The organism is Aeromicrobium marinum DSM 15272, from assembly GCF_000160775.2.
Classification (GTDB): domain Bacteria; phylum Actinomycetota; class Actinomycetes; order Propionibacteriales; family Nocardioidaceae; genus Aeromicrobium; species Aeromicrobium marinum.
Genome location: NZ_CM001024.1, coordinates 2,045,290 through 2,091,062, shown reverse-complemented (window position 1 = coordinate 2,091,062; position 45,773 = coordinate 2,045,290). Strand labels below are relative to the sequence as shown.

At 69.5% G+C, this 45,773-nt stretch carries 46 protein-coding genes and 1 tRNA gene (1 of these 47 running past the window's edge); 44 read left to right on the top strand and 3 right to left on the bottom strand.

Translation table 11 applies throughout. The features are described 5' to 3' along the window. Window positions 1-27 precede the first annotated feature (27 nt). Window positions 28-1,062, bottom strand: a complete 1,035-nt coding sequence (locus HMPREF0063_RS10625; protein WP_007078670.1) for an adenosine deaminase — start codon at window positions 1,060-1,062, stop codon at window positions 28-30. A gap of 133 nt (window positions 1,063-1,195) precedes the next feature. Between HMPREF0063_RS10625 and HMPREF0063_RS16245 the strand changes: the two genes are divergently transcribed. From HMPREF0063_RS16245 to HMPREF0063_RS10520, 21 genes are all read left to right on the top strand, one after another. Further along, entirely contained in the window at window positions 1,196-1,879 is a 684-nt protein-coding gene (locus HMPREF0063_RS16245) for an NINE protein (RefSeq protein WP_007078669.1), read from the top strand. Between the two features lie 151 nt (window positions 1,880-2,030). After that, window positions 2,031-2,103 (top strand) — tRNA-Trp (locus tag HMPREF0063_RS10615). A gap of 60 nt (window positions 2,104-2,163) precedes the next feature. Then, the gene (secE, locus tag HMPREF0063_RS10610) at window positions 2,164-2,379 is read left to right on the top strand and encodes a preprotein translocase subunit SecE (protein ID WP_007078668.1); all 216 of its coding nucleotides are present in this window, start codon (window positions 2,164-2,166) and stop codon (window positions 2,377-2,379) included. Window positions 2,380-2,391: 12 nt separating this feature from the next. Further along, window positions 2,392-3,147, top strand: coding sequence for a transcription termination/antitermination protein NusG (nusG, locus tag HMPREF0063_RS10605; protein ID WP_007078667.1), 756 nt, complete (start codon window positions 2,392-2,394; stop codon window positions 3,145-3,147). A 67-nt stretch (window positions 3,148-3,214) separates the two neighbouring features. Continuing rightward, window positions 3,215-3,643: a 50S ribosomal protein L11 gene (rplK, locus tag HMPREF0063_RS10600; protein ID WP_007078666.1), complete on the top strand. Its 429-nt coding sequence runs from the start codon at window positions 3,215-3,217 to the stop codon at window positions 3,641-3,643. Window positions 3,644-3,755: 112 nt separating this feature from the next. After that, the gene (gene rplA, locus HMPREF0063_RS10595) at window positions 3,756-4,472 is read left to right on the top strand and encodes a 50S ribosomal protein L1 (RefSeq protein ID WP_007078665.1); all 717 of its coding nucleotides are present in this window, start codon (window positions 3,756-3,758) and stop codon (window positions 4,470-4,472) included. Between the two features lie 297 nt (window positions 4,473-4,769). Continuing rightward, window positions 4,770-5,429 carry a 50S ribosomal protein L10 gene (gene rplJ / locus HMPREF0063_RS10590; RefSeq protein WP_007078664.1) on the top strand — a complete coding sequence of 220 codons (660 nt, stop codon included), beginning with the start codon at window positions 4,770-4,772 and terminating at the stop codon, window positions 5,427-5,429. 56 nt (window positions 5,430-5,485) lie between these two features. Next, window positions 5,486-5,878 carry a 50S ribosomal protein L7/L12 gene (rplL, locus tag HMPREF0063_RS10585; protein WP_007078663.1) on the top strand — a complete coding sequence of 131 codons (393 nt, stop codon included), beginning with the start codon at window positions 5,486-5,488 and terminating at the stop codon, window positions 5,876-5,878. A gap of 285 nt (window positions 5,879-6,163) precedes the next feature. Continuing rightward, window positions 6,164-7,123: an ABC transporter ATP-binding protein gene (locus tag HMPREF0063_RS10580; RefSeq protein ID WP_040320241.1), complete on the top strand. Its 960-nt coding sequence runs from the start codon at window positions 6,164-6,166 to the stop codon at window positions 7,121-7,123. A gap of 53 nt (window positions 7,124-7,176) precedes the next feature. Then, window positions 7,177-7,896, top strand: a complete 720-nt coding sequence (locus HMPREF0063_RS10575; RefSeq protein ID WP_083788994.1) for an MlaE family ABC transporter permease — start codon at window positions 7,177-7,179, stop codon at window positions 7,894-7,896. A 1-nt stretch (window position 7,897) separates the two neighbouring features. Continuing rightward, window positions 7,898-8,776, top strand: coding sequence for an MlaE family ABC transporter permease (locus tag HMPREF0063_RS10570; protein WP_007078660.1), 879 nt, complete (start codon window positions 7,898-7,900; stop codon window positions 8,774-8,776). Window positions 8,777-8,779: 3 nt separating this feature from the next. Further along, window positions 8,780-10,216, top strand: coding sequence for an MCE family protein (locus HMPREF0063_RS10565; protein ID WP_083788905.1), 1,437 nt, complete (start codon window positions 8,780-8,782; stop codon window positions 10,214-10,216). Continuing rightward, window positions 10,203-11,276, top strand: a complete 1,074-nt coding sequence (locus tag HMPREF0063_RS10560; RefSeq protein WP_007078658.1) for an MCE family protein — start codon at window positions 10,203-10,205, stop codon at window positions 11,274-11,276. Before HMPREF0063_RS10565 ends, HMPREF0063_RS10560 begins: the two co-directional genes overlap by 14 nt. Beyond that, window positions 11,273-12,253: an MCE family protein gene (locus HMPREF0063_RS10555; protein WP_007078657.1), complete on the top strand. Its 981-nt coding sequence runs from the start codon at window positions 11,273-11,275 to the stop codon at window positions 12,251-12,253. The genes HMPREF0063_RS10560 and HMPREF0063_RS10555 overlap by 4 nt, the downstream gene beginning before the upstream one ends. Continuing rightward, the gene (locus HMPREF0063_RS10550; RefSeq protein WP_007078656.1) at window positions 12,250-13,431 is read left to right on the top strand and encodes an MCE family protein; all 1,182 of its coding nucleotides are present in this window, start codon (window positions 12,250-12,252) and stop codon (window positions 13,429-13,431) included. The genes HMPREF0063_RS10555 and HMPREF0063_RS10550 overlap by 4 nt, the downstream gene beginning before the upstream one ends. After that, the gene (locus tag HMPREF0063_RS10545; RefSeq protein WP_007078655.1) at window positions 13,428-14,819 is read left to right on the top strand and encodes an MCE family protein; all 1,392 of its coding nucleotides are present in this window, start codon (window positions 13,428-13,430) and stop codon (window positions 14,817-14,819) included. Before HMPREF0063_RS10550 ends, HMPREF0063_RS10545 begins: the two co-directional genes overlap by 4 nt. Window positions 14,820-14,836: 17 nt before the next feature. Then, window positions 14,837-15,997, top strand: coding sequence for an MCE family protein (locus tag HMPREF0063_RS10540; RefSeq protein WP_169309979.1), 1,161 nt, complete (start codon window positions 14,837-14,839; stop codon window positions 15,995-15,997). Further along, window positions 15,970-16,566 carry a hypothetical protein gene (locus HMPREF0063_RS15830; protein ID WP_007078653.1) on the top strand — a complete coding sequence of 199 codons (597 nt, stop codon included), beginning with the start codon at window positions 15,970-15,972 and terminating at the stop codon, window positions 16,564-16,566. Before HMPREF0063_RS10540 ends, HMPREF0063_RS15830 begins: the two co-directional genes overlap by 28 nt. After that, window positions 16,563-17,297, top strand: coding sequence for a hypothetical protein (locus tag HMPREF0063_RS10530; RefSeq protein ID WP_040320240.1), 735 nt, complete (start codon window positions 16,563-16,565; stop codon window positions 17,295-17,297). The genes HMPREF0063_RS15830 and HMPREF0063_RS10530 overlap by 4 nt, the downstream gene beginning before the upstream one ends. Before the next feature lie 215 nt (window positions 17,298-17,512). Then, window positions 17,513-20,983 carry a DNA-directed RNA polymerase subunit beta gene (gene rpoB, locus HMPREF0063_RS10525; protein ID WP_007078651.1) on the top strand — a complete coding sequence of 1,157 codons (3,471 nt, stop codon included), beginning with the start codon at window positions 17,513-17,515 and terminating at the stop codon, window positions 20,981-20,983. Between the two features lie 52 nt (window positions 20,984-21,035). Then, window positions 21,036-24,860 (top strand): DNA-directed RNA polymerase subunit beta', encoded by a 3,825-nt coding sequence (locus HMPREF0063_RS10520; RefSeq protein WP_007078650.1) that lies wholly within the window; start codon window positions 21,036-21,038, stop codon window positions 24,858-24,860. 54 nt (window positions 24,861-24,914) lie between these two features. Here the strand turns inward: HMPREF0063_RS10520 and HMPREF0063_RS10515 are convergent, their stop codons facing one another. Next, window positions 24,915-25,976 (bottom strand): acyltransferase family protein, encoded by a 1,062-nt coding sequence (locus HMPREF0063_RS10515; protein ID WP_007078649.1) that lies wholly within the window; start codon window positions 25,974-25,976, stop codon window positions 24,915-24,917. Between the two features lie 44 nt (window positions 25,977-26,020). On the opposite strand from HMPREF0063_RS10515, the gene HMPREF0063_RS10510 reads away from it, so the two are divergent. After that, window positions 26,021-26,488 carry an NUDIX hydrolase gene (locus HMPREF0063_RS10510; RefSeq protein WP_007078648.1) on the top strand — a complete coding sequence of 156 codons (468 nt, stop codon included), beginning with the start codon at window positions 26,021-26,023 and terminating at the stop codon, window positions 26,486-26,488. 16 nt (window positions 26,489-26,504) lie between these two features. Here the strand turns inward: HMPREF0063_RS10510 and HMPREF0063_RS10505 are convergent, their stop codons facing one another. Beyond that, on the bottom strand, window positions 26,505-27,635 hold the full coding sequence (locus tag HMPREF0063_RS10505; RefSeq protein ID WP_007078647.1) for a hypothetical protein: 1,131 nt from the start codon (window positions 27,633-27,635) through the stop codon (window positions 26,505-26,507). A 140-nt stretch (window positions 27,636-27,775) separates the two neighbouring features. Here HMPREF0063_RS10505 and HMPREF0063_RS10500 point away from each other — a divergent pair, with 140 nt between their 5' ends. From HMPREF0063_RS10500 to rplX, 22 genes are all read left to right on the top strand, one after another. Beyond that, complete coding sequence (locus tag HMPREF0063_RS10500) at window positions 27,776-29,086, top strand: hydroxyacid-oxoacid transhydrogenase (RefSeq protein WP_007078646.1); 1,311 nt, start codon at window positions 27,776-27,778, stop codon at window positions 29,084-29,086. A gap of 42 nt (window positions 29,087-29,128) precedes the next feature. After that, window positions 29,129-29,854 (top strand): GntR family transcriptional regulator, encoded by a 726-nt coding sequence (locus HMPREF0063_RS10495; protein WP_007078645.1) that lies wholly within the window; start codon window positions 29,129-29,131, stop codon window positions 29,852-29,854. Between the two features lie 27 nt (window positions 29,855-29,881). Beyond that, on the top strand, window positions 29,882-32,752 hold the full coding sequence (locus HMPREF0063_RS10490; RefSeq protein ID WP_007078644.1) for an FAD-binding and (Fe-S)-binding domain-containing protein: 2,871 nt from the start codon (window positions 29,882-29,884) through the stop codon (window positions 32,750-32,752). 31 nt (window positions 32,753-32,783) lie between these two features. Next, window positions 32,784-33,488, top strand: a complete 705-nt coding sequence (locus HMPREF0063_RS15825; RefSeq protein ID WP_169309978.1) for a maleylpyruvate isomerase family mycothiol-dependent enzyme — start codon at window positions 32,784-32,786, stop codon at window positions 33,486-33,488. A 236-nt stretch (window positions 33,489-33,724) separates the two neighbouring features. After that, complete coding sequence (gene rpsL, locus HMPREF0063_RS10480; protein WP_007078642.1) at window positions 33,725-34,099, top strand: 30S ribosomal protein S12; 375 nt, start codon at window positions 33,725-33,727, stop codon at window positions 34,097-34,099. Further along, on the top strand, window positions 34,099-34,569 hold the full coding sequence (rpsG, locus tag HMPREF0063_RS10475; RefSeq protein WP_007078641.1) for a 30S ribosomal protein S7: 471 nt from the start codon (window positions 34,099-34,101) through the stop codon (window positions 34,567-34,569). The genes rpsL and rpsG overlap by 1 nt, the downstream gene beginning before the upstream one ends. A 57-nt stretch (window positions 34,570-34,626) precedes the next feature. Continuing rightward, the gene (gene fusA, locus HMPREF0063_RS10470; protein ID WP_007078640.1) at window positions 34,627-36,738 is read left to right on the top strand and encodes an elongation factor G; all 2,112 of its coding nucleotides are present in this window, start codon (window positions 34,627-34,629) and stop codon (window positions 36,736-36,738) included. Window positions 36,739-36,838: 100 nt separating this feature from the next. Next, window positions 36,839-38,032 carry an elongation factor Tu gene (tuf, locus tag HMPREF0063_RS10465; RefSeq protein WP_007078639.1) on the top strand — a complete coding sequence of 398 codons (1,194 nt, stop codon included), beginning with the start codon at window positions 36,839-36,841 and terminating at the stop codon, window positions 38,030-38,032. Window positions 38,033-38,183: 151 nt separating this feature from the next. Next, the gene (locus tag HMPREF0063_RS10460; protein WP_007078638.1) at window positions 38,184-39,098 is read left to right on the top strand and encodes a cation diffusion facilitator family transporter; all 915 of its coding nucleotides are present in this window, start codon (window positions 38,184-38,186) and stop codon (window positions 39,096-39,098) included. Between the two features lie 456 nt (window positions 39,099-39,554). Then, the gene (rpsJ, locus tag HMPREF0063_RS10455) at window positions 39,555-39,863 is read left to right on the top strand and encodes a 30S ribosomal protein S10 (protein ID WP_007078637.1); all 309 of its coding nucleotides are present in this window, start codon (window positions 39,555-39,557) and stop codon (window positions 39,861-39,863) included. Between the two features lie 16 nt (window positions 39,864-39,879). Continuing rightward, window positions 39,880-40,548: a 50S ribosomal protein L3 gene (rplC, locus tag HMPREF0063_RS10450; RefSeq protein ID WP_007078636.1), complete on the top strand. Its 669-nt coding sequence runs from the start codon at window positions 39,880-39,882 to the stop codon at window positions 40,546-40,548. 1 nt (window position 40,549) lies between these two features. Beyond that, a complete protein-coding gene (rplD, locus tag HMPREF0063_RS10445) occupies window positions 40,550-41,521 on the top strand; it encodes a 50S ribosomal protein L4, sunset domain variant (RefSeq protein WP_007078635.1) in 972 nt (323 codons plus the stop codon). A 2-nt stretch (window positions 41,522-41,523) separates the two neighbouring features. Continuing rightward, window positions 41,524-41,826 carry a 50S ribosomal protein L23 gene (gene rplW / locus HMPREF0063_RS10440; RefSeq protein ID WP_040320239.1) on the top strand — a complete coding sequence of 101 codons (303 nt, stop codon included), beginning with the start codon at window positions 41,524-41,526 and terminating at the stop codon, window positions 41,824-41,826. Between the two features lie 13 nt (window positions 41,827-41,839). Then, window positions 41,840-42,667: a 50S ribosomal protein L2 gene (rplB, locus tag HMPREF0063_RS10435; RefSeq protein WP_007078633.1), complete on the top strand. Its 828-nt coding sequence runs from the start codon at window positions 41,840-41,842 to the stop codon at window positions 42,665-42,667. A gap of 17 nt (window positions 42,668-42,684) precedes the next feature. Continuing rightward, a complete protein-coding gene (rpsS, locus tag HMPREF0063_RS10430; protein ID WP_007078632.1) occupies window positions 42,685-42,966 on the top strand; it encodes a 30S ribosomal protein S19 in 282 nt (93 codons plus the stop codon). Next, on the top strand, window positions 42,963-43,379 hold the full coding sequence (rplV, locus tag HMPREF0063_RS10425; protein WP_007078631.1) for a 50S ribosomal protein L22: 417 nt from the start codon (window positions 42,963-42,965) through the stop codon (window positions 43,377-43,379). The genes rpsS and rplV overlap by 4 nt, the downstream gene beginning before the upstream one ends. Continuing rightward, a complete protein-coding gene (rpsC, locus tag HMPREF0063_RS10420; protein WP_007078630.1) occupies window positions 43,379-44,209 on the top strand; it encodes a 30S ribosomal protein S3 in 831 nt (276 codons plus the stop codon). The genes rplV and rpsC overlap by 1 nt, the downstream gene beginning before the upstream one ends. After that, window positions 44,209-44,631: a 50S ribosomal protein L16 gene (gene rplP / locus HMPREF0063_RS10415; protein WP_007078629.1), complete on the top strand. Its 423-nt coding sequence runs from the start codon at window positions 44,209-44,211 to the stop codon at window positions 44,629-44,631. The genes rpsC and rplP overlap by 1 nt, the downstream gene beginning before the upstream one ends. Continuing rightward, entirely contained in the window at window positions 44,631-44,870 is a 240-nt protein-coding gene (gene rpmC / locus HMPREF0063_RS10410; RefSeq protein ID WP_007078628.1) for a 50S ribosomal protein L29, read from the top strand. The genes rplP and rpmC overlap by 1 nt, the downstream gene beginning before the upstream one ends. Beyond that, on the top strand, window positions 44,867-45,175 hold the full coding sequence (gene rpsQ, locus HMPREF0063_RS10405; RefSeq protein ID WP_007078627.1) for a 30S ribosomal protein S17: 309 nt from the start codon (window positions 44,867-44,869) through the stop codon (window positions 45,173-45,175). Before rpmC ends, rpsQ begins: the two co-directional genes overlap by 4 nt. A 10-nt stretch (window positions 45,176-45,185) precedes the next feature. Continuing rightward, entirely contained in the window at window positions 45,186-45,554 is a 369-nt protein-coding gene (rplN, locus tag HMPREF0063_RS10400; protein ID WP_007078626.1) for a 50S ribosomal protein L14, read from the top strand. Further along, a protein-coding gene (gene rplX / locus HMPREF0063_RS10395) for a 50S ribosomal protein L24 (RefSeq protein ID WP_007078625.1) crosses the window boundary here: on the top strand, window positions 45,554-45,773 show its 5' portion. Its footprint extends 152 nt past the window's final position; the window shows 220 of its 372 coding nt (coding positions 1-220); it begins with the start codon at window positions 45,554-45,556; the stop codon falls past the right edge of the window. Before rplN ends, rplX begins: the two co-directional genes overlap by 1 nt.

The following is a 45,773-nucleotide window of genomic DNA, read 5'->3' as shown; positions in this document are numbered from 1 at the left end:
AGGAGGGGGCGGCGCGGACATCGCTCGTCAGCCTGCCACAGGGGAGGAGTCGTCGGCCGCCGACCAGGCGGCGATGCCGGCCTCGGCGGACCGCACCACGTCCGCCGGGGCCCGTGACGCCCGCAGCGACATCCGGGCCAGCTCGGCCAGCTCGGCGTCGTCGAACCCCTGGGCCGCGCGCAGCAACGCGTACTGCCCGGCCAGCCGGCTGCCGAACAGCAGCGGGTCGTCGGCGCCCAGGGCGACGGTGGCCCCGGCCTGCACGAGGGGGCGCACCGGCACCTCGTCGATGGTCGCGTAGACCCCGAGCGCGACGTTGGAGGCCGGGCAGACCTCCAGCGCGATGTCGCAGGCGACGATCTCGTCGAGCAGGCGGGGGTCCTCCTGCACGCGCACGCCGTGTCCCAGTCGGTGCGGGTGGAGGTGGTCCAGGCAGGTGCGTACGTGGTCGGGACCGCGCAGCTCGCCACCGTGGGGGACCAGGGCGAGCCCCGCTCGGCGAGCGATCGCGAAGGCCGGCCCGAACGCGGAGGTGTCGCCGCGACGCTCGTCGTTGGACAGGCCGAAGCCCACCACCCCCCGGCCGGCGTACTGCGCGGCGAGCCGGGCGAGGGTCCGAGCGTCGAGCGGGTGCCGGGTGCGGTTGGCGGCGATCACGACGGCCATGCCGGTCCCGGTGCGCTCGGAGGCGTCGCGGACGGCGTCGAGGACCAGGTCGGTGAAGGCCGTCACGCCGCCGAAGCGAGCGGCGTAGCCCGACGGGTCGACCTGGATCTCGGTCCACACCGACCCGTCCGCCGCGTCGTCCTCGGCCGCCTCCCGGACGAGCCGGCGCACGTCGTCCTCGGTGCGCAGGACCGACCGGGCGATGTCGTAGAGCCGCTGGAACCTGAACCAGCCCTTCTCGTCGGCCGCGGTGAGGTGCGGCGGCCACTCCTCGGCCAGGGCGGGTGGGAGGCGGATGCCGTCGCGGTCGGCCAGCTCGAGCAGGGTGGTGTGCCGCATCGACCCGGTGAAGTGCAGGTGCAGGTGCGCCTTCGGCAGCTGCGCGATCGACCTCATCGACTCATCCAATCAGGTCGGCGGCGCGCGCCTGCCGGCCCGTGGCGGCGCCTCGCCGAGCCGTCGGGGGCGGACGAGGGCGCCGTCGGTGGCTTACAGTCGGGTGTTCGTCCCGATCATCCGAGGAGTCACTGTGACCAGCGCATCAGACCAGCCTGCCGCGAGCTACTACGTGCACGTGCAGGGCACCGACCACGGCCCCTACACCCTCGAGCAGATGCAGGGGTTCGCCCGGTCCGGCAACGTCGTGGCGGCGAGCTACGTCCGGTCCGGCGACGGAGGGTGGTTGCTCGCCACCCAGGTCGAGGGTCTGCGCGAGCACCTTCCCGGCTACGCCCCGGCGGCCCCGTCGGCCCCGGTGACCTCGGCGGAGCCGGAGACCTCGGCGGCCGCGGAGGCGGCGGCCGGCGGCCCGTCGGCGGAGACCGACACCGTCGTCCCCGACGACGCCGAGGCCGCCTACAGCTCCGCGGCGTACGGGACCGACTCGTCCGGCACCGCGGCGTACCCGGCGTACGGAGCCGAGTCCGCCGGTGCCTACGCCCCCGCGCCGCAGTACCCGACCGACCAGGTCGCCGGGGTCAGCGACAAGTCCTTCGTCGCCGCCCTGATCCTGTCGTGGCTGCTGGGCTTCCTCGGCGTCGACCGCTTCTACCTCGGGTACACCGGGCTCGGCATCCTCAAGCTGCTGACCTGCGGCGGTCTGGGCATCTGGGCGCTCATCGACTTCATCCTCATCGCGATCGGCAAGCTGGTCGACGCCGACGGTCGGCCCCTGCAGCTCAACGCCGAGCTGTCGCGCGGCGCGGTCCGCTAGCCGGCACCGCTGCGGCCCGGGGTCGGGCGCTGCGTCGTCGACTCGGTTCGACGGCGCGGGTGCCGACCCCGTACACTGGCCGGACCGGTGAAATCTCAGGCTGTTTCGTCATGCCCTCGTGCAGGCGGCCGCAGCCCGGCGATCCACCCGGACGGCACTAGCTCAACTGGCAGAGCATCGGTCTCCAAAACCGAAGGTTGGGGGTTCAAGTCCCTCGTGCCGTGCGAAGCACGGCATCAGCAGGACGAGCTCGTGCGAAGACCTGACAACGACGAAGGAGCATCGTGAGCGATCGCGACACCACCACCCAGGGCAGCCGCACCGCGCCCGTCGTCTTCCTGCGTCAGGTCGTCGCGGAGCTGCGCAAGGTCGTGTGGCCCACCCGCCCGCAGGTGGTCACCTACTTCTTCGTCGTGCTGGTGTTCGTGATGTTCATGATGGCGTACGTGGCCGGACTCGACTTCGTGTTCGGCCAGGCCATGTTCAAGATCTTCGGTTAGGACCAGATCCCTGTGAGTGACAGCTTCGAGGAGACCACGGCCGACGCGCCCGAGGTCGACACCGCCGACGAGACCGCCCCGGAGGGGCAGGTCGACGTCGCCGACGGTGCCGACGACGCGGAGACCGACGAGGCGGCCGAGGAGGCCCCCGCGGACCCGATGGCGGAGTTCCGCGACCGGCTCTACAGCCAGTTCGGCGACTGGTACGTCATCCACACGTACTCCGGCATGGAGAAGCGGGTGAAGGCCAACCTCGAGAACCGCATCACCTCGCTCAACGCCGAGGACTTCATCTTCGAGGTCGTCGTGCCCACCGAGGAGGTCGCCGAGGTCAAGAACGGGCAGCGCAAGCTGGTCAAGCGCACCGTGCTGCCCGGCTACGTCCTGGTCCGCATGGACCTCACCGACGAGTCGTGGGGCGTCGTCCGCCACACGCCGTCGGTCACCGGGTTCGTGGGCAACGCCCACCAGCCGGTGCCCCTGAGTCTCGCCGAGGTCGAGCAGATGCTCGCCCCGGCGGTGGAGGCCGAGGTGGCTGCCACGGCGGCCGCCGAGTCCCCCGACAGCCAGCCCGCGAAGACCGCCAAGGTCGAGTTCGCCGACTTCTCGGCGGGCGACTCCGTCATGGTCGTCGACGGACCCTTCGCCACGCTGCACGCGACGATCACCGAGATCAACGTCGACTCCCAGCGGGTCAAGGCGTTGGTCGAGATCTTCGGCCGCGAGACCCCGGTCGAGCTCAGCTTCAGCCAGATCCAGAAGGTCTGACCCACCGATCCGGTTCAGCCCGAGCCCGTTCCGTACCCACCGAAACACCGAGTCAAGGACCCGAAACATGCCCCCCAAGAAGAAGGTTGCAGCCATCGTCAAGGTGCAGCTGCAGGCCGGTATGGCCAACCCGGCGCCGCCCGTCGGCACCGCGCTCGGCCCGCACGGCGTCAACATCATGGAGTTCTGCAAGGCGTACAACGCCGCGACGGAGTCCATGCGTGGCAACGTGGTGCCGGTCGAGATCACGATCTACGAGGATCGTTCGTTCACGTTCGTCACCAAGACCCCGCCGGCCGCCGAGCTGATCAAGAAGGCCGCCGGTCTGGCCAAGGGCTCGTCGACGCCGCACAAGGACAAGGTCGGCAAGATCACCAAGGACCAGGTCCGCGAGATCGCCACCACCAAGCTGCCCGACCTGAACGCGACCGACCTGGACGCTGCGTCCAAGATCGTCGAGGGCACCGCGCGCTCGATGGGCGTCACGGTCGAGTAGGACAGCACCACCAGCACCACCACCCCAGCAACATCAGCACCACCACCCCAGCAACATCACCCTGTGGGAGGGCCAGCTGGGCCCGCACCACACCTGGAGAAGGAAGCCAGTCATGACACAGCGCAGCAAGGCGTACCGCTCGGTCGCCGACAAGATCGACAAGGACGCGTTCTACAGCCCCCTGCAGGCCGTCACCCTCGCCAAGGAGTCCGGGAGCGCGGCGTACGACTCGACCGTCGACGTCTCCCTGCGGCTCGGCGTCGACCCCCGCAAGGCCGACCAGATGGTGCGCGGCACCGTCAACCTGCCGCACGGCACCGGCAAGACCTCCCGGGTCCTGGTCTTCGCCACCGGCGCCAACGCCGACGCCGCCCGTGAGGCCGGCGCCGACTTCGTCGGTTCCGACGACATGGTCGACAAGGTCAACGACGGGTGGCTGGACTTCGACGCCGTCGTCGCGACCCCCGACATGATGGGCAAGGTCGGCCGGCTCGGTCGCGTCCTCGGTCCGCGCAACCTGATGCCGAACCCCAAGACGGGCACGGTCACCACCGACGTCGCCAAGGCGGTCGGTGACATCAAGGGCGGCAAGATCGAGTTCCGGGTCGACCGGCACGCGAACCTGCACTTCATCATCGGCAAGGCGTCGTTCGGCGCCGAGCAGCTCGCCGAGAACTACGGCGCGGCGCTCGACGAGGTCCTGCGGCTGAAGCCGGCCAGCTCCAAGGGCCGGTACGTCCGCAAGATCACCGTGTCGACCTCGCAGGGCCCCGGCGTCCCGGTCGATCCGAGCCGCACGAAGAACTACACCGCCGACGACGAGTCCTGAGTCCGCTCCGGCCCGTACGGCACGTCCCGCACCGCCCCTCTCCCCGCACCGCGGGGGAGGGGCGGTCGCGATTTGGTGACTCGCCGCCGCTCGCGTAGTCTGGCTCCTGCCGAAGACCGTAGGTCGGTGATCCTCCCGGATCGCCGGAAGAGCCTCAGGGCGACCCACGCAGGTGCTACGTACGCCGTGGCTGGTTCTCACGAACGAGCCGCCGACGTCCTGGTGCCTGCACCGGGACGTTTTTTCGTGGGTCTCCTCGCCGGTCGTCGGTATCGACACTGTGCTGGAAGGAGACCCATGGCACGCCCGGACAAGGTTGCGGCCGTCGCAGAGCTCGCGGAGAACTTCCGCGCCGCTGGTGGCGCCGTGCTCACCGAGTACCGCGGTCTCACCGTGAAGCAGCTGCAGGAACTGCGGCGCACGCTCGGTGACACCGTGAGCTATGCCGTCGCCAAGAACACGCTGACCAAGATCGCGGCCAAGGAGGCAGGCGTCGACATCGACGACGCCCTGCTGACCGGTCCGACCGCCATCGCCTTCATCAACGGCGATCCGGTCGAGGCGGCCAAGGGACTGCGTGACTTCGCGAAGGCCAACACCCCCCTCGTCATCAAGGGCGGCTTCCTCGACGGGAAGACGCTCTCGGCCGACGAGATCAGCAAGCTGGCGGACCTGGAGTCGCGCGAGGTCCTCCTCGCGAAGCTCGCCGGCGCCATGAAGGGCAACCTTCAGAACGCCGCGTCGCTCTTCGGCGCCCCGCTCGCCCAGACGGCCCGACTCGTCGGTGCCCTCGAGGCGAAGCTGGCCGAGGAGGCCCCCGCCGCTGCTCCCGTCGAGGACGAGGCCCCCGCGGCCGACGCCCCGGCCGAGCAGGCAGCTGCTGACGACACCCCGACCGAGGCGACCGCCGAGGCCGACACCGCCGAGGCTCCCGCCGACGCGACCACCGAGGGCTGAACGCCCGATCACCCATCGGGACCCCCTCGGGGTCTCACAGAAGGAAGGACGCCACCATGGCGAAGCTCAGCACTGACGAGCTGTTGGATGCATTCAAGGAACTGACCCTCATCGAGCTCAGCGAGTTCGTGAAGGCCTTCGAGGAGACCTTCGAGGTCACGGCTGCCGCTCCGGTCGCCGTTGCCGCCGCTCCCGCGGCCGGCGGCGCCGCCGGTGGCGCTGACGAGGCTGCCGAGCAGGACGAGTTCGACGTCGTCCTGGAGTCGGCCGGCGACAAGAAGATCCAGGTCATCAAGGAGGTGCGTGCACTCACGAGCCTGGGCCTGAAGGAGGCCAAGGACCTCGTCGAGGGCGCGCCGAAGGCCGTCCTCGAGAAGGTCGCCAAGGATGCCGCGGAGAAGGCCAAGGAGGCCCTCGAGGCCGCCGGCGCCACCGTCACCCTCAAGTGACCATCGGCTGAATCCAGCCGTACGTCGAACGGCGCCCGTCCCCGCGAGGGGGCGGGCGCCGTCGTCGTCTCCGGGGTCTCTCGGGGGCCCGGCGCGAGTTTTGTCACACAGGGTGATGTGGGCTACAGTCGCCGTGCGCTGGCGGGTTACCGGCAGGTCACCACGGTGTCCTGCCGCCGTAACCCTGAGGGGCATCGGTCGTTGTCCCGTGTGGCTGGCGTCACAACGACCTACGATGGTGTGGATGTCGGCGCGAGCCGGCACAGGGAAACGAGGAGGGCCTTCGTGGGCGTAGAGATCAAGGTCGAGGGTCTGACCAAAGCGTTCGGCAAGGATCTGATCTGGAAGGACGTCTCGCTGACGCTCCCGGCCGGTGAGATCTCGGTGATGCTCGGCCCGTCGGGCACCGGCAAGTCGGTGTTCCTGAAGACGTTGATCGGTCTGTTGAAGCCCAACACGGGCAACATCTGGATCGAGGGCACCGACATCGCGAACTGCAAGGAGAAGGAGCTCTACGAGATCCGCAAGCTGTTCGGCGTGCTGTTCCAGGACGGCGCGATGTTCGGCTCGATGGACCTGTACGACAACGTCGCCTTCCCGCTGCGTGAGCACACCAAGAAGTCGGAGTCCGAGGTCCGTCAGATCGTGATGGACAAGATGGAGCTCGTGGGTCTCATCGGTGCGGAGAACAAGCTCCCCGGTGAGATCTCCGGCGGTATGCGCAAGCGCGCCGGCCTGGCGCGTGCGCTGGTGCTGGACCCCGAGATCATCCTGTTCGACGAGCCGGACTCCGGCCTCGACCCGGTGCGCACCGCGTACCTGAACCAGCTGATCATCGACCTGAACGCGCAGATCGACGCGACGTTCCTGATCGTGACCCACGACATCAACACCGCCCGTACGGTGCCGGACAACATCGGTCTGCTGTACCACAAGCACCTGGCGATGTTCGGCCCGCGCGAGATGCTGCTGAGCTCCGAGGAGCCGGTCGTCGCGCAGTTCCTCAACGCCCAGCGGGTCGGCCCGATCGGCATGTCCGAGGAGAAGGACGCCGACGAGCTGGCCAGCGAGCAGGGCATCGAGATGCCCGCGCTGCCGCCCATCCCGCGTCAGATCGAGCCGTCCGACGGTCGTCCGCGTCGTGCCCAGCGCGAGCCCGGCGACTGGTGCCGCGAGAACGGCGTCGTCCCGCCTCCCGGCTCCTTCGAGTCGGCGCTGGCTGCCACCGCTGACGGGGCGGCGTGAGCGTCAGCCAGATCGCAGCACCGGCACGGGCCGCCGGTGGCCTGTTCGCGTTCATGCTCGACGTCTTCATGGCGTTGTTCAAGCGACCGTTCCAGATGCGAGAGTTCCTGCTCCAGGCCTACTTCACCATCCGGGTCACCATCGTCCCGACCGCCCTGGTCGCCATCCCCTTCGGTGCGGTCATCGCGCTGCAGGTGGGCGGCCTCATCAAGCAGTTCGGCGCGCAGTCGTTCACCGGTTCGGCCGCCGTGCTGGCTGTGGTCCGCAACGCCGGCCCCATCGCCACGGCCCTGCTGATCGCCGGGGCGGCCGGATCGGCGATCGCGGCCGACTTCGGCGCTCGCAAGATCCGCGAGGAGCTCGACGCCATGATGGTGCTCGGCATCGACCCGATCCAGCGGCTGGTCGTGCCGCGGGTGCTCGCGGTGATGCTGATCGCCGTGTTCCTCAACGGCCTGGTGACCTTCGTCGGTGTCGCCGGCGGCTACGTCTTCAACGTCCTGTTACAAGACGGCACACCAGGCGCCTATCTGGCGTCCTTCACCGCCCTGGCCCAGCTGCCCGACATCCTGCAGGGCATGGTCAAGGCCGTCATCTTCGGTTTCCTCGCGGCGATCGTGGCCTCCTACAAGGGCATGAACGCCAAGGGCGGCCCGAAGGGCGTCGGTGACGCCGTCAACGAGGCGGTCGTCATCACCTTCGTGCTGCTGTTCGCGGTCAACTTCGTCGTGTCGGCGCTGTACATCCAGCTCGTCCCACCGAAGGGGCTCTGAGATGGCGACGGACACCCAGCAGGACCCGCAGAAGGACGCCCGACCGAGCCTGGTCCAGCGTGCCTCTGCCGCCCCGGTCAAGCTCGGCAACGGGCTCGACGACCTCGGCAAGCAGATGCTGTTCTACCTGCGGGTCATCAAGTCGGTCCCGCGGACGATCAAGAACTACAGCCGCGAGATCTTCCGCCTGCTCGCCGAGGTCACCTTCGGCTCGGGCTCGCTCGCGCTCGTGGGCGGCACGGTCGGCGTCATCGCCGCGATGTGCTTCTTCACCGGCACCGAGGTCGGGCTGCAGGGCTACGCGGCCCTCGACCAGCTCGGCACCTCGGCGCTGTCGGGCTTCGTCTCGGCCTACTTCAACACCCGCGAGATCGCGCCCATCGTGGCCGGCATCGCGCTGGCCGCCACCGTGGGCTGCGGGTTCACCGCGCAGCTCGGCGCCATGCGCATCAGCGAGGAGGTCGACGCCCTCGAGGTGATGGCCATCCCGTCGCTGCCGTTCCTCGTCACCACCCGCGTCATCGCCGGCCTCATCGCGGTCATCCCGCTGTACATCGTGGGCCTGCTCTCCTCGTACTTCGCCACCCGCCTCACCGTCACCCAGGTGTACGGGCAGAGCTCTGGCACCTACGACCACTACTTCACGACCTTCCTGCCGCCGGGCGACGTGCTCTGGTCCTTCGCCAAGGTGCTGATCTTCGCCGTCGTGGTGATCCTGATCCACTGCTACTACGGCTACTACGCCAGCGGAGGCCCGGCCGGCGTCGGCGTGGCCGTCGGTCTGGCCGTCCGAACCTCGATCGTCGCGATCAACGTGGTCGACCTGCTCGCCTCCATGGCGATCTGGGGCACCACGGTGACCGTCAGATTGGCCGGGTGACCCATGCCTCGTACCCCTGTGCTCGAACGCCCCTCCGGACTCAAGGTCCTGGGCATCGGCTTCATCGCGCTGCTGATCTTCTTCGTGTGGCTCACGGCCGCCTTCTTCAACAAGACCTTCGTCGACGTCGAGGAGGTCACGCTCAACGCACCGAACACCGGACAGCAGCTGCCCACGGCCGCCGACGTCAAGCTGCGCGGCATGATCGTCGGCGAGGTGCGTGAGATCGTCCCGAGCGACGACGGCGTCACCATGACGCTGGGCATCAAGCCCGAGATGCTCGACGACATCCCGGCGGGCGTCACGGCGCAGATCCTGCCCAAGACCCTCTTCGGCGAGAAGTACATCGCGCTCATCCCGCCCGCGGTCGACACCGGCAGCACCCTGAAGGCCGGCGACGTGATCGAGAAGGCCGTCGTGCCGGTCGAGCTCGAGGCCGTGCTGGAGGACCTGTTCGTGCTCTTCGAGGCCGTCGAGCCCGCCGAGCTGTCGTACACCCTGTCGGCGGTCTCGCAGGCGCTGGACGGCCGCGGCGAGCAGCTGGGCGAGACGCTGGTCAGCGCCAACGCCTACCTGCAGCAGGTCAACCCCGACATCCCGCTGCTGGTCGACGACCTGCAGGCCCTGGGCCAGGTCTCCGACGTCTACGCCGCGGCCCTGCCCGACCTCGGACGGTTCCTCGAGAACACGGTCGTCACGGGCAACACGGTCGTCGAGAAGCAGGGCGAGCTGACCGCGTTCCTCGACCGCACCAGCGGTCTGGCCGACACGCTCAACGCGTTCGTCGCGACCAGCGGCCAGGACATCATCGAGCTCAACGACCAGGGCCGCAGGCCGCTCGAGGTCGTCGACCGCTACTCGGCGACGTTCCCGTGCTTCCTGGGTGCGCTCGACGTGGCGGTGCCGCGGCTGGACAGCGTCTTCCGCGACAACGCGGTGCACATCAACCTCGAGATCATCTCCCCGGTGGTCCCGGCCGAGGAGCGCGGCAGCGTGCCCACCAAGTACGCCGACGACGAAGGACTGGCCGTGAGCTTCGAGGAGCTGAACTCGCCGGAGAACGCCGAGCTGGTGGCGCCCACGTGCCTCGAGCTCGACCGGCTCGCCGCGGGTGAGGACCTGTTCCCGCAGAGCAACCCGTACAACTTCCCCGACGCCGGGGTGTACGACCTGCTCGGCATCAAGAGCCCGCACGGCAAGTTCTTCGGCAACGACGGCACCGCGGCCGGCGCCGCCAGCGCGGCCCGCGCCGAGAGCAACCGCACCGCGGTCGCGTCCCAGTCGCTGGCGGGCATCGACTCGCCCGCCGAGCGGGCGACGCTCAACCGGATCATCGCGGCCAGCATGGACCGTGCCGGCGACGACCTGCCCGACATCGCCTCGCTGCTCGTCAGCCCGACCCTGCGTGGATCGGAGGTGAGGATCAGTGAGGCTCGATAGGGAAGCGTTCTCCGCGCTCGTCAAGATCGTCGCGTTCCTCGTGGTGACCGGTTTCACCACGTTCCTGCTCATGACGATCCTCGCGAACGGACTGTTCCGCAGCGACACCGAGTACAGCGCGGTCTTCCGCGACGTCACCGGTGTCGCCAAGGGCGACGACGTGCGGATCGCGGGTGTGGCCGTCGGCCGGGTCGAGAAGGTCGAGGTCATCGACGGCACCCGCGCCCTCGTGACGTTCGGCGTCGACTCCGACCGCCCTCTGACCGACAACACCTTCGCCACCATGAAGTTCCGCAACCTGGTGGGCCAGCGCTACCTGGCGCTGTCGCAGGGCGCCGAGGGTGACGCGAGCGTGCTGGAGCCGGGTTCGACCATCCCGGAGGACCGCACCAAGGACGCGCTCGACCTCAACGTGCTGCTCAACGGGTTCAAGCCGGTGTTCGAGGCGCTCTCGCCGGCCGACACCAACAAGCTGGCCTTCGAGCTGGTGCAGACCCTGCAGGGCGAGGGCTCGAACGTGGCGGCGCTGCTGGCGCGCACCGCCTCGCTGACCTCCACCCTGGCCGACCGCGACCAGCTGATCGGCGACGTGCTCGTGAACCTCAGCACGACGCTGGACATCGTGGGTCAGCGCGACGCCGAGCTCAGCCAGACCATCGTGACCCTGCAGCAGTTCGTGAGCGGACTGAACACCGACCGCGACGCCATCCTGGGCTCGCTCGACTCGATCTCGGACCTCGCGACCGAGACGGCCGGTCTGCTCGACGAAGGACGTCCGGCCCTGGTGGCGGACATCCAGCAGCTCGACGCCCTCACGACGACGTTGACCCGTGGCGACAACCTCGGTCAGCTGGAACGGGAGATCCAGATCCTGCCCATCAAGGTCACGAAGCTCGCCAACTCGGCGTCCTTCGGCAGCCAGTTCAACTTCTTCCTCTGCGACGCCAACCTGTCGGTCGTGGCCCCCAACGGTGACACCGTGATCGACCTGCAGAGCCTCGGCCTCCCGCAGATCGGCGGCGCCCGGTGCGGTCGCACCCCGCTGGGAGGTGACTCATGAAGCCCTTCCGTGAACGCAACCCCACGATCATCGGTGTCGTCGGGTTCGCCGTCATCGCCCTGATGCTGGTCGCGGCCTTCCGGGCCGACCGCCTGCCGATCATCGGCGGCGGCGACACGTACTACGCCGAGTTCGCCGAGATCGGCGGCCTCAAGGCCGGCAACGAGGTCCGGGTCGCCGGGGTGACCGTCGGCACGGTCGACGACATCGAGCTGGACGGCAACCGGGTGCGGGTCACGTTCCGCATCACGGACCCGGTCGAGTTCGGCGAGCAGACCGGCGCCGCGGTGCGCATCCGCACCCTGCTCGGTGCCAGCTTCCTGGCCCTGACCCCGAGCGGCGAGGGCCAGCTCGACCAGGGCGCGACCATCCCGCTGGCGCGGACGGTCGCCCCGTACGACGTGGTCGAGGCCTTCTCCGAGCTGTCCGACACCACGTCGGCGTTGGACGTCGACCAGGTCGCGACGGCGCTGGAGACCCTCTCGGAGGTGGCCGAGGAGACGCCCGAGGAGTTCCGGGCGGCGATCGCCGGTGTCTCGGACCTGTCGTCCAACCTGGCGGCCCGTGACCAGGAGATCAACACCCTGCTGGTCAACCTGCGTCAGGTGTCGGGCGTGCTCAACGAGCGCAACACCGAGCTCGAGACCCTGTTCCGTGACTCCGGGACCCTGTTCACGGCCGTGACCCAGCGACGCGAGGCGATCAGCGACCTGCTCGACGCGACCCAGCTGGTCTCGACCGAGCTGAGCCTGCTGGTCGACGAGACCCGTGCGGACCTGCGTCCGGCGCTGGAGAAGCTGCAGCAGGTCACCGACGTGCTGGAGAAGAACCAGTTCGAGCTCGACGAGCTGCTGAGGGTCTACCCGACCTTCCTGCGGCTGTTCTCCCAGGCGCTCGGCACCGGCCCCTGGTTCGACACCTTCCTCGGGATCTCACCGGATCTCGTCGACGGTCTGACGGCAGTGGGTGCACCATGAGTGACGTCTCCTTCGCCCAGCGACTGGCCGGCCTCAGCCGGGTCCTCGCGATCTTCGTCGTGCTGGCCCTGCTCGCCGCGGTCTTCCTGGTGTTCAACCGGTCCACGTCGGACAAGACCGTCACGGTCGACTTCCCGCAGGCCATCAGCCTCTACGAGGGGTCCGACGTGCGGATCCTGGGCGTGCCGGTGGGCACCGTGCAGGAGCTGGAGGCACGCGGTGACCGTGTGCGCGCCACCATCTCCTACGACGCCGACATCGACCTGCCGGCCGACGTCAAGGCGATGGTGGTCTCCCCGGCCATCGTCGGCGACCGCTTCGTCCAGATGGCCCCGGCCTACACGTCCGGCGCGGTGCTGGCCGACGGTGCCGAGATCGGCATCGAGAACACCGCCGTGCCGGTCGAGCTCGACGAGATCTACGCCTCGCTCAACGACCTGTCGGTGGCCCTCGGTCCCGACGGCGCCAACCGTGACGGGGCCCTGAGCTCGCTGGTCAGCGACACCGCGGCCCAGCTCGACGGGCAGGGCGCCCAGCTGAACGAGACGATCCGCAACTTCGGCCGGCTCAGCACGACGCTGGCCGACAACTCCGACGACCTGTTCGGCAGCATCCGTGAGGTCTCGGAGTTCGTCGCCCTGCTGGAGCGCAACGACCAGGTGGTGCGAGCGTTCAACGACTCCACCGCCGGCGTCGCCGACCTGCTGGCCGACGAACGCGACGACCTGGCCGCCACCCTGGCGACCCTGTCGGACGCCCTGATCGACGTGGAGTCGCTGGTGCGCGACAACCGCGGCACCCTGCGCGAGAACGTCGTGAACCTGAGGGTCGTCGCCGAGACGCTGGCGAACCGAGAGGCCGAGTTCGAGGAGATCACCGTGGCCGCCCCCACCGCCCTGGTCAACGTGGCCCTGGCCTACAACGGCGTGTACGGAACGCTGGACACCCACGTGAACCTGCCGCTGTCGATCACCGAGCTGCTCGGTGACCCCGCCCAGCTGTTGTGCGGTCTGCTCGGGGAGAACTCCGAGGGCGACGGCCCCTGTGCCACGATCCTCGGGCTGCTCGACCTGCTGCCCATCGACGCGCTGCTGCCGCGGGTCGCCACGGCCAACACCCCCTTGGACTCCGACCCTGCGGCCCGGTCGGTCGCGGAGATGCTGGCGGTGACCCCGTGAAGCGCTCCACCAGGCGGACCCTCCCGGCGCTGGCCCTGGGCTGCACGCTCGCGCTCAGCGGGTGCGGCTTCGACGCACTCGACCTGCCACTGCCCGGCGGCGCGGACGTGGGCGACGACCCGATCGAGCTGACCATCGAGTTCCGGGACGTCCTGGACCTCGTGCCCCAGAGCGCGGTGCGGGTCAACGACCTGGCCGTCGGCCGGGTCACCGACATCGAGCTGAAGGGCTGGACGGCGGAGGTCACGGTGCTGGTCAACGGCGACGTGGAGCTCCCCGACAACGCCGAGGCGACGATCCGTCAGAGCAGCCTGCTGGGCGAGAAGTTCGTGTCGCTGGCTGCGCCGGTCACCGGCGGGACGGGCGCCCTGGAGTCCGGCGACTCCATCCCGCTGGAGCGGGCCGGACGCAACCCCGAGATCGAGGAGGTGCTCGGCGCGGCCTCCCTGCTGCTCAACGGTGGCGGCCTCGAGAAGACCAACACGATCGTGCGCGAGCTGAGCGCGGCCCTCGACGGCAACGAGCCCGAGATCAAGCAGCTGCTGCAGACCACGACGGAGTTCATCGGTCAGCTCGACGCCAACAAGGACGTCATCCTGACCTCGCTGGAGAAGGTCAACAACCTGGCCCTCACCGCCAACGACCAGCGCGGTGCCATCGAGGGGGCGCTCGACGAGCTCCCCGAGGCGTTGCAGGTCCTCGACGAGCAGCGGGCCGGACTCGTCCGACTCACCACCTCGCTCGCGGCGCTCGGCGACACCGCCACCGACGTCATCCGGACCAGTCGTGACGACACCGTCGCGAACCTGCGGTCGCTGGAGCCGATCCTGCGCAACCTGGCCCTGGCCGGTGACGACCTGGTCAACACCCTCAGCACCGTCGCCACGTTCCCGTTCCCCAACGCTGCGGTCGGTGGCTCCCTGGCCTCGGCCCAGGCGCAGTGCAGCAACGACCAGCCTCTCGGCCAGACGCCGTCGGCCTGTGGCGGCGACTACACCAACCTGGTGGCCAACATCGACCTCAGCGTCGACCAGCTGTTCAACGTGCTGGGCCTGCAGGGTCTGGCCGCGCCGGGCCTCCCGGCCGACCTGCCGCTGCCCGGTCTGACCGGGGAGGACACGGCCGGGGCGGCCGTCGCGGGAGACGCGCCGGTCAACCCGCTGGTCGCCTTCATCGAGGGTCTGGCCGGACAGACCGACGAGCCGGAGACGGCCCCGGCCCCGACCGGTGGCGCAGCGACGCCGTCGCCCACCCCGACCGCGGAGGGTCCGTCGTTCCGACTGCCGGGGCTGTGCAACCTCTTCGGTCAGTGCCGGCCGGCCGCATCGTCGGCCGCCGGGGAGCCCGGACTGACCGACCTCCTGACCCGACCGGTGGTGGCCCGATGATCAGCAGACTCACGCGCATGCAGCTGATCGCCTTCCTGGTGATCACGCTCGTCGGTGCCAGCTACGTCGGCGGCCGCTACGCCCAGGTGGACCGGTTCTTCGTCGACCGTTCGTTCCCGGTGACGGTCGACCTGACCGACTCCGGCGGCATCTTCGCCGGGGCCGAGGTGACGTACCGCGGCATCGCCGTCGGCCGGGTCGGCGAGCTGGAGTTCACCGACGCCGGCGTCCGCGCCACGCTGGAGATCGAGGACAGCGCCCCCGACATCCCGTCGGACCTGGTCGCCGTCGTCGCCAACAAGTCGGCCATCGGCGAGCAGTACATCGACCTGCAGCCCCGTGACAACGAGGAGCCCTACCTCGCGGCCGGGGACAACATCGGGGTGGCCGACAGCCGCGTCCCGATCGACACCACGACGCTGCTCGTCGACCTGCAGGACCTGGTGTCCTCGGTCGACCCCGGCGACCTGAACACGGTCGTCGACGAGCTCGGCCAGGCCTTCGAGGGCACCGCCCCGGACCTGACGGCGATCCTCGACACCTCGTCGCGGTTCATCGCCGACGCCGAGGCCAACATCGACGTGACCCGCCAGCTGCTGCGGGACTCCTCCACCGTGCTGGCCACGCAGATCGACAAGGGCAGCCAGATCCAGGCGTTCTCGCGCGACCTGGCGCTGCTCTCCGACACCCTGGTCGGGTCCGACGCCGACCTGCGCGAGCTGCTCGACGAGGGCGGCGACGCCGCCGCGATCACCGACGTGGTCGTGGCCGAGAACTCCGCCGACCTCTCCGCGATCTTCGGCGACCTGGTGGGTCCGACCCGCATCGCCAACCAGAACCTCGCGGGTCTGCAGTCGATCTTCATCCTCTACCCGTACCTGGTGCAGGGCGCCTTCACGGCGACCGTGCCCACCGGCGACGGCGAGTTCAACGCCGCGTTCGGCAACGTGGTGCAGTTCGACGCGCCGGTCTGCGAGCTCGACGACGGCGTGTACCGTGACCTGCGGAACCCGCGCGACATCACCGACGTCGAGCTGCGGACCGACCTCGGCTGCCCCGCCGACTCGCCGCTCGTCCGGCGCAACTCCTTGAAGACCGAGCTGAGCCGTGCACCGGTGGCGGCCGACAGCGACAGGAAGGACCATCTCGAGTGGCTGCTGATCGGACCGACGAGGTAGACGACGACTCCGGCCCCCCCGGGTCAGGTCGCCTGCGCATCGCGGTCCCGATCGCCGTCGGCGTGGTGGCCGGTGTCGCCGGACTCGTCATGTTCGTGGTGTCCACCCTCGGGTCGGGCACCGAGGCGTCGAGCGACGCCAAGACGGTGGTGGCCCGTGCCACCGACTTCGCCGTCGCCTACAGCACGTACGACGCCGACGACCTGGAGGACTACCAGGACCGCGTCAGCAGCCTGCTGACCGAGGAGTCCCGCGAGGAGTTCCTGGCGTCCACCCAAGCCGACCCGACGCTCGGGGTGAGCCAGCTGCAGGCCTCCGAGGCCGAGGTGCGGGGAGCGGGTGTCGACTCGATCGACGGCGACTCCGCCTCGGTGCTCGTCGCCGTCGACGCGACCGTGACCATCGCCGACTCGCCGCCGGGGATCGTCTACACACGCTGGATCGCGAACCTCGTCAAGGTCGACGGTCGGTGGATGGTCGAGCAGTTCCTCCCGGTCCCGGCGCTGGACGCCACCGCCACGACGCCGGGGGAGACCCCCGCGCCCGCTCCCGACGAGGTGGCGCCGTGAGCGGCCCGCAGCCGCCGCGCCGGCGCCGCATCGCCGGTGAGGGCAAGCCGGCCGTCACCCCCACCCCCGGCACGCCGGCCCCGCGCACCCCCGCTCCGGGAGCTCGCCGGCCCACGACCCGCAAGCCCGCCCCGACCGCACCGAGCATCCCGACGGTCCGCAAGGACCCGGCTGCTCCGGCCGCCGCGCCCCGGTCCGCCCCGACGGTCCCGAAGCCCCGGCGCGAGCGTCCGGCCGTGCCGTGGCGGCGGCTCCTGCCCGTCGCCCTGGCCTCGGTCGTGCTGGCCGCAGGACTCACCGCCGGCTTCCTCGGCTTCACCGCGTTGACGGAGGGCAGCACCAGCAACGAGGCGGCCGACGAGGCCGCAGCCGCGGCGGGTCAGGCGGCCGAGGTGATCTTCACCTACCGGTTCGACGACCTCGACCAGTACGCGGACGACGCCGTGGCGCTGATGACCGACGACTACGCGGCCGAGTTCGAGCAGAGCGCGCCCGCCCTCGGCGAGGTGGCGGCCGACCGTCCGTTCATCGTCGAGGCGCTGGTCCGCAACTCCGCGCCCGTCCCCTGCTCGGAGGCCTGCACGGACGACCGCGTGCAGGTCCTGGTCTTCTACGACCAGTTCCGCCTGGCCGACGAGGTGTCGGAGCCGACGGCGTTCGGCAACCGCATCACGATGACGATGGTGCGCAGCCAGGGCACCTGGCTCGTCGACGACATCCGAGCCCTCTGACCGGGTGCCGGACCGGCGTCACCGCTGGAATCGTCGGCAAAGGGTGTGCATCGTGGGGCATCGGCGTCCGATTGTCAAGCACCCGCTTGCATCGGTTGTGGGCCGTGGGTTACCCTGATCTTTCGCGCTCACACTGCCATGCCTTCAGCCCTTGACCGGGATGGTTTGTCGTGCGCGCTGAGCCACCCGCCAGCGAGCCTCTGGAAGGACCCCTCTTGGCCGCCTCGCGTCCCGCCACTCGGACCAGCACTGTAGCCCCTCACCGCATCTCCTTCGCCAAGATCGCCGAACCTCTCGAGGTTCCCGAGCTCTTGGCCCTGCAGACCGACAGCTTCTCGTGGCTGATCGGTGACGACACCTGGCGGGCCGGCGTCGACGCCGCGCTCGAGGCCGGTCGCACCGACGTCTCCACCAAGTCCGGGCTGGAGGAGATCTTCGAGGAGATCTCCCCCATCGAGGACTTCTCCGAGACCATGAGCCTGTCGTTCCGCGACCACCGGTTCGAGCCGCCGAAGTACTCCGTCGACGACTGCAAGCTGCGCGACGTCACGTACGCCGCACCGCTGTTCGTCACCGCGGAGTTCATGAACAACGAGACCGGCGAGATCAAGAGCCAGACCGTCTTCATGGGCGACTTCCCGCTCATGACCGACGCCGGCACCTTCATCGTCAACGGCACCGAGCGCGTCGTCGTCAGCCAGCTGGTGCGGTCGCCGGGCGTGTACTTCGAGCGCACCGCCGACAAGACGTCCGACAAGGACATCTTCACCGCCCGCGTCATCCCGTCGCGCGGTGCGTGGCTGGAGTTCGAGATCGACAAGCGCGACATGGTCGGCGTGCGCCTCGACCGCAAGCGCAAGCAGAGCGTCACCGTGCTGCTCAAGGCCCTCGGCTGGTCCGAGGCGCAGATCCTCGAGGAGTTCGGCCAGTACGAGTCGATCCGGCTGACGCTCGAGAAGGACAACACCGTCGGCCAGGACGACGCCCTGCTCGACATCTACCGCAAGCTGCGTCCGGGCGAGCCGCCGTCGCGCGAGGCCGCCCAGACCCTGTTGGAGAACTACTACTTCAACCCCAAGCGGTACGACACCGCCAAGGTCGGCCGGTACAAGATCAACAAGAAGCTCGGCGTCGACGAGGCCTTCGACCAGCAGACGCTGACCGTCGACGACATCGTCGCCACGATCAAGTACATCGTGGCGCTGCACGCCGGCGAGGAGACCCTCGCGTCCCCGGCCGGTGACACGATCGTCGAGGCCGACGACATCGACCACTTCGGCAACCGCCGCATGCGGACCGTCGGCGAGCTGATCCAGAACCAGCTGCGCACCGGTCTGGCCCGCATGGAGCGCGTCGTCCGTGAGCGGATGACCACCCAGGACGTCGAGGCCATCACGCCGCAGACCCTGATCAACATCCGCCCGGTCGTGGCGGCGCTGAAGGAGTTCTTCGGCACCAGCCAGCTCAGCCAGTTCATGGACCAGAACAACCCGCTCGCGGGCCTGACGCACAAGCGGCGTCTGTCGGCCCTCGGCCCGGGTGGTCTGTCACGTGAGCGCGCGGGCTACGAGGTCCGCGACGTCCACCCGTCGCACTACGGCCGGATGTGCCCGATCGAGACCCCCGAGGGCCCGAACATCGGCCTGATCGGCTCGCTCGCGTCGTTCGGTCGGATCAACTCCTTCGGCTTCGTCGAGACCCCGTACCGCAAGGTCGTCGACGGCGTCGTCACCGACCAGATCGACTACCTCACCGCGACGGAGGAGGATCGCTACATCATCGCCCAGGCGAACTCGATCCTCACCGAGCAGAGCACCTTCGCCGAGGACGCCGTGCTGGTCCGCCAGCGTGGCGGCGAGGCCGACCTGCGTCCCGCGGGCGACGTCGACTACATGGACGTCTCCCCGCGCCAGATGGTGTCGGTGGCCACGGCCCTGATCCCGTTCCTCGAGCACGACGACGCCAACCGCGCGTTGATGGGCTCGAACATGCAGCGTCAGGCCGTCCCGCTGATCCGCAGCGACGCGCCCTTCGTCGGCACCGGCATGGAGTTCCGTGCCGCCGTCGACGCCGGTGACGTCACCGTGGCCAAGAAGCCCGGTGTCGTCAAGGAGGTCTCGGCCGACGCGGTCGAGATCGCCGAGGACGAGGGCACGTACACGACCTACCGGTTGTCCAAGTTCCACCGCTCCAACCAGGGCACCTGCACCAACCAGCGGCCCCTGGTCGCGGCGGGGCAGCGCGTCGAGGTCGGCACCCCGCTGGCCGACGGCCCGTGCACCGACGAGGGCGAGATGGCGCTGGGCACCAACCTCATGGTGGCCTTCATGCCGTGGCAGGGCCTCAACTACGAGGACGCGATCATCCTGTCGCAGCGCCTGGTGCAGGACGACACCCTCACCTCGATCCACATCGAGGAGCACGAGGTCGACGCCCGGGACACCAAGCTCGGCCCCGAGGAGATCACCCGCGACATCCCCAACGTCTCCGAGGAGATGCTGGCGAACCTCGACGAGCGCGGCATCATCCGCATCGGCGCCGAGGTCGGCAACGGTGACATCCTCGTCGGCAAGGTCACTCCCAAGGGCGAGACCGAGCTGACGCCTGAGGAGCGGCTCCTGCGCGCGATCTTCGGCGAGAAGGCGCGCGAGGTGCGCGACACGTCGCTGAAGGTGCCCCACGGCGAGTCCGGCACCGTCATCGGTGTCCGGGTCTTCGACTCGGAGAGCGGCGACGAGCTGAGCCCCGGCGTCAACCAGCTGGTCCGGGTCTACGTGGCCCAGAAGCGCAAGATCAGCGTCGGCGACAAGCTGGCCGGCCGCCACGGCAACAAGGGCGTCATCTCGCGCATCCTGCCCATCGAGGACATGCCGTTCCTCGAGGACGGCACGCCGGTCGACATCCTGCTCAACCCGCTGGGTGTTCCCGGCCGGATGAACGTCGGTCAGGTCCTCGAGCTGCACCTCGGCTGGATCGCCAAGACCGGCTGGAAGGTCGACGAGAAGACCGCGGAGTGGGCCAAGCGCCTGGCCTCGATCGGTGCCAGCGAGGCCCCGGTCGACAGCCTGGTGGCCACGCCGGTGTTCGACGGCGCGCGCGAGGACGAGATCTCGGGGCTGCTGGCCTCGACCCTGCCCAACCGCGACGGCAACCGCATGGTCAACCCGCAGGGCAAGGCCGTGCTGTTCGACGGTCGCTCGGGCGAGCCGTTCCCGGACCCCGTCAGCGTCGGGTACATGTACGTCCTGAAGCTGCACCACCTGGTCGACGACAAGATCCACGCGCGGTCGACCGGTCCGTACTCGATGATCACCCAGCAGCCGCTCGGCGGAAAGGCCCAGTTCGGTGGCCAGCGCTTCGGTGAGATGGAGGTCTGGGCCCTCGAGGCCTACGGTGCGGCCTACGCGCTGCAGGAGCTGCTGACGATCAAGTCCGACGACATCCTCGGACGCGTCAAGGTGTACGAGGCGATCGTCAAGGGCGAGAACGTGCCCGAGCCCGGCATCCCGGAGTCCTTCAAGGTCCTGGTCAAGGAGATGCAGTCGCTGTGCCTCAACGTCGAGGTGCTGTCCAGCGACGGCACCGCGGTCGAGATGCGCGACGCGGAGGAAGACCTCTTCCGTGCCGCCGAGGAGCTCGGCATCGACCTGTCCCGTCGCGAGCCGTCGTCCATCGACGACCTGTGACCCACCTCCCCCTCGACCTCTTTCACCCCTTCAGTCAAGGAAAGAAGACAACGTGCTCGACGTGAACTTCTTCGATCAGCTCAAGATCGGTCTCGCGACCGCCGACGACATCCGTCAGTGGTCGTTCGGCGAGGTCAAGAAGCCGGAGACGATCAACTACCGCACGCTCAAGCCCGAGCGTGACGGACTCTTCTGCGAGAAGATCTTCGGTCCCACCCGGGACTGGGAGTGCTACTGCGGCAAGTACAAGCGGGTCCGCTTCAAGGGCATCGTCTGTGAGCGCTGCGGCGTCGAGGTCACCCGGAGCAAGGTGCGCCGTGAGCGGATGGGCCACATCGAGCTCGCCGCCCCGGTCACCCACATCTGGTACTTCAAGGGCGTCCCCAGCCGGCTCGGCTACCTGCTCGACCTGGCCCCGAAGGACCTCGAGAAGGTCATCTACTTCGCGGCCTACATGATCACGCACGTCGACGAGGAGGCGCGTCACCGCGACCTGTCCTCGCTCGAGGCGAAGATCGACATGGAGCGGACGCAGCTGGAGACCCGCCGCGACACCGAGGTCAACGAGCGGATGGCCAAGCTCGAGGAGGACCTCAAGGTCCTGGAGGCCGACGGCGCGAAGGCCGACGCCAAGCGCAAGGTCAAGGACGCCGCCGAGCGTGAGGCCAAGCAGCGTCGCGACCGGGTGCAGCGCGAGCTGGACCGCCTCGAGGAGGTCTGGAGCCGCTTCAAGGGTCTCAAGGTCCAGGACCTCGAGGGCGACGAGCTGCTCTACCGCGACATGACGTACCGCTTCGGTGCGTACTTCGAGGGCTACATGGGCGCCGCGGCGATCCAGAAGCGCCTGCAGAGCTTCGACCTGACCGCCGAGGCGGAGTCGCTGCGCGAGATCATCGCCACCGGCAAGGGCCAGCGCAAGACCCGTGCCCTCAAGCGTCTCAAGGTCGTCTCGGCCTTCCTGGCCAGCAACAACCACCCGGCCGGCATGGTCCTGGACGCGGTCCCGGTCATCCCGCCGGAGCTGCGTCCGATGGTGCAGCTCGACGGTGGCCGCTTCGCCACCAGCGACCTGAACGACCTCTACCGCCGGGTCATCAACCGCAACAACCGGCTCAAGCGTCTGCTCGACCTCGGTGCCCCCGAGATCATCGTCAACAACGAGAAGCGGATGCTGCAGGAGGCCGTCGACTCGCTGTTCGACAACGGCCGCCGTGGTCGTCCCGTCACCGGTCCGGGCAACCGGCCGCTGAAGTCCATCTCGGACATGCTCAAGGGCAAGCAGGGTCGGTTCCGTCAGAACCTGCTCGGCAAGCGCGTCGACTACTCGGGCCGTTCGGTCATCGTGGTCGGCCCGCAGCTCAAGCTGCACCAGTGCGGTCTGCCCAAGCAGATGGCCCTGGAGCTGTTCAAGCCGTTCGTCATGAAGCGGCTCGTCGACCTCAACCACGCGCAGAACATCAAGAGCGCCAAGCGCATGGTCGAGCGGGCGCGTCCGGTCGTGTGGGACGTCCTCGAAGAGGTCATCACCGAGCACCCGGTGTTCCTCAACCGGGCACCCACGCTGCACCGCCTGGGCATCCAGGCCTTCGAGCCCCAGCTGATCGAGGGCAAGGCCATCCAGATCCACCCGCTGGTCTGCACGGCCTTCAACGCCGACTTCGACGGCGACCAGATGGCGGTGCACCTGCCGCTGTCGGCCGAGGCGCAGGCCGAGGCCCGCATCCTCATGCTCAGCACCAACAACATCCTCAAGCCGTCGGACGGCCGTCCGGTCACCATGCCCACCCAGGACATGATCATCGGCCTGTACTTCCTGACGCTGGAGCGTGACGGCAAGAAGGGCGAGGGTCGCTCGTTCAGCTCCGTCGGCGAGGCCACGATGGCCTTCGACCGCGGTGAGATCGACTTCCAGAGCAAGGTGACGATCCGCATCGACGGCACCTCGGTGTCCACGACGCTGGGTCGCGCCATCTTCAACGAGGCGCTGCCGGACGACTTCCCGTACGTCAACATCCAGGTGGGCAAGAAGGAGATCGGGGTCATCGTCAACGACCTCGCCGAGCGGTACTCCAAGGTCGACGTCGCCAACGCGCTGGACAACCTGAAGGACACCGGCTTCCACTGGGCCACCCGTTCGGGCGTCACCATCAGCATGGACGACGTCGTCAGCCCGGCCTCCAAGCCCGAGATCCTCACCAAGTACGAGGGTCACGCCGCCAAGGTGCAGTCGCAGTTCGACAAGGGCCTGATCACCGAGGACGAGCGACGTCAGGAGCTCATCGAGATCTGGACCCAGGCCACGGCCGAGGTGTCGGGCAAGATGGAGGAGGCCTTCACCGAGGACAACCCCATCTTCATGATGGTGCAGTCCGGTGCCCGCGGAAACATGATGCAGCTGCGTCAGATCGCCGCGATGCGTGGACTCGTCGCCAACCCCAAGGGCGAGATCATCCCGCGACCGATCAAGTCCAACTACCGCGAGGGCCTCAGCGTCGTCGAGTACTTCATCGCGACCCACGGTGCCCGCAAGGGACTGGCCGACACCGCGCTGCGGACGGCCGACTCCGGCTACCTGACGCGTCGACTCGTCGACGTCAGCCAGGACGTCATCATCCGCGAGGAGGACTGCGGCACCGAGCGTGGTCTGCCCAAGCGGATCGCCAGCCGGCTCGACGACGGCACGCCGATCCCGGCTGAGCACGTCGAGACCTCGGCGTACTCGCGGTGCTCGGCCTCGGCCATCACGCACCCCGAGACCGGCGAGACGCTGGTCGAGGCCGGCGGTGAGCTCGGCGACGTCGAGATCAACGACCTGATCGTGGCCGGTGTCGAGGAGATCCGCGTCCGCACCGTCCTCACCTGTGAGGCGGCGGCGGGCACCTGCGCCAAGTGCTACGGCCGTTCGTTGGCCACCGGCAAGCTGGTCGACATCGGTGAGGCGGTCGGTACGATCGCCGCGCAGTCCATCGGTGAGCCCGGCACGCAGCTGACCATGCGGACCTTCCACACCGGTGGTGTGGCCGGTGACGACATCACGCACGGTCTGCCGCGCGTGGTCGAGCTGTTCGAGGCCCGTCAGCCCAAGGGCAAGGCGCCGATCACCGAGTCGGCCGGTCGGGTCACGATCGACGACTCCGACAAGACCCGCAAGCTCGTGGTCACGCCGGACGACGGCTCGGAGATCCTGGAGTACCCGGTCACCAAGCGCGCGCGCCTGCTGATCCACGACGGCGACCACGTCGAGGTGGGCGACCAGCTGACGCACGGCACCCCCGATCCGCAGGAGGTCCTGCGCATCCTCGGTGTCCGCAAGGCGCAGGAGCACCTCGTCGACGAGGTCCAGGAGGTCTACCGCAGTCAGGGTGTGGCCATCCACGACAAGCACGTCGAGATCATCGTGCGTCAGATGCTCCGTCGGGTCACCGTCATCGAGCAGGCCGACTCCCACCTGATCCCGGGTGACCTGGCCGATCGCGCGATGTTCGAGGCCGAGAACCGTCGGGTCGTCGCCGAGGGCGGCACCCCCGCCTCGGGCCGGCCGGTGCTGATGGGCATCACGAAGGCCTCGCTGGCCGTCGAGTCGTGGCTGTCGGCGGCCTCCTTCCAGGAGACCACCCGGGTGCTCACCGACGCGGCGATCCACGGCAAGTCCGACTCGCTGCGCGGCCTGAAGGAGAACATCATCATCGGCAAGCTCATCCCGGCGGGCACCGGTCTGGACCGGTACCGCAACATCCGGGTCGAGCCCACCGAGGAGGCGCGTCAGGCTGCCTTCGCCGTCAGCGGCTACGGCAGCGACTACGACTACGGCTACGGCACGGGCGAGGCCGACCCGGTCAAGCTCGACGACTTCGACTTCACGTCGTTCGAGAGCTGAGCCCGATCTGAGCAGGGCCCCGGACCACTGGTCCGGGGCCCTTTCAGTTGCGCCTCAGGTGGGGATCTTGATCCTCGGCGACTCCGACGCGTCGCGGAACAGCCAGGTGAGGCGTGGCTCGAAGACCGGACGGAAGGTGCGGGCGACCGGCGCGGTCATCAGCAGGTTCGCCAGCACGGCTCCGGCGACCATGCAGCCGAGCACCGCCGGGGCACCGTAGGGCTCGATCCGGGCCCAGAGGTCGAACTGGCGGTCCAGCCCGATGATCACGAAGCCGTGGAGCAGGTAGCAGTAGAAGGTCCGCTCGCCCTGTGCCGTCGTCCATGACCGGCCCCACGGCACCAGGGACAGCGCCGCGGCGGTCAGGGCGAGCCCCACCAGGATGAGGGCGGCGCGCATCAGGACGCCCTCCACGGGACCGGCGTCGAGGTCGGCGTAGCGGATCCGCCACAGCAGCCACGGTGCGAGCTCGGGGGTGGCCCAGAGCTGGCTGGCCACGAACGTCGTGCCGAGCACCACGGCCGACACGACGCGGATCCTCCACTGCGCGAGCCGCTCGAACATCTCGCGGTCCAGGTGCAGGCCGATCACGTAGAACGGCAGGAAGGCGATCGTCTTGTGCAGGGCGAGGGCGTTCGGGATCTCGATGAGACCCGACGCCAGCGAGATCACGATCGAGACGGTGATCGGGTACTTCAGCGCGCGCCAGATCGGTGTCGTGAGCCGCCAGATGATCAGGGCGGCCATGAACCAGCCGACCCACTGGGGGGACAGGACCATGAGGCGTTCGGGTTCGCCGTCGTAGTGGCGGGTGATGAGCTGCAGGCTGAGCTCGACGATGAGGTACGGCACGACCAGGGTGCTCACCAGTCGGCGGATCTGCCGCAGGTCACCGACGTAGTGGCGAGCGGTGTAGCCCGAGATCAGGATGAACAACGGCATGTGGAAGGCGTAGATCCACGTGTAGACGCCCCGGGCGGAGTCCATCACCACCAGATCGGTGAGGCAGTGGCCGATGACGACCAGCAGCATGACCCAGTACCGGGCGTTGTCGAGGTACGCCACCCGCTCCCTGGCGGCCGGCGGGGTCACTGGCAGCGGGGCGAGCGAACTCATCGTGGTTGACTCTAGCGAAGCGGCACGAGAGGAAGGCGCGACCAGTGACGGAGGCCACCACGGGCCGGCGCGTGCAGCGGCTGGGCGCCTACGCGGTGCTCCTGCGCGCGGGTGAGGCCGGCGAGGAGATCCTGCTGACCCGGATCTCCGCCCGGGGATATCCGCCGGGGTGGTGGGCACTGCCCGGCGGCGGGGTCGACCACGGCGAGTCGCCGTACGACGCGGTCGTGCGCGAGGTCGCCGAGGAGACCGGGCTGGTGGCCCGGGACGCACGACTGGTCGACGTGCACTCGGTGCACACCGTGGCGCCGGGTCGAGGCGCCTTCGAGGACTACCACGGCGTGCATCTGCTGTTCGGCTGCGAGGTGGACCGCGCTGCCCGGCCGCGGGTCGTCGAGACCGACGGCACGACCGACCTGGCCGCCTGGGTGCCGGTCGTGTCGGCGGCCGACGGCCGGCAGCTGTTGCCGGTGGTGCACCACGCGCTGGGGACCGTGGACGCGTACCGCTGATCCGGGTCCGGCCGGCTCAGCCCTCCGGCGGCGGCGCGGGGGTGTACGAGAGCAGCACGTAGTGGCCGCGGGCCGTGAGCACGTGCGTGGCGACCGCCCGTTCGCCCGAGGGGGCCACGGCGGTGAAGGTGGTGTCGACCTCGTTCAGCTCCTCGACCACGTCGCGGGTGACGGGCACGTCCGGCCCCAGCGAGCCGGCGAAGTCACGGGCGATCTGCTGGGCCTCCCGACCGCGCTCGAGGAACAGGGTGGCGAATCCGGGGCGGAAGCCGCTCAGCAGCAGCGTGGCCTCCGGGGGTCGGGTCCACCCGTTCATGAGCGGTGTCGCCTGCGGTGCGTCGAGGTCCATGGCGGGCCAGACGACCCGCGAGGTCGGGTCGACGACCTCGTCGGACAGGTCGACGTCGTCGTCGCCACCCTCGCGGTCGAGCCTCGGGTCGCCCGTCTCCTCGATCCGTACCTGCATGACCGGACGCGTGAGGCTGGACGGCGGGCTGATGCGGGTCGACACGTCGCCGGGGTCGACCGCCATCTGCACGCGGAGCTCCTCGCCACCGGCCGTCACACCCGACACGTCGAGCGAGCAGTCCTGCACCCGCTCGGAGACGACCGAGCAGTACGTGGTCAGGTCGGCGGGATCGAGGCCGGCCTCGGGCAGCAGGTCGGCGATCTGGGCGACCATCGAGGTGACCGCGACGGTGGGGTCGCCGTCGATGCGCATGAAGGCGGCCGTCACGTCGGGCTCCGGCGGTTCCTCCAGCAGCTCGAAGCTGTCACGGCCGGGACGGCTGGACACGACCCCCTCGGGCGGCTCGGGGGCCGCGACGCCGTCGGGGTTGTCGCCGGCTGCGCTGAGCGCGTCGGCGACGCCGCGACGGCTGACGGCGGCGGCGAGGTCGGGCTGGTAGGCCTCGATGGTCCGCGGGCTGCGGTAGCGGGCGAGGGGTCCGAGCTGGGTGGCGCCGCGGGGCACGAGGAGTCCGTGGTCGAGCGGGGTCTCCGGACCCGACTCGTGCTCGGTGATGGCCGCCGACGGCGTGACGGCGGAGGACGAGGTGGCACCCGACCCCGCGCCGGCACCGGTCTGGCAGCCGCCGAGGGCCAGGACCAGCGCTCCGAGGGCTGCCAGGCCCTTGCGTGACGTCATCGGTTCCCCTTCGATCGAGACCCCACTTTAGAGCACCCGGCCAACGGGGCCGGGGGCCGGCGGACCGAGCGGTTCGCGGCCTCGCTGCCGCCGGGGGAGCGGTTCGCGTCGTATCCTCGAGGCGTCGCAAGGAGAGTGTCGTGTCATCACCGTCGTACCACCCGGCTCACCCCGAGACCGTGTTCACCTATGCCTCGCCGGCGTTGAAGTTCGGTGTGGGTGCCCGCCACGAGCTCGGCCACGACCTGGCGGCGTTGGGAGCGCGGCGGGTGCTGGTGGTGACCGATCCCGGCGTCGCGGCCACCGGCGTCGTCGACCGGATCGCCGAGCGGGTGCGCGGGGACGGCATCGAGGTCGTGGTGTTCGCCGACAGTCGGGTGGAGCCCACCGACACGAGCCTGGAGGAGGCGATCGCGTTCGCGCGGGCCGAGGGCCCGTTCGACGCCGTCGTGGCCGTCGGGGGCGGCAGCAGCATCGACACCGCCAAGGCGGTGAACCTGCTGACCACCAACGACGGCGAGCTGATGGACTACGTCAACGCCCCGGTCGGACGGGCGCGGGCGCCCCAGCACCCGTTGCTGCCCCTCATCGCCCTGCCCACCACCACCGGGACCGGCAGCGAGAGCACCACGATCTGCGTGCTCGACGTGGTGGCCCAGCACGTCAAGACCGGCATCTCGCACCCGCGGCTGCGGCCCACCATGGCGATCGTCGACCCCGAGCTGACCGTCACCCAGCCGTCGGCCGTCACCGCCGCATCGGGCATGGACATCCTCTGCCATGCCCTCGAGAGCTACACCGCCCGGCCGTACACGTCGTTCGACGCCAAGCAGCCGCAGGAGCGCGTGCCCTACTGCGGCTCCAACCCGATCGCCGACGTGTGGTCCGAGCGGGCCATGGCACTGCTGGCCACCGCGTTCCGCACGGCGGTGCGTGACGGCGACGACCTGCAGGCGCGCGAGCAGATGTCACTGGCCGCGACGTTCGCCGGACTGGGTTTCGGCAACGCCGGCGTGCACATCCCGCACGCGAACGCCTACCCGATCGCCGGTCAGGTGACGACCTTCCACCCGCCCGGGTACCCCGACCTGGACGGCCAGCCCGCGCACCCGATGGTGCCGCACGGCATGGCGGTCTCCCTGACCGCTCCCGCGGCGTTCCGGTTCACCTTCGAGGCCTCACCGGAACGGCACCTGCGGGCCGCGGAGCTGCTCGGCCCCGGGGCCGACCGCACCGACGACCCCCGTGAGCAGCTGCCGTCGGTGCTCACGACCCTGATGCGGGACATCGACATGCCGGCGGGCATCGGCGCGGTCGGGTTCGGCGCCGGCGATATCGACGACCTCGTCGAGGGCACCCTCAAGCAGCAGCGGCTGCTCGCCACGGCACCGCGGGAGGTCGGCGAGGACGATGCGGCGCAGATCCTGACCGAGTCGATCGAGCTGTGGTGACGGGCGCCTCGTGAGGGCCGCCCGGACCGTGACGAGCCGGCGGTGAGCGACGAGCGGACGACGGCCACCGACCGGGTGTTCCTGGCGCTGCGCGAGGCGGTCGTCAGCGGCGAGCTGGTCGCGGGGTCCCAGCACTCGATCTACCGGCTGGCCGAGGACCTCGGTGTCTCCCGGACCCCGGTGCGCGACGCCGTCCTGCGCCTGGCCGATCTGGGGCTGGTCGCCATCGAGCGCAACCGGGGGGTCCGCATCCGGGGCGTGACCGTCGAGGACGTCCGCGCCGTCTTCGAGCTGCGGGTCCTGCTGGAGTCGCCGGCGGCCGCCTTCGCGGCCCGGCACGCCGACCGGGCCGCGATCGACGACCTGGACCGGCTCGTCGGCCGGCTCCGGGAGGCCGCGCACACGCCGGACGAGCCGGAGTTCACCGGCGTGGACCGGGCGTTGCACGCCCGGATCGGGGCGGTCCTGAACAACCCGCGGTGGCAGGACCAGGTGCACCGTCTGCGCGACACGATCCAGGCCCGGGGCGTCTCGACGATCGGTCGCACCCGTCGCATGCCCGAGATCGCCGAGGAGCACGTGCCGATCGTCGAGGCCATCCGCAGTCGCGACCCCCACGAGGCGGCGCGCCGGATGTCGGAGCACCTGATCGGGACCGCCGAGCTGCTGGTGCAGCAGGTGGCGGGGGAGCCGGCCGGGTCGTCGGACTCGCGGTGGGGCGACCGGGTGCGGGCCCTCCTCGCGGTGACGGGTCCCGGCGACAGGTAGCATGCTACTGAGGCGAGAGGAGTCACCATGACGATCGTGACCGGACCGGTGGCGGCGACCGCCGACGTGGTGGCGGCGCTGCAGCGGCGAGGAGTCACGGAGGTCGACGCCACGTCGACGACCCGGGCGGCCTACAGCACCGACGCCTCGCTGTACCGGATCGTGCCCCAGGTGGTGGTGCGTCCGCGCGACGTCGACGAGGTGCTGGCCGTCGTCGACGCCAGTGCCGAGACCGGCGTCCCGATCACGGCGCGCGGCGCCGGCACGTCGATCGCGGGCAACGCGGTCGGCCGCGGCATCGTGGTCGACTTCACCCGCCACCTCAACGGGGTCCACGCGATCGACCGCGAGGCTGCCACCGCCCGGGTGGACCCCGGCGTCGTCCACGCCGTGCTGCAGCGTGCGGCGGCGCCCCACGGACTGCGCTACGGCCCCGACCCGTCCACCCACACCCGGTGCACCGTCGGCGGGATGATCGGCAACAACGCCTGCGGCAACCGCGCCCTCGGGTACGGCCGCAGCGCCGACAACGTCTCGGCGCTCGAGGTCGTCACCGCGGGCGGGGAGCGCCTCCGGCTGGGATCCGGGCCGGCTCCGACCTCGGCCACCCTCGACCGCCTGCGGGCGGAGGTCGGCCAGCGACTCGCCATGGTGCGCACCGAGTTCGGGACCTTCGGCCGGCAGGTGTCCGGCTACAGCCTCGAGCACCTGCTGCCGGAGCGCGGTTTCGACGTCGCCTCGTTCCTCGCCGGCACCGAGGGCACGCTCGCCCTCGTGACAGGTGCCACCGTCGACCTGGTCCGCGACCCGTCGTGGCGTCACCTCGTCGTGCTGGGCTACGCGACGATGGCCGAGGCCGCCGACCACGTGCCGGACGTCCTGCCGTTCGGTCCCACGGCGTGCGAGGGCCTCGGCCAGCGGATCGTCGAGGTGTACCGGTCCGCCAAGGGGCCGGCCGCCGTGCCCGACCTGCCGCGCGGTGGCGGGTACCTGTACGTCGAGCTCGCGGGGGAGGACCCCGCCGAGCTCGCGGCCCGGGCCGACGACGTCGTGGCCGCGGCCGGGGCGCTGGAGCACCGGCACGTCACCGCGGTGGGGGAGCAGGCCGTGCTCTGGCGCATCCGCGAGGAGGGTGCGGGCCTGGCCGCCCGCGCCCTGGACCGGCCCGCGCTGTCGGGGTGGGAGGACGCAGCGGTCCCGCCGGCGCGACTGGGCGCCTACCTGCGGGACTTCGAGGCCCTCCTCCTCCAGCACGGCGTCGACGGCGTGCCGTACGGACACTTCGGCGACGGATGCGTGCACGTGCGGATCAGCTTCGGGCTCGACCAGCCCGACGGGCACCAGGCGTTCCGCTCGTTCCTCCACGACGCGGCCCGGCTGACCGCGAGCCACGGCGGTTCGTTCTCCGGCGAGCACGGGGACGGTCGTGCCCGTTCGGAGCTGTTGCCGTTGATGTACTCGCCCGAGGCGATCGAGACGTTCGCCCGGGTCAAGCAGATCTTCGATCCGCGGAACCTGTTGAACCCCGGGGTGCTGGTCGAGCCCGCAGCCGTCGACGACGACCTGCGCGGCTCCGGTCGTGGGTGGGACCCCGGTCGGGCGTCGTCGCGACGGGGCCTGCGGCTCCTGCACGACGACGGCGACTTCGGCGCGGCCGTCCACCGCTGCACCGGGGTGGGCAAGTGCATCGCCGACAACCGGGCCACCGGCGGGGTCATGTGCCCCTCCTTCCAGGCGACCCGCGACGAGAAGCACACCACCCGTGGTCGGGCGCGGGTGCTGCAGGAGATGGTCGACGGCCGGCACGTGACCGGTGGCTGGCGCTCTCCGGAGGTCCACGAGGCGCTGGACCTGTGCCTGTCGTGCAAGGGCTGTCTGAGCGACTGCCCGACGGGCGTGGACATGGCGACCTACAAGTCGGAGGTGCTCCACCAGACCTACCGGGGCCGTTTGCGCCCCCGCAGCCACTACGTCCTCGGCCGGCTGCCGTTCTGGGCCCGGCTCACCTCGCCGGTCGCCCGACTGGTCAACCTGAGCCTGCGGACCCCCGGCCTGGCCCACCTCGCGCGGTGGGTGGCGGGCGTCGACCAGCGGCGCAGCCTCCCGCCGTTCGCGGTCCGGCCCTTCTCCCGCACCCTGCGCCGACAGCGCCGGCGGGCTGTTCCGCTCGCCCACGACCGTCCCGGCGCGCCGGGCGTCGACGCGCCACCGGTGCTCCTGTGGGTGGACTCGTTCACCGAGTTCTTCGAGACGGCAGGCGGCCACGCGACGGTCCGCCTGCTGGAGTCGGCCGGCTACCGGGTCCAGGTGCTGTCGCGTCAGGTGTGCTGCGGACTCACGTGGATCACCACCGGACAGCTCGACCGGGCCCGCGAGCTCGTCATGACGGCGATCGACGCCCTGCACCCGTTCGTCGTGGCCGGCGTGCCGGTGGTGGGGGTCGAACCCTCCTGCCTGGCGGTGCTGCGCTCCGACGCCGTCGAGCTGACCGACGACCCCCGGGCCGCCGAGGTCGCGGGCGGGGTGGCGACCCTGGCCGAGCTGTTGGAGCGGACCCCGGGGTGGCAGCCGCCGGACCTCACGGGCACGACCCTGGTGGTGCAGCCGCACTGCCACCAGGCGTCGGTCATGGGTTTCGAGGCCGACCTGGCGGTGATGGAGCGCACCGGTGCGTCGATCGAACGGCTGGCCGGCTGCTGCGGCCTGGCGGGCAACTTCGGGGTCGAGAAGGGGCACTACGACGTGTCGGTGGCGGTGGGGGAGCACCAGCTGCTTCCGGCGGTTCGTAACGCACCCCCGGGTGCGATCGTTGTGGCCGACGGGTTCTCGTGCCGCACCCAGCTGCTGGACCTCGCGGCCACCCGAGCCCTGACACTCGCCGAGCTGCTGGAGGCCTGACATGGACCACCTGGTCGAACTCGGGTCAGCGATGACCCGGTACGCCGAGCTCAGCGACGCCGCCTTCGGCACCGAGCAGGTGCCCGCGTGCCCGGGCTGGACGGTGGCCGACCTGACCCGCCACCTCGGAACCGTGCACCGGTGGGCCGCGGCGACCGTGATGTCGGGGCAACGGGTGGACCAGCCGGCCGACGTCGTCGTGACCGAGCCGGTGTCGGAGTGGTACGCCGCTGTCGCCTCGGCCCTGCTGGCCGTGCTGCAGGCGGTGCACCCGGACGAGCCCACGCCCAACTTCTCCCTGATCCGGGAGCGGGCCGCCTTCTGGCCGCGGCGACAGCTGCACGAGACCACCGTGCACAGCGTCGACGTGGCCCAGGCCCTGGGCATGGACGGCGGTGGATGGCCGGTGGCGCCGGTGCTGGCCGCCGACGGGGTCGACGAGGTCCTCACCGTGTTCTTCCCCCGGATGACCGCCCGGGGCCGGCGGCCCGACCTGCAGGGACGGGTGCGGATCACCGCCACCGACGTCGGCCGGACCTGGCTGCTCGAACCGGGCAGCGGGCTGCACGCGCCGCCGGTGCTGGCCTACGACGCGCCGGGGACCCCGCACGACGCGGAGATCCGCGGCACGGCGGAGGCCCTCTACCTGGGCCTGTGGAACCGTTGGCCGCACGACCGGCTCGAGGTGGACGGCGAGGCCGGAGCCGCCCTGCTCGCGGGACCGACGGTTCCCTGACGGCCGGGCGACGAGGCCGCCCGCCCGGTTTTGACCGTCCTCCGTCCAGCCGGTAGTCTTGGTCGCTGTGCCCTCGGGTACCGCCCGTGTGAAGTGCGCGCGGCGCGGAACTCGTCCCGGTGCATGGTGCGCGCTCCCGATCCCGCTGGATCCGCAGGACGCACCGCCACCGACCGTTCCGGTCCCGCAGCATCCTCGTAGGACATCCGCGCCACGCCAGCAGAAGGAAGTACGTAGTGCCCACGATCAACCAGTTGGTCCGCAAGGGTCGCCAGTCCAAGGCGGTCAAGAGCAACACGCCCGCGCTGAAGGGTTCGCCCCAGCGCCGTGGCGTGTGCACCCGCGTGTACACGACGACCCCGAAGAAGCCGAACTCCGCGCTCCGCAAGGTGGCCCGTGTGAAGCTCTCCAGCGGTACCGAGGTCACGGCCTACATCCCCGGCGAGGGCCACAACCTGCAGGAGCACTCGATCGTGCTCGTGCGCGGCGGCCGCGTGAAGGACCTTCCGGGTGTCCGCTACAAGATCATCCGTGGCTCGCTCGACACCCAGGGTGTCAAGGGTCGCAAGCAGGCTCGCAGCCGCTACGGCGCGAAGAAGGAGAAGAGCTGATGCCCCGCAAAGGCCCCGCGATCAAGCGGATCCCCGAGACCGACCCGGTCTACAGCAACCAGCTCGTGACGATGCTGATCAACAAGATCCTCGTCGACGGCAAGAAGCAGACCGCTCAGCGCATCGTGTACTCGGCGCTGGAGGGCACCCGCGAGAAGTCGGGCACCGACCCGGTCATCACGCTCAAGCGTGCGCTCGACAACGTCAAGCCCAGCCTCGAGGTCAAGAGCCGCCGTGTCGGTGGCGCCACCTACCAGGTGCCGATCGAGGTGCGTCCGGCCCGTCAGACGACCCTCGCCCTGCGGTGGCTGGTCAAGTACTCCAGCGAGCGTCGCGAGAAGACGATGGCCGAGCGCCTGCAGAACGAGCTCCTCGACGCCAGCAACGGCCTCGGCGGGGCCGTCAAGAAGCGCGAGGACACCCACAAGATGGCCGAGGCCAACCGCGCCTTCGCCCACTACCGCTGGTGACCTCGGCCTCCTGAGCCGAACCCCCTGGAATTCTGACGGAAAGTAGCGCCGCTCTTCATGGCAACTGACATCACCACCGATCTCAACCGCGTCCGCAACATCGGCATCATGGCGCACATCGACGCCGGCAAGACGACGACGACCGAGCGGATCCTGTTCTACACCGGTATCAACTACAAGATCGGTGAGGTCCACGACGGCGGCGCCACGATGGACTGGATGGAGCAGGAGCAGGAGCGCGGCATCACCATCACGTCCGCCGCCACCACCTGCTGGTGGAAGGACAACCAGATCAACATCATCGACACCCCCGGGCACGTCGACTTCACCGTCGAGGTCGAGCGCAACCTGCGCGTCCTCGACGGCGCGGTCGCGGTGTTCGACGGTGTCGCCGGTGTCGAGCCGCAGTCCGAGACGGTGTGGCGTCAGGCCGACAAGTACGGCGTGCCGCGCATGTGCTTCGTCAACAAGCTCGACCGCACGGGCGCCAGTTTCGACTACTGCGTCAAGACCATCCGCGAGCGCCTCGGCGCCACCGCGCTGGTCCTGCAGGTGCCGATCGGTGCCGAGGGTGACTTCATCGGTGTCGTCGACCTGATCGGCATGCGCGCCCTGGTGTGGCGCGGCGAGACCGCCATCGGCGAGGACTACGCCATCGAGGAGATCCCGGCCGACCTGGCCGACGAGGCCGCCGAGGCCCGCGAGTCGATGCTCGAGACCCTGTCGGACGTCGACGACGAGATCGCCGAGCTGTTCCTCGACGGTGCCGAGATCGGTGTCGACGTGCTGAAGGCCGCGATCCGTCGCGCCACGCTGGCGGCCCTGCTCAACCCGGTCCTGTGCGGCACCGCGTTCAAGAACAAGGGCGTGCAGCCGCTGCTCGACGCGGTCATCGACTTCCTGCCCTCGCCGATCGACGTCGGTGCCATCACCGGTCTGGACCCCCGCGACGAGACGGTCAGCGACACCCGCGAGCCGAACGAGAGCGCGCCGTTCGCGGCCCTCGCGTTCAAGATCGCGTCCGACCCGCACCTGGGCAAGCTCACCTACCTGCGCGTCTACTCCGGTCGACTCGAGGCCGGCAGCACGGTCATCAACGTGACCAAGGGCCGCAAGGAGCGCATCGGCAAGATCTACCAGATGCACGCCAACAAGCGGGCCGAGATCGCGTCGGTCGGCGCCGGTCAGATCGTCGCCGTCATGGGTCTGAAGGACACCACCACGGGCGAGACCCTGGCCGATCCGCAGAACCAGATCGTCCTGGAGTCCATGACGTTCCCCGACCCGGTCATCCAGGTCGCGATCGAGCCCAAGACCAAGAGCGACCAGGAGAAGCTCGGCACCGCCATCCAGCGGCTCGCCGAGGAGGACCCGACCTTCCAGGTGCACACCGACGAGGAGACCGGGCAGACGATCATCGCCGGCATGGGCGAGCTCCACCTCGACATCCTGGTCGACCGCATGAAGCGCGAGTTCAACGTCGAGGCGAACGTCGGCAAGCCTCAGGTCGCCTACCGCGAGACGATCAAGAAGACCGTCACCGGTCACAGCTACACGCACAAGAAGCAGACCGGTGGTTCGGGCCAGTTCGCCAAGGTGATCATCGGCATCGCGCCGACCGGTCCGCTGAGCGGCGGCGAGGGCGGCTACGAGTTCTCCAACGAGGTCACCGGCGGTCGCGTCCCGCGCGAGTACATCCCGTCGGTCGACGCCGGCGCGCAGGACGCCATGCAGTTCGGTGTCCTCGCCGGCTACCAGATGGTCGACGTGAAGGTCACGCTCGAGGACGGCGCCTACCACGACGTCGACTCCTCGGAGCTGGCGTTCAAGCTCGCCGGCTCGATGGCGTTCAAGGAGGCCGCTCGCAAGGCCGAGCCGGTCCTGCTGGAGCCCGTCTTCGCCGTCGAGGTCACGACCCCCGAGGACTACATGGGCGACGTGATCGGCGACCTCAACTCCCGTCGCGGCCAGGTCCAGGCGATGGAGGAGGGCTACGGCGGCGCCAAGCTCGTCAAGGCGATCGTGCCCCTGTCGGAGATGTTCGGCTACGTCGGCGACCTGCGGTCCAAGACCTCGGGCCGTGCGTCATACTCGATGCAGTTCGACTCCTACGCCGAGGTCCCCAAGGCCGTCGCCGAGGAGATCATCAAGAAGGCCCGCGGCGAGTAGGTTCGCGGCCATCCACTAAGGTGTCCTGAGGTTCCCGTAGGGACCCGACGGCTTTGTTCACCCAGCTTTCACCAGCACCAATCAACCAGGAGGAGCCCCCGTGGCTAAGGCGAAGTTCGAGCGGACCAAGCCGCACATGAACATCGGCACCATCGGTCACATCGACCACGGCAAGACGACCTTGACCGCGGCGATCACCAAGGTGCTGCATGACGCGTACCCCGATCTCAACGAGGCCTCGGCCTTCGACCAGATCGACAAGGCTCCCGAGGAGCGCCAGCGCGGCATCACGATCTCGATCGCTCACGTCGAGTACCAGACCGAGAGCCGTCACTACGCGCACGTCGACTGCCCCGGGCACGCCGACTACGTGAAGAACATGATCACCGGTGCGGCCCAGATGGACGGCGCGATCCTCGTGGTCGCCGCCACCGACGGCCCCATGCCCCAGACGCGTGAGCACGTGCTGCTGGCCAAGCAGGTCGGCGTGCCGGCCATGGTCGTGGCGCTCAACAAGTGCGACATGGTCGACGACGAGGAGATCCTCGAGCTCGTCGAGATGGAGGTCCGCGAGCTGCTCAGCGACCAGGACTTCGACGGCGACAACGTCCCCGTCGTCAAGGTCGCCGCTCACCCCGCGCTGCAGGGTGACGAGAAGTGGGGCAAGTCGATCCTGGAGCTCATGCAGGCGGTCGACGACTACATCCCGATGCCTCCCCGCGAGACCGAGAAGCCGTTCCTCATGCCCGTCGAGGACGTCTTCACGATCACCGGTCGTGGCACCGTCATCACCGGCCGCATCGAGCGCGGTGTCGTCAAGGTCAACGAGGAGGTCGAGATCATCGGCATCCGCGAGACCGCCCAGAAGTCGACCGTCACCGGTGTCGAGATGTTCCGCAAGCTGCTCGACGAGGGCCAGGCCGGCGAGAACGTCGGACTGCTCCTGCGTGGCACCAAGCGCGAGGACGTCGAGCGCGGCATGGTCGTCATCAAGCCGGGCACCACGACGCCGCACACGGAGTTCGAGGGCCAGGCGTACATCCTGTCCAAGGAGGAGGGTGGCCGTCACACGCCGTTCTTCAACAACTACCGTCCGCAGTTCTACTTCCGCACCACGGACGTCACCGGCGTCGTCACGCTGCCCGAGGGCACCGAGATGGTCATGCCCGGCGACAACACCGAGATGTCGGTCGAGCTGATCCAGCCGATCGCCATGGAGGAGGGCCTGCGCTTCGCCATCCGCGAGGGCGGCCGTACCGTCGGCGCCGGTCGTGTCACCAAGATCAACAAGTGATCTGACACCACCCAGCACTGCAGCACAGCACCCCCGGTCCCGTCAGGGCCCGGGGGTGCTGTCGTTCCCGGGTGGCGGGAACGGTTGTCGTGGGCGTCCCTTTGGCGGACACGCGCTCGCCCCGGACGCACCGGGTGCCTAGGCTCGTCCCATGGGCCACGACCACACGCACGGCACGGGGATGCAGCACCGCGGTCGGTTGCTGGTCGTGCTCGGACTCACGCTGAGCGTCCTGGTGCTGCAGGCGGTGGTCGCGGTGATCACCGGCAGCCTGGCGCTGCTGGCCGACGCCGGGCACATGCTGAGCGACTCGATCGGTCTGGTGCTCGCCCTGGCGGCCATCACGGTCGCCCAGCTCGGTGGGGCGCCCGGGTCCCGCCGCACGTTCGGGTACCACCGCACCGAGGTGCTGGCCGCGGGAGCCAACGGACTGCTCCTGCTCGGGGTGGCCGGCTGGGTCGTCGTCAGCGCGGTGGGCCGGCTCGGGGACGCTCCGACCATCGAGGCGACGCCGGTGCTCGCGGCCGGAGTCGTCGGCCTCGTGGTCAACCTGATCGGCCTGCAGCTGTTGAGAGCGGGCTCCAAGGAGAGCCTCAACGTGCGCGGCGCCTACCTGGAGGTGCTGGGCGACGCGCTCGGGTCGGTCGCGGTCATCGCCTCCGCCGCCGTCATCGCCGTCACCGGCTGGTACGCGGCCGACGCCGTCGCGTCGCTGCTGATCGCCGTGATGATCGTGCCGCGGGCGCTCTCGCTGTTGCGCGAGGTGGCCGGCGTCCTGCTGGAGGGTTCTCCGGCGCACGTCGACCTCGCCGAGCTGAGGGCGCACATCCTCGGCATCGACGGGGTCGCCGACGTCCACGACCTGCACGTCTGGACGATCACGTCCGGCATGCCGGTGATGAGCGCGCACATCGTGGTGGAGGACACCGTCACGGACCTGGCGGAGGCACACGGGATCCTCGACCGCCTGTCGGCCTGCCTGTCAGACCACTTCGACGTCGAGCACTCGACCTTCCAGCTCGAACCGATCGGTCACGCCCAGTCCGAGGCCGGCGCCCACCACTGAGCCCCTCCGGCGTGGGCGGTGGGTACGCGACCGAAAGCGGCGTCATTCGGTCCGTCCTGCACCTGCCGGGGCCCGGGGAGGCCATTCGGTCGCGGATCCACCGCCCTGAGGGGGAGGGGAGGGACTCGATTTGGCGTATGCGCCCGGGTTCTGTCAGACTAGTGCGGTTGCTCCGGCCGAACCGCTGGGGCGCGCTGGTCCGGAACTCACGCCGGAAGTCACGAGCGCGCCGAACCTGAGGTTCGTCCCGGCCCTCCGAACGCCCGTCGCCCGGCACCTCGTCAGGCTGGCAGGCACAGGGGGCCCAACCACCCAATTCGAGAGCTGAGCGTTGTCCGCGCGCGAGCGCAGTGCGACACGCCCGACCTCGGGGAGCGTGGGACCGGCGCAGCCGAACCGCTCCGACCCGGAGCCGGGGGACGCGAAGCGGAACGACGACAGAAGGACGACGAGAGCATGGCGGGACAAAAGATCCGTATCCGGCTCAAGGCCTACGACCACGAGGTGATCGACACCTCGGCTCGCAAGATCGTGGACACGGTCACCCGTACGGGTGCGAAGGTTGCTGGCCCGGTGCCCCTCCCGACGGAGAAGAACGTGTTCTGCGTGATCCGTTCGCCCCACAAGTACAAGGACAGCCGCGAGCACTTCGAGATGCGCACCCACAAGCGGCTCATCGACATCATTGACCCGACGCCCAAGACGGTCGACTCGCTCATGCGACTCGACCTGCCGGCCGGCGTCGACATCGAGATCAAGCTCTGAGGGGAGTCAGCGACCAATGAGCACCAGTTCCACTGCCACCGCCCGCGGCCTCCTCGGCCGCAAGCTCGGCATGACCCAGGTCTGGGACGCGGACAACCGCGTCGTCCCGGTCACGGTCATCGCCGCCGACACCAACGTCGTCACCCAGATCCGCACGCGTGAGACCGACGGCTACAGCGCCGTCCAGCTCGGCTTCGGCGAGATCGACGGACGCAAGGTCAACAAGCCGCAGTCCGGTCACTTCGACAAGGCCGGCGTCACGCCGCGCCGCCACGTCGTCGAGATCCGCACCGAGGCCATCGCCGACTACACCCTCGGCCAGGAGATCTCGCCCGAGATCTTCGCCGCGGGCGACGTCGTCGACGTCACCGGCACGTCCAAGGGCAAGGGCTTCGCGGGCGTCATGAAGCGTCACGGCTTCCACGGCGTCGGCGCCTCGCACGGCGCGCACCGCAACCACCGCAAGCCCGGCTCGATCGGTGGCTGCGCCACCCCGGGTCGCGTCTTCAAGGGTCTGCGGATGGCCGGCCACATGGGCACCGACCAGGTCACCACCCAGAACCTCACCGTCCACGCGGTCGACCTCGAGAAGGGCGTCATCCTCATCAAGGGTGCCGTCCCCGGGCCCAAGGGCCAGCTCGTCGTGATCCGCAGTGCGGCCAAGCGCATCGCGAAGGGAGCCTGACATGGCACCGAACGCCACGACCATCGACGTCGACCTGCCGGTCGACATCTTCGGTACCCAGGTCAACATCCCGTTGATCCACCAGGTCGTCGTCGCCCAGCTCGCCGCGGCGCGCCAGGGCACGCACGACACCAAGTCGCGCGGCGAGGTCCGCGGCGGCGGCAAGAAGCCGTACCGCCAGAAGGGCACCGGTCGCGCCCGTCAGGGCTCGATCCGCGCGCCCCAGTACAACGGTGGTGGCGTGGTGCACGGCCCGACGCCGCGCAACTACGACCAGCGCACGCCCAAGAAGATGAAGGCCGCCGCGCTGCGCGGAGCCCTCAGCGACCGCGCCCGCTCGGGCCGGTTGCACGTCGTCGACGCGTTCGTCAGTGCGGCCGCCCCGTCCACCAAGGACGCCGTCGCCACCCTGCGGTCGATCACGCTGCGCCCCCGGGTGCTCGTCGCGGTCACCCGTGAGGACGTCGTCACGGCCAAGAGCCTGCGCAACGTCGCCGACGTCGTGATCCTGCCGTTCGACCAGCTCAACACCTACGACGTGCTCAAGAGCGACGACCTGATCTTCACCCGCGAGGCCTTCGACGGCTTCGTGGCGGCCCGTTCGGCCGAGGGTGCGGAGACCGTCAAGCTCAGCGCCGCCGCGGTCGAGGCCGACGCGGCTCCTGCCCCGAAGAAGCCGGCTGCCAAGAAGCCGGCTGCCAAGAAGGCGGAGCCCGCGAAGGTGGCGGCCGCGCCCGCCGAGACGGCCGAGGCCGAGACCGGTGGCGCGACCAAGACCCAGCCGTACGGCCCGGGTTCGAAGGCGCCCCTCAAGAGCGGCAACGCGCCCAAGGGTCACGAGATCAAGGGCAACGCCGACTCGATGAAGTTCCACACCCCCGACAGCCCCTGGTACGACCAGACGGTCGCCGAGGTCTGGTTCGACTCCGAGGAGTCCGCCGCCGCCGCCGGGTTCGAGAAGGCCGGAGAGTGAACATGAGCACCCTGAACAAGGATCCGCGCGACGTCCTGATCGCCCCGATCGTCAGCGAGAAGAGCTACGGCCTGATCGAGGACAACAAGTACACCTTCGAGGTGCACCCGGACGCGAACAAGACCGAGATCAAGATCGCCGTCGAGTCGATCTTCGGCGTCAAGGTCACCGCAGTGAACACGCTCAATCGCAAGGGCAAGACGCGCCGCACCCGCAACGGGATGGGCAAGCGCAAGGACTCCAAGCGAGCGATCGTCAGCGTGGCTGCCGGTCAGAGCATCGACATCTTCTCGAGCCCGAGCTGAGGACTGAGCAGACATGGCAATTCGCAAGTACAAGCCGACCACCCCGGGCCGTCGTGGCTCCTCGGTGGCCGACTTCGCCGAGATCACCCGCACCACGCCGGAGAAGTCCCTGGTGGAGCCGCTGCCCAAGAAGGGTGGCCGCAACAACCAGGGTCGGATCACCACCCGTCACCAGGGTGGCGGTCACAAGCGCGCGTACCGGGTCATCGACTTCAAGCGCTACGACAAGGACGGCGTGCCGGCCAAGGTCGCTCACATCGAGTACGACCCCAACCGCACCGCCCGCATCGCCCTGCTGCACTACGCCGACGGTGAGAAGCGGTACATCATCGCGCCCGACGGCATCAAGCAGGGCCAGGCGATCGAGTCCGGCGTCGGGGCCGACATCAAGCCCGGCAACAACCTGCCGCTGCGCAACATCCCGGTGGGCACCACGATCCACTGCATCGAGCTCCGCCCCGGTGGTGGCGCCAAGATGGGTCGCTCGGCCGGAGTGAAGACCCAGCTCGTCGCCAAGGAGGGCACCCGCGCGCAGCTGCGTCTGCCGTCCGGCGAGATGCGCTACGTCGACGTGCGCTGCCGCGCGTCGATCGGCGAGGTCGGCAACGCCGAGCAGTCCAACATCAACTGGGGCAAGGCCGGCCGCAACCGCTGGAAGGGCAAGCGCCCGACCGTCCGCGGTGTCGCCATGAACCCGATCGACCACCCGCACGGTGGTGGCGAGGGCAAGACCTCCGGTGGCCGTCACCCGGTCTCGCCGTGGGGCAAGCCCGAAGGCCGGACGCGCAAGCGCAAGGCCAGCGACCAGATGATCGTCCGCCGCCGCAAGTCCGGCCGCTGAGAAGGATTGGTAACCAGATGCCCCGCAGTTTGAAGAAGGGCCCGTTCGTCGACGGGCACCTCGAGAAGAAGGTCGACGCGCAGAACGCCGCCGAGACCCACACCGTGATCAAGACCTGGTCGCGTCGCTCGATGATCCTGCCGTCCTTCATCGGACACACGATCGCCGTGCACGACGGCCGCAAGCACGTGCCGGTGTTCATCACCGACTCGATGGTGGGTCACAAGCTGGGCGAGTTCGCCCCGACCCGCACGTTCCGTGGTCATGAGAAGGACGACCGAAAGGCGAAGCGTCGATGAGCGCCACCACCCGTACCTCCGTCACCGCACGTCGCGAGCGTCTGCTCGGCGACGAGCCCGGTTCGTTCGCGGTCGCCCGCTTCGTGCGGGTCACCCCGCAGAAGGCCCGGCGCATCGCCGACCTGATCCGTGGCGAGTCGGTCGAGACGGCCCTGGCCACCTTGAAGTTCGCGCCGCAGGCCGTGGCCGAGAACTTCTACAAGCTGGTCGACTCGGCCGCGGCCAACGCCGAGACCACCGAGGACCTCGACCGCTCCAGCCTGGTGATCAGCCAGGTGATGGTCGACGAGGGCCCCACCATGAAGCGTTGGCGCCCCCGCGCCAAGGGTGCGGCCAACCGCATCCTCAAGCGCACCAGCCACCTGACCGTCGTCGTCACGCCGGTCACCGAGAAGAAGGGCGGGGCCCGATAGTGGGACAGAAGATCAACCCGCACGGGTTCCGACTCGGCATCTCCACCGACCACAAGAGCCGCTGGTACGCCGACAAGCTCTACAGCAGCTACGTGGGCGAGGACGTCAAGATCCGCAAGCTCCTCACCAAGGGCATGGATCGCGCCGGCATCAGCCGCGTGGAGATCGAGCGCACGCGTGACCGCGTGCGGGTCGACATCCACACCGCTCGCCCCGGCATCGTCATCGGCCGCCGTGGCGCCGAGGCCGACCGCATCCGCGGTGACCTCGAGAAGCTCACCGGCAAGCAGGTGCAGCTGAACATCCTCGAGGTCAAGCAGCCCGAGATGGATGCGCAGCTCGTCGCCCAGGGCGTCGCGGAGCAGCTCAGCGGTCGTGTGCAGTTCCGTCGCGCGATGCGCAAGGCGATGCAGACCACGATGCGTTCGGGCGCCAAGGGCATCCGGATCCAGTGCTCGGGTCGTCTCGGCGGCGCCGAGATGAGCCGCTCGGAGTTCTACCGCGAGGGCCGCGTGCCGCTGCACACCCTGCGTGCCGACGTCGACTACGGCTTCTACGAGGCCAAGACCACCTTCGGCCGCATCGGCGTCAAGGTCTGGATCTACAAGGGCGAGGTCGCCGGCACCCGCGCCGAGCGTGAGGCCGAGGCGGCCAAGCGTGCGGCAGCGCCCGGCGCCCGGCGTCCGGCCCGTGGCGGACGTGACGGCGGAGCCCGCCGTCCGGCCCGTGACGGCGCCCCGACCGACGCCACCACCGAGAACGCCGCACCGGCGACCGCGGCTCCGGCCGAGGCCGTCGCCGCGGCCGCACCTGAAGGAGGGCAGAGCTGATGCTGATGCCACGGCGGGTCAAGTACCGCAAGCAGCACCACCCCAACCGACGGGGCATGGCCAAGGGCGGCACCACGCTGGCCTTCGGCGACTACGGCATCCAGGCGGTCGAGGGTCACTACGTGACCAACCGTCAGATCGAGTCCGCCCGTATCGCCATGACGCGTCACATGAAGCGTGGCGGCAAGGTCTGGATCAACATCTACCCGGACCGCCCCCTGACCAAGAAGCCTGCCGAGACCCGCATGGGTTCGGGCAAGGGCTCGCCGGAGTGGTGGGTCGCCAACGTCAAGCCCGGACGCGTGATGTTCGAGCTGTCCGGCGTCGACGAGGCCACCGCCCGCGAGTCCGCGCGGCTCGCGATCCACAAGCTGCCGATGAAGGCACGCTTCGTCTCGCGTGAGACCGAAGGAGGCATCTGATGGCTCAGATCACCGCTGCGGACCTCCGCAGCCTCACCGCCGACGACCTGGCCGAGAAGCTGAAGGACGCGAAGGCCGAGCTGTTCAACCTGCGTTTCCAGAACGCCACCGGTCAGCTCGTCGAGACCGCGCGACTGCGCACCGTCCGCAAGGACATCGCCCGCATCTACACGGTGCTGCGTGAGCGAGAGCTCGGCATCATCGAGTCCACCGACGACTCAGCCGAGGTGGATGCATGAGCACGAAGGACGAGGCAGTGAACCCCCAGAACCCGGCGGAGCAGTCCCCCGCAGAGCGCGGCGCCCGCAAGATGCGCGAGGGCCTGGTCGTGAGCGACAAGATGGACAAGACCATCGTCGTCAACGTCGAGGACCGCATCAAGCACCCCCTGTACGGCAAGGTGCTGCGCCGCAACATGAAGCTCAAGGCCCACGACGAGACCAACTCGGCTGGCATCGGCGACCGCGTCATCCTGATGGAGACGCGTCCGCTCTCGGCCACCAAGCGTTGGCGTCTCGTCGAGGTCGTCGAGAAGGCCAAGTAGGAGATATCCGATGATTCAGCAGGAATCGCGACTCAAGGTCGCCGACAACACCGGTGCGAAGGAAATCCTGTGCATCCGTGTGCTCGGTGGCTCGGGCCGGCGCTACGCCGGCATCGGTGACACCATCGTGGCCACCGTGAAGGACGCCATCCCCGGCGGCAACGTCAAGAAGGGCGAGGTCGTCAAGGCCGTCGTCGTGCGGACCGTGAAGGAGCGCCGTCGTCCCGACGGTTCCTACATCAAGTTCGACGAGAACGCGGCCGTCATCCTCAAGGCCGACGGAGATCCGCGCGGAACGCGCATCTTCGGTCCGGTCGGGCGCGAGCTTCGCGACAAGAAGTTCATGCGCATCATCTCGTTGGCGCCGGAGGTGCTGTGATGACCAAGAAGAACCTCACCATCCGCAAGGGCGACCAGGTCAAGGTCATCGCCGGCAACGACAAGGGCGTCGAGGGCAAGGTCATCGAGGTCCTCGCCGAGGCCGACCGGGTCATCGTCGAGGGCGTCAACCGGGTCAAGAAGCACACCCGCGCCTCCGCGGCCGGTGGCGTCAACTCCGGCGGCATCATCACCGTCGAGGCCCCGATCCACGTCTCCA

Bases quoted from the DNA above. Each gene is read 5' to 3' on its own strand.
- HMPREF0063_RS10625 (WP_007078670.1), bottom strand. From the start codon at position 1,062: ATGAGGTCGATCGCGCAGCTGCCGAAGGCGCACCTGCACCTGCACTTC.
- rplK (WP_007078666.1), top strand. From the start codon at position 3,215: ATGCCCCCCAAGAAGAAGGTTGCAGCCATCGTCAAGGTGCAGCTGCAG.
- rplA (WP_007078665.1), top strand. From the start codon at position 3,756: ATGACACAGCGCAGCAAGGCGTACCGCTCGGTCGCCGACAAGATCGAC.
- rplJ (WP_007078664.1), top strand. From the start codon at position 4,770: ATGGCACGCCCGGACAAGGTTGCGGCCGTCGCAGAGCTCGCGGAGAAC.
- rplL (WP_007078663.1), top strand. From the start codon at position 5,486: ATGGCGAAGCTCAGCACTGACGAGCTGTTGGATGCATTCAAGGAACTG.
- HMPREF0063_RS10575 (WP_083788994.1), top strand. From the start codon at position 7,177: ATGCTCGACGTCTTCATGGCGTTGTTCAAGCGACCGTTCCAGATGCGA.
- HMPREF0063_RS10570 (WP_007078660.1), top strand. From the start codon at position 7,898: ATGGCGACGGACACCCAGCAGGACCCGCAGAAGGACGCCCGACCGAGC.
- HMPREF0063_RS10565 (WP_083788905.1), top strand. From the start codon at position 8,780: ATGCCTCGTACCCCTGTGCTCGAACGCCCCTCCGGACTCAAGGTCCTG.
- HMPREF0063_RS10555 (WP_007078657.1), top strand. From the start codon at position 11,273: ATGAAGCCCTTCCGTGAACGCAACCCCACGATCATCGGTGTCGTCGGG.
- HMPREF0063_RS10550 (WP_007078656.1), top strand. From the start codon at position 12,250: ATGAGTGACGTCTCCTTCGCCCAGCGACTGGCCGGCCTCAGCCGGGTC.
- HMPREF0063_RS10540 (WP_169309979.1), top strand. From the start codon at position 14,837: ATGCAGCTGATCGCCTTCCTGGTGATCACGCTCGTCGGTGCCAGCTAC.
- HMPREF0063_RS10515 (WP_007078649.1), bottom strand. From the start codon at position 25,976: ATGAGTTCGCTCGCCCCGCTGCCAGTGACCCCGCCGGCCGCCAGGGAG.
- HMPREF0063_RS10505 (WP_007078647.1), bottom strand. From the start codon at position 27,635: ATGACGTCACGCAAGGGCCTGGCAGCCCTCGGAGCGCTGGTCCTGGCC.
- HMPREF0063_RS10490 (WP_007078644.1), top strand. From the start codon at position 29,882: ATGACGATCGTGACCGGACCGGTGGCGGCGACCGCCGACGTGGTGGCG.
- HMPREF0063_RS15825 (WP_169309978.1), top strand. From the start codon at position 32,784: ATGACCCGGTACGCCGAGCTCAGCGACGCCGCCTTCGGCACCGAGCAG.
- rpsG (WP_007078641.1), top strand. From the start codon at position 34,099: ATGCCCCGCAAAGGCCCCGCGATCAAGCGGATCCCCGAGACCGACCCG.
- fusA (WP_007078640.1), top strand. From the start codon at position 34,627: ATGGCAACTGACATCACCACCGATCTCAACCGCGTCCGCAACATCGGC.
- HMPREF0063_RS10460 (WP_007078638.1), top strand. From the start codon at position 38,184: ATGGGCCACGACCACACGCACGGCACGGGGATGCAGCACCGCGGTCGG.
- rpsJ (WP_007078637.1), top strand. From the start codon at position 39,555: ATGGCGGGACAAAAGATCCGTATCCGGCTCAAGGCCTACGACCACGAG.
- rplC (WP_007078636.1), top strand. From the start codon at position 39,880: ATGAGCACCAGTTCCACTGCCACCGCCCGCGGCCTCCTCGGCCGCAAG.
- rplD (WP_007078635.1), top strand. From the start codon at position 40,550: ATGGCACCGAACGCCACGACCATCGACGTCGACCTGCCGGTCGACATC.
- rplW (WP_040320239.1), top strand. From the start codon at position 41,524: ATGAGCACCCTGAACAAGGATCCGCGCGACGTCCTGATCGCCCCGATC.
- rplB (WP_007078633.1), top strand. From the start codon at position 41,840: ATGGCAATTCGCAAGTACAAGCCGACCACCCCGGGCCGTCGTGGCTCC.
- rpsS (WP_007078632.1), top strand. From the start codon at position 42,685: ATGCCCCGCAGTTTGAAGAAGGGCCCGTTCGTCGACGGGCACCTCGAG.
- rplV (WP_007078631.1), top strand. From the start codon at position 42,963: ATGAGCGCCACCACCCGTACCTCCGTCACCGCACGTCGCGAGCGTCTG.
- rplP (WP_007078629.1), top strand. From the start codon at position 44,209: ATGCTGATGCCACGGCGGGTCAAGTACCGCAAGCAGCACCACCCCAAC.
- rpmC (WP_007078628.1), top strand. From the start codon at position 44,631: ATGGCTCAGATCACCGCTGCGGACCTCCGCAGCCTCACCGCCGACGAC.
- rpsQ (WP_007078627.1), top strand. From the start codon at position 44,867: ATGAGCACGAAGGACGAGGCAGTGAACCCCCAGAACCCGGCGGAGCAG.
- rplN (WP_007078626.1), top strand. From the start codon at position 45,186: ATGATTCAGCAGGAATCGCGACTCAAGGTCGCCGACAACACCGGTGCG.